This window comes from Campylobacter majalis, from assembly GCF_905120465.1.
GTDB lineage: Bacteria > Campylobacterota > Campylobacteria > Campylobacterales > Campylobacteraceae > Campylobacter_A > Campylobacter_A majalis.
The window spans coordinates 1-57,671 of sequence record NZ_CAJHOF010000003.1; the positions used below are offsets into that span (position 1 = coordinate 1).

Here is a 57,671-nt window from a genome sequence, read left to right on the forward strand (position 1 = left end):
GGTCTATACCGTAACCCCTTTGGGGCTTTATAAGTTTTTAAGTTTTACTAAACGCAAACTAGCTAAATTTATATCGTTAAGGCAAACTTCATTTAAAAGAGTGTGAGTTTATGTGTAGAAAAGATGAAAATTAATGTGTAATATACTTTTAAGATTGTTTAAAAAGGGTTGTTGGGTTAGAGCCTATAGATTTATTCTAGCTAAGTTTTTAAATTTTAACATTTTTAGGTATTGATAGAAATTTGCTATAAAATTTCATTTTTAAAGCATCATCACAACAAAAACACAATTTATCAATAAAACAGCTCTTTTTTAAGTGTAGCAAAGCTATCTCTCATCTGCCTTGCTTCGCTTAAAAGTTTATCATAAAACACGCTTTTAACTATGTCATCATACTCATCTAGCATGATATCACACATCATACGTATTCGTTCTTGTTGTATTTTTGTCACGCTTTGATTTGCCATATCATTTATCTGCTTTAAATACTCTTCACCTTGATTGATGTAGCGTTGCAACTTCAGTGCATCGCCACTTTTTCGAATCATGTTTGCCGCCATTTTATTGTATATATCTAGCTCATAAGCCATTATACTCATCTCATTTGCCTTAGCATAATTACCAAGTTCATAATACACTTTAGCACCAAATGATAATTGATACGATTTATTTATGGCAAAAAATACACCAGCCATCACTATAATAGATATAGCTATGATAACAGGTAGTGTTTTGTTTGCAAACATCTTAATCTCCGTTTAAAATTTCCATCAAATCATCATCGAGTTTATAGTTTTTACGAGAGTTTTTGTCCCACCATTTTTTTAAATTTAGCCTAAAATCACTCTCATGCTCTTTGATACTTTTACCACCATTTTTACTACTCTCTTGCCACATTTGAAGCTGGATTTTTCTCTTTGCTTCAGCTAAGCTTAGATCTTTTACATTAAAAGGTTTAGAGAGTGTAAATTTTATCGTGCTAAAAGGCTTTGGTATAATCATCTTATCCCAGCTTTTTAGCTCCCAAAAATTGTCAATTTCATAATTTAACACATATATATCTGAGTTTGTTTTTTGCGATATCACCACAGCACCATCAGCCACACTATGGCGTGGACCGCGAGGTCCATCTGGCGTGATGACGATATCCGTGCCTTGTTTTATCTGCCTTAATGCATCAATAAGCACTTTCGCACCGCCTTTTGAACTTGAGCCACGAAGTGTGCCTATACCAAATTTATCTATTATCTTTGTGATTATTTCGCCATCTTTATGATCGCTTATGATGACTTTGCCATGTTTTTGCACGTTATCCCAAATGCACTTATAAACAAAGCACATAAAACCAAGCTGACCGTGCCAAAAAAGCACGACCGAGCCTTTGTCTTTTGGAAGTTTTCCTATTAGATATCTCTTCTTACAAGTAAAAAAAATAAGCTTTATAAAAACGTATATAAAATAAACGCTAAAAAAAATATAAAATTTTTGCTTAAATTTTTTCCAGTAACTCACCATATAAAACCATTCTTTTTGGGTTATTTACCCTTACTTTTAACGTTTTTCCAAGCAATTCTTCACTACCTTGAACCTGAACTAAAAAGTTATTAAAACTTCGTCCAGCCACACCACCATTTGCACGTAACTCTTCAAAATATACATCAAAAATTTTACCATTTTGCTTAGCGACAATTTCATCTAAAATTTCGTTATGTCGGCTTTGTAGTCTAGTCAGGCGCTCACTTGCCACTTTTTCATCGACTTGATTTTTAAACTCAGCAGCTGGTGTTAGCGGTCTTGGTGAGTATTTAAAACTAAAAACTTGCTCAAAACGAACCTTTTCAAGCACATCCATCGTATCTTCAAACTCACTATCGCTCTCGCCAGGAAACGCCACAATAATATCTGTTGATATGCTAACATCAGGGCAAAGCTCTCGCAACTTTAACGCTCTATTTAAAAACCACTCTTTTGTATAACCGCGCTTCATCTCACGCAAAACCTTAGTATTTCCGCTTTGAAGTGGCATGTGCATTGATTTGCAAATTTTTGGATTGTTGGCAAAAACTTCTAAAAATTTATCATCCATGTGAAGTGGATGCGGACTGGTAAATCTAATACGCTCAACGCCTTCAATCTCACTAAGCCTATTTAAAAGGTCACTAAAATCAACCTTCTCATGAGAGCTTGAAAATCTTTTTCCGTAGTTATTTACATTCTGCCCTAGCAAAAATAGCTCTTTTGCACCGCGAGAAGTAGCCTTTTTGGCCTCGTTTAATAATAAATTTAGCGGTATTGATATCTCATCGCCTCTTGTATGCGGCACGATACAATAAGTGCATTTTTTATCACAACCAATTGAAATATTTATGTATGATTTAAAAGCAGAACCACGAAACTCACCAAATGCATAATCACTCTCGTCATAGTTAATATCAGTGCTTACAAATTTTGGCGTATTAACAGCAGTTGTGATTTTGCTAACATTTCTTGCACCAAGCACAAAATCAACATAAGGTGCTTTTTTAAAAATTTCATCTCCCAAATGTGAAGCCGTGCATCCACAAACACCTATTTTGGCACCCTTTTTTTTTGCTTTTTCAAATGCACCAACCTCACTAAAAAGCTTATGCACTGGCTTTTCGCGAACAGAGCAGGTATTTATAAGTATTAAATCTGCTTCGCCCATATTTTGGGTTAATTCATAATTTTCTTTATCTTTTAGCTCAGCGATGATATGCTCACTATCGCGCACGTTCATCGCACAGCCAAGAGTTTGAATAAATAATTTTTTACTCATTACAGGATATGTACCTCATACATATAATCCTTCTCATCAAGACCGTATTTTACAACTCTATGATATACGCTAAGTCCTTTTTCTTCAAAAAATTCAACAAGCTCTATTAATTGTTTATGACTGTTTTCTTTGTCGAAATAGAAAATTTTCTGACCCTCTTTTTCAACAGCCGATTCTATCTTATCAAGAGATATTGTTTTTGGTTTTGTGCCTAACTCAGCACGTGCAAGTTTTAGCTCCATTTTGACATCCTTTCGTTATTTTAAACCCATGAGTATATCAAAAATGGCATAAAACATACATTAAAGTTTTTATTAATATCAAAAATTGTATAATATAAAAACTTCACGACTAAATCCCAAGTTTTTATCGCTGTTTAAATTTTGCGGACTAAGTCGCAAGGTTGGTGAAATTTATGATTTTTATGGCACAAAATAGTCTGTTTAAAAGTTATAAAATTTAATCTAGCAAATAAAAAGGAAATATATAATGGAGAGAATTTCAGACATTATTGAATCAATAGCCAACGAAAAAGGTCTTGACATAAACGAGGTAAAAGAGCGTGTTAAAAGAGCACTAATCAATACCGCAAAACGCGTTTATGGTGAAAACTACGAATATGACGTTCAAATAGATAGTTCAAAAAATGTTAAACTATTTCAAAAAATTTCAATCGTTGCAAATGACGATGAGAGATTACAAGAAGATAATGAGCATTTTATAAGCATAAAAGAGGCAAAATCAATAGATAGCGGCGTGGATATTGGAGATGAGCTAACATATGAGTTAAGTCTTGATAATCTTGGTCGCACAGCAGCACAAACACTACACAAAGAGCTTGAGTTTCACATACAACGCTTAGTAGAAGAGCAGATTTTTAATAAATATAGCCAACTAGAAGGACAAATTGTATTTGGTACAGTTGTAAGAGTTGATGAAGCTGAAAACACATTTGTTGAAATAGATGAATTAAGAGCTGTTTTGTCGCGTAAAAATCGAATAAAGGGCGAAATTTTTAAAGTCGGTGATGTTGTAAAAGCTGTGATTAGAAAAGTTTATGCCGATAAAAAACTAGGCATAAAAGTAGAGCTAAGTCGCACATCACCACGCTTTTTAGATGCTTTATTAAAAGCTGAAGTACCTGAGATAAAAGATGGGTATATAATCATTCATGATAGTGCAAGAATACCAGGCGAAAGAGCAAAAGTAGCAATCATCTCAACCACGCCAAATATCGATCCAGTCGGAGCAACGGTTGGCACAAAAGGTGTTAGAATAAATGCGGTAAGCAAAGAATTAAACGGCGAAAACATCGATGTTATAGAGTATTCGGCTGAGCCTATGATATTTATCACTCGTGCGATGAGTCCGGCTATAATAAGCAGTGTTAAAATTGAAGATAAAAAAGCAATAGTAAATTTAATGAGCGAACAAAAGAGCAAAGCAATAGGAAAAAGCGGCATAAACATCCGTCTAGCAAGTATGCTAACTGGCTACGAGATAGAATTAAATGAGATAGATTCTAATAAAAAATCAAACAACAACGACATGGCTAAGGATCTAAAAGCACTATTTGGGGATTTATAAGTCAAAAGGAGTTTATAGTCTAAATTTGCACGACAGCAATGAAGTTGCCGTGCAAATTACAGTAAGCAATAGCCTTTAAACTTTCGTATCTTTTAAATTTACTCTTGCACCTAGATATCAGCGTGATATACTAGCCTTCAAACAGCTTTTCTAACAAGTTTTTCATCAACAAATAATTTATTTCATAATATCCAGTGGTTATTTATACTTGGATGCATGATATCTTTGTCTAACGATTACTTAAACTAGCACAATCCACTCTTATTAGCGTCTTTTATGCTAATTTTAGACATGCGTTTTGGCTTAATTTTATTTGATTTAGAATTTTGCGACTGTATCATTTTATTTACAATAAGCTTATTGTTATACTTGTAGCCACACCAGCTACAAGTATCGTTTTTAAAGCATATTCTTTTTAAGCCATGTTTTTTTATTTGACTTTTGTAAATTTATAATAATCAGCAAGCACTCCTTGCACTTCATTACCTTCGCTATCAAGCATGATTAGTTTATCATTTGCATATTTATATTTTTGTATCTCTTTGTATAAATTTGTAGTGGTTATGATATTGCCATCTATACTATATGTGCCAGTTTGCATATCTTTCTCATCCCTGCCTTGATATGTTGCGTTATATATAAACTCTTTAACTCCGAGTTTAAGCACTACATCGATGCCGCCACAATCAGCACAAGGCAACGTTGCCTTATACTCTCCCATGACACTATTTACATCACATGACACTACATCAACACTACAACTTCCTGCGGCAATTTTAGTGCTGTCATTTGTTGCACAACCTACAAAAAACATACAAGCACAAACGCTTAATGCTAAAAATTTTGCCTTCATTTTTAAATCCTTTCATAAAAAATTTTGCCTAATTTTACTAAAATAGTGTAAAATTTTCGTTTAAAAGGAATCTTAAGATGGAAAATACTGAGTTTTTAATCCCTTTATTGTTTGTAGTAGTCATTGTCACTGTAATTTTTGTAAAAAGTGCCATTAAAATAGTATCGCAAGCTGATATTTTAATAGTTGAAAGGCTTGGCAAATTTCACAAAATTCTCGATGCTGGTTTTCATGTCATTATACCATTTATCGATCAAGTTCGCACAAGTATCACCATAAGAGAGCAGCTTGTAGATATCACAAAACAGCAAGTTATCACAAAAGACAACGTAAATATTTCAGTTGATGGTATCGTATTTTTAAAAGTAACTGACGGGAAAATGGCACTTTATAATGTAGATAATTACAAACGTGCAATAGCAAATTTAGCCATGACGACACTGCGTGGCGAGATAGGTGCTATGCTTCTTGATGACACACTAAGCTCACGCGATCGCCTAAATGCCGCACTTCAAGTTGCACTTGGAGATGCTGCTGATAACTGGGGTGTAAAAATAATGCGTGTTGAGATTAGCGAAATTTCAGTACCAATGGGTATAGAAGAAGCCATGAATATGCAGATGAAAGCTGAGCGTGAAAAACGTGCAATCGAGCTAAAAGCTGAAGCTGATAAGGCCGCTCTTATACGCAATGCTGAAGCATTAAAACAAGAGCAGGTATTACAAGCTGAAGCGATAGAGCGTATGGCTGATGCGAAAAAATATGAGCAAATAGCAATCGCTCAAGGTCAAAAAGACGCCATGGATATGATAAATCAAAGCATGAGCCAAAACGCAAATGCGGCTGAGTTTTTACTAGCAAGGGAGAGAGTGGCGGCATTTAGCGAACTAGCCAAAAATAGCTCAAATGACAAAATTTTAGTGCCATATGAAACAAGCCAATTAATCGGCTCATTAAGTGTTTTAAAAGATTTTATGACCAGCAAAGGAGCTAAGCAATGATACCAGCATATGCACTTTTAGCATTTGGTTTTTTGCTAATTTTGGCTGAACTTATGAGCGCATCGCTTTATTTGCTATTTTGCGGACTTGGATTTTTGGTAGCTGGTGGTGCTAGTTTTTTTGTTGATATGAGCTGGTATATACAGCTTTGTCTTGCTGTTTTTATCACGCTTACACTTACATTTGCACTTAAAAATCCACTTAAAAAGACAATTAATAAAAATGAGATTAAAGATGATTTTTTAAACGAAAGTGGAGTTGGCGAAGTAAAAGAAAATATGGTCTATTACAAAGGCACACTTTGGCATTTTGATAACAGCTTAAATTTAAAAAATGGCGACAAGGTTGAAATTTTAAAAACTCAAGGAAACAAAGTCATTTTAAAGGGGTAAAACCCCTTGTTTTATTTATGTTCGCACGGACATGAAGCATTAGCATCGTGATGGTGGTGCATACCGTGATGATGTCCGTGATGATGCATACTAGCGTTCATATCATGATGCATATAATGGTGTGAGCTATGACTACAGGCTTTTGTGCCATGATGCATACTGCTAGTAGCACAACCAACTACAAACAAAGCCACTGCTAAAACTAAAAATTTTTTCATCCTTGCTCCTTTTAAAAAATTACTAGATTTTATAAATTTTTGGTTGAAATTTTACTAAAAATGGCTAAATTTTTAAAATTTAAAGCTAAATTTTGCTAATATCTTAAAATTTTAAAATAAGGATTAAATTGAGTAGATTAAGCGTAAATGAAGCAATAGATCTCATTGAAAATGCTGATTTAACAGAGCTTGGCAAGATGGCTTATGCCAAAAAACTACAACTACATCCAGAAAAAATCACAACTTTTATAGTCGATAGAAACATAAATTATACAAATGTATGCTGGGTTGATTGTAAATTTTGTGCATTTTATCGCCATGCCAAAGAAGAAGATGCGTATGTTTTAAGCTTTGATGAGATAGGCAAAAAAATAGAAGAACTAATCGAGATAGGTGGCACACAGATACTTTTTCAAGGCGGAGTTCATCCTAAGCTAAAAATTGAGTGGTATGAGGATTTAGTAGAGTTTATATCAAAAAAATATCCAAGCATTACAATTCATGGATTTTCAGCTATTGAGATAGATTATATCGCCAAAATTTCTAAAATTTCAAGCCTAGAGGTGCTAAAAAGATTAAAACAAAAGGGATTATACTCTATACCTGGAGCCGGAGCGGAGGTGTTAAGTGATAGAGTGCGTGATATAGTCGCACCAAAAAAATGCGATACACAAACTTGGCTAAAAATACACGAACAAGCTCACTCTCTTGATATTAAATCAACAGCAACGATGATGTTTGGCACGGTTGAAAGCAACAAAGAGATAGTTAAGCATTGGGAGCATATACGAAACCTTCAGGATAAAACAGGTGGATTTAGAGCGTTTATACTGTGGAGCTTTCAAGGGGCAAACACTAAACTCATGCAAGAGTATCCAAACATACAAAAACAAAGCTCAAATCGCTACCTAAGACTACTTGCTGTATCAAGACTATTTTTAGATAATTTTAAAAATATCCAAAGCTCATGGGTTACACAAGGAAGCTATGTAGGACAACTCGCACTAAAATTTGGAGCAAATGACTTAGGCTCGACAATGATGGAAGAAAACGTTGTAAAAGCGGCTGGAGCGGCATTTAGAATGAATCAAGAGCAGATGATTGAGCTTATACGAGATGTTGGAGAATTTCCAGCCAAACGAAATACAAACTATGATATTTTGGAGAAATTTTAATGAAAATAAAAAAAATAGATGTAAAAAATACAGAAATTCCAGTAGTTTTTGAAAGCTCAAAATCACTAAGTGTAGCTTATTTAAAGCTAGTTTTTAAAAACTCAGGCGTCATACGCGAAAATAAAAAAGGACTAGCAAAACTAAGTGCGATGCTGCTAGATGAAGGAGATATGAGCCTTGGTTCGCATACATTTGCAAAAGAGCTAGAAAAACGAGCAATCAGCCTACACGCCAATGCCGGATTTGAGACGTTTAATTTTGAAATAAACTGCTTAAAAGAGCATTTTGATTTTGGTTTAAGCATGCTTAAAAAACTACTAAAATCACCAAATTTAACAAGCGAAACTCTAGCAAAATGCAAAAGCCTAACTCTTGGCGAGATAGCAAACAACCAAAACGATAATGACTATCTAGCACAAGTTGGATTAAACGAGATATTATACGCTAACACAAACCTAGGATACGCAAGCATCGGTGATAAAAAAAGCATAGATGATATATCGCTTGATGATGTTAGAGATTTTATAAAATTTTTAGATTTAAGTAACCTATTTATCGTATATGGTGGCGATGTCAATGAGAGCGAACTACAAAATATAAAAGATGTATTAAATGAGCTAGAAGTCGGCAAAAAAGCAAAGCAAATAACCCTAAAAACAAGCAATAATTGTGAATTAAAAGAGATAATTAAAAAAAGCGAACAAGCATATGTCTATTTTGGAGCACCATATCATGTAAGCGAAGATGAACGATACATGGCAAGTGTGGCGATGTATATACTTGGCGAAGGTGGCTTTGGTGCTAGACTTATGGAAGAAGTTAGAGTAAAACGTGGCTTGGCATACTCAGCATATGCTAGGGGGCTTTATAACCTAAGTCACTCTCACGTATATGGCTACTTGCAAACCAAAAATGAAAGCAAAGATGAAGCTATATCGGTCGTAAAGGCTGAGTTTGATAAATTTTACAAACATGGCATAAGTAAAAAAGAGCTTGATTTGGCTAAGAAATTTTTACAAGGCTCACTCGCACTCAGACTTGAAACACTTTTTCGCCGCTTAAATATCGCCGAAAGCGAGTTTTACAGAGGCAAAGAGCTTGGTAGCTTTTTACATGAACTTAATAAAATCAAGGCATTAAAACTGGATAAATTAAATGAGTTTATCTATAAGCATAATGAAATTTCACAACTGAGTTTTTGTGTTTTAAGAGATGAGATTTGAAAATCAAGATAGGGCTGAACTCGCAAAAATAGGAGTACATAGCCTACTAGATTTAGCCCTGCTTTTGCCTAAAAGCTTTGAAAACACAACCATCACTAACGATGCACGTCAAGGGCAAGTGTGCTTAAATGTAAAAATCAACACTTGCCGTCGTGCAAATGGAGGACTTTTGATCATAACTGCCCACGCTATACAGTGGGATTGTGAGATAAAAATCGCTATATTTAACGCAAAGCCTTGGCATTACGGAGCTTTTAAACATGATAAAGAGCTGATTATTATAGGAATTTGCTCTTATTCTTACGGTGCTTGGCAGATAACAAATCCAAAAATCATAACAAAAACAGGTCAAATCTCACCACGATACAAAACCGATATCAAAGATGAAAAAGTAATAAGCTTAATCAAAAAATACCTAAGCCTAGAAGCACTTTTAAATGAAGGATTAAGCAAAAGTGAAGCCCTATTTTTGATGAAATTTCACGAAAATAACGAAAATAGCATAATAATGCACGAAAAATTAAAAAGTGAAAACTTAGGCATAGATGTGCTAAAATTTGTTGAAATTTTTAACTACATAAAAAAGCTAAGTGCCAAAAAAACACAATATCCAAATCAAAAAATTACCCCACATAATATATCAGATTGGCTAAAAACTCTACCATTTACACCGACAAACGATCAATTAAACGCGATAAATGATATAAGAGCTGATTTAACAAGTGATTTTGCAAAACGCCGTGTTGTCATGGGTGATGTTGGTAGCGGCAAGACGCTAGTTATCCTAGCAGCAGCACTTAGCGTGTATCCCAAAAAAGCCGTTTTAATGGCACCAACTAGCATTTTAGCAGAGCAAATTTTTAACGAAGCATTAAGGTTGTTGCCACAAAATTTTAATACCATTTTGATTAAAAGCGGAGACAAAGATATCGATTATAAAGACGTAAATTTAATTATCGGAACGCATGTTTTATTGTATCAGGATTTACCTAGTGCAGCTATTGTTATGGTTGATGAACAGCACCGCTTTGGCTCAGCACAACGAGCAAAAATAGATGAGCTAGTAAGGCAGGGGCAAACTCGAGCAACATACGTGCAGTTTTCAGCCACTCCGATACCAAGAACGCTAAGTTTAATCCAATCAAATTTTGTAAATTTTAGCTTTTTAAAGCAAATTCCATTTAAAAAAACAATCCACTCACAAATCATAAAAAACAGCGATTTTGCAATGCTTTTAGCTCATATAAAGCGTGAAATTTCGCAACAAAAACAAATCATCATCGTCTATCCACTCGTGCAAAGTAGCGAGACATCAAACTATCAAAGTTTAAATGATGCACAAAATTTCTGGCTAGAGCGTTTTAACAACGTATATATCACACACGGCAAGGATAAAAACAAGGAGCAAGTACTGCGTGAGTTTAAACAAAATGGCGATATTTTGCTATCAACTACGGTTGTAGAAGTTGGCATATCCCTGCCTAGATTAAGCACGATATTAATAGTGGGTGCTGAGAGGTTGGGACTAGCAACACTTCATCAATTACGCGGACGTGTAGGGCGAAACGGTGGGGTTGGGTATTGTTTTTTATACACAAAATCACAAAATATACCGCCACGACTTAAAGATTTTTGCCAAACACTAGATGGATTTGAGATAGCAGAGCTTGATTTAAAAAATCGCCAAAGTGGCGATATACTAGATGGTAGCATACAGCATGGAGCTACGTTTGATTACTATAATTATGAAGAAAACATCGCAAAAGAAGCTTCATTTAGGCTAAATAAAATTAACTAAAGGAATAAATTTATATAATTTGCACAATTGACTTTTTTAAATTATAACTTTGCCTTGCCAATTATTTTAATTTTAACAAATTCTGCTTAATGTGCTTGTATTTATAGTTTAGGCTAAAATTACACTTTTAACCTAACTTTAAAATTGTAACAAACCTATCTTTTATCCTTTTAAATTTGCCCAATCAATGATTTGCATAAGCTCTTTGTTTGCAAAAATTTTAATTAAAAGACTTATTATTGCTTCATCTGATACAACACAAGGGCTTGGATAAGGGATAAGCTTTATTTTACTAAATCAATAGGCTTTTTATCTTTATCTAATTTATCTAAAAAGGGCAAATTTAAAAGAATGCCAAAGATTAGCAAATAAAATTTGTGTAAAGTTTTACTAAAAATTAGTTACTTAATTCTTTGGATTTGCACTCTTTAGCAACGAGATAAAATTGATTTTGGTTTTCTACTTCGCTTCGCTCGTAGCTTTCCAAGAACTACTTCGCTTCGCTCGTAGCTTTCCAAGAACTACCAAAAAAACAATTATTTATACTTTTAGCACCTATTACAAGTCTTTGTTTAAATTTAAATTAATATTATCTGTAAATTTTACAACTAAGCAACAATATTAAATTAATGGCACTTTGTAACAAACTCAAATCCACGTGCTTTTAACTCGGCTATATCGCGGCTCATGCTCTCGCCCTTTGTAGTTAGATAATCGCCAAGCACTATAGCCGACACACCGTGATTAAATATCTCATATTGACGCTGTTTAAACAAGCTCTCACGCCCAGCAGCTATCATTATGCGAGTATTTGGCAATGCCTTTACGCTATCTTTTATGATGCCAAACGCCTCATCGACACTCAAACTATCAGGCGTTATTTTTAAACCATCGACATTGATGAAAAAATTAATCGGACTTGAAAAAGGATTTAGCTTAGCTAGACTTTTTCTCATACTAATCCTATCTTCTTTACTCTCACCAAGCCCGTATATACCGCCACAACAAAGCTCTAAACCAATCTCTTTTGCATTTAAATTTGTCTGATATCTCTCATCCCAACTATGTGTAGTGCAAATTTTATGATAAAACTCGCGACTTGTTTCAAGATTGTGATTGTAGCTAAACACACCAGCCTTTTTAAGCTCAGCAAGTTGCTCTTTACTAGCAAGTCCGTTACAGGCGATAAGCATCAAATCAGGACACTCAGCACTCACGGCATGTGCGATACGTGCGACATCCTCGGTTTTTTTATCATCTAAACCAACACCACTAGTAACCAAGCAAAATCCAAGTGCATGATTTGCACTAGCCATTTTTGCCTCTGCTACGACCTCATCTGGTGATTTGATTTTATAGCGTTTTATCTTGACATCAGAGTTTTTATTTTGAGTGCAATATGCACAATCTTCATCACATATACCACAACTTAGTGAGCTAATAGCACACAACATTACCTGCTTCATAAACTATCCTCTAAATACTAAATTAATCATTTCATACAAAAGCGTTATTTTATTAAATTTTCATTAATCTAAGCTAACTCAGATAGTAAATTTTGTATGTTTATGTATTGTAGTTCAGCTTTTAAAGCATTTTGTGCGTTTAAAAAATGCGGTCTTAGCAACGCATCAATACGCCCACCAAGCGGACACATATGAGGCGATGAGTGGATTTTAAACAGCTCTTTTTTACTCTCGCTTACCGCCATATATACATCATAAAGGCTTATATTTTCAGGGCTTTTTGCAAGACTCATACCGCCAATCCCTGCCCTTACTTCAACCAGTCCAGCACTCTTTAAACAAGATGTTATTTTTCGAATTATTACAGGATTTGTCCCTACCGTTTCAGCCAAAAACTCACTTGTATTTTTTTCATCTTTAAAATACTCAATACTAAGCAATATATGCACAGCGATTGGAAATTTTACACCTATTTGCATTTTAACTCCATTTTAAAATGCTAAATTTATCTTGTAAAACTTAAAATTTAACTTACTTGCCAACAACGCTAAATCGTTTTTGTATAAAATTTTCATTTTCTATCTCATCAATCATCGCCACCGCATAATCCGCGTATCCTATAACACTCTCGCCTTTATCATTTAGCGTAAATATCTCATTTGCAAGTATATACTCACCCGTTCGTGCTAAATCTGGCTCAAACTCAGCAGCTGGTGATAAAAAAGTCCATCTCACATCATCTCTTTTTCGCAAAGCATCTAGTGCTTGACTCATCGCATTTGCTGTTGGTTTATACTCATTTGGAAAATCAGGCGTATCTAGTAGCTTCACGCTCATACTATCATCTACGTATAAACTTCCAGCACCACCCACTACCATCAATCTTGTTTGTGTGCCACTTAATAAATCGGCTAGATGTATTAGGGCTTTTGTATGTAAATGTCTATCGTCATCTTGCCAAAAACCAAGTGCTGATATAACCACATCAACTCCGCTAAGATCATCTTTAGTAAGCTCAAGCACAGATTTATAAAGCACGTTTTTGCCAATATAATCACGGTTACGAACTATCGCTTTTACACTATATCCGCGTTCTTTTGCCTCACTTAATATTTTTGAACCAGCACATCCATTAGCACCTAAAATAGCTATATTTTTACTCATCTTGTATCCTTGATTAAATTTTAGTTGTAACTAATTTAATTACAATGCGTATCTTATCTAATTTTTTGTTGTAATGTCAATAGTTACAACAAAAAATTTTAAAATTTTACTGCTTAGTTAAATTAAAATTTATTATCATTTATATATAATTGTATTTACATTATTTCTTAAAGGAGAACGTATGAAATTTAACAAAACGTTAGCTGGAGTTTGTGTAGCCAGTATGCTTAGTGGAGCCTTTGCACATGATTTTTGGGTAAATGGTGAAAATGGTGAAAATTTCAAAGCACATATTGGCTATGGACATGATTTTCCAGCACCTGAGATGATACCAGAAAACAGAGTAAAACTATTTAATCCACTTCATATCATCTCAAAAGATGGCAAAAAAACAGAACTTAAACAAAAAGGCGAAAATTACCAATTTGAAACTGCAAAACTAGCAGCAGGAAGCTACGTGCTTGAAGGAACTTATAAGCCGACTTTTTGGTCAAAAGATAGTGATGGCAAATGGCATATGGACGGCACTAGACAAAACACTAAAAATGTAGAATATTGCCAACTAGCTGTAATGAATGCAAAAAGCGTAATTTCAATAGACAATGCAAAGGCTGATGATTTTATCTACGAGCCAATCGGTCACCAAATAGAGCTAGTTCCACTTGATGATCCGTTTGATTTAAAAGTAGATAAGCCATTTAAACTAAAAGCTTATATGAACGGCAAACCTGTAAAAACAGGCAAGGTCACTGGAACATTTGAAGGATTTTTACAAGACAAACATGCGTTTTTAGGAACAACTGACTTAAAAGGTGAGATTGAAGTAATGGCTTTAAGACCTGGAAAATGGATGTTTGAAGTAACAGTTGAAAAGCCACATGATGACAAAAAAGTGTGCGAAGATGCAATTTATTTAGGAACTCTAACATTAGTTGTTAAATAATGCTTTTTTAAGGCGATTAGTGCTAAATTAGAGTTAAAATTTTAAGGATTTGCATGAAATCTGTATTTTTAACTCTATTAGCACTGCTTCTGGCTGGATGTGCAAGCTCTGGTGTGCAAATAAAAACAAGCGTAGCAAACCCAATATTTATACAAACACAACAAGACGCTACGATTTATGTCGATTTTAAAAATACTGCAACAAACGAAAATGTAACAAATGATATATTGTTAGAATTTACAAAGCAAGGTTACAAGATAGCAACTGATGCCAAACATGCCGATTATATCGTGCTTGGAGATATTATTAGTTTTGCTAGAGACGTAAGAAAAAAACGCGATGTAGCTTTTATAAACATGGGCTTTGGAAGAGGATATTATCCAAGGTATTTTTCGCAAATTGGTTTTGGTTATATGCTTGATGCTGATGATTTTTACACAAATAGTTACGCTTACACGCTAACTGCTACATTATCAATATCGCAACGCCAAAAAGACGAACAAAAAACAAGTATTACCATAACACAACAAGGCAACACATACTCTACAAGCACTATATGGCCGCTGTTTAAAGAGCGTCTTGTTAAGCAGATTGTTTCGTTTTTTTATAGGGTTAAATAATGCTTGATAATTGTGTTATTTTAGCTGGTGGCAAAAGCTCACGAATGGGAAAAGACAAAACACTAATGTCATTTCATAATGAGCCAAGCCTAACTCACTACATTCACAAAAAACTAAGCAAAATCTTTCAAAATGTGTATATTAGCTCAAAATTTAATAAATTTAATCCACCACTTAATGTTATAAACGACGAAATTTCAGACATATTTTCGCCAATGATTGCACTTGCTTCGATTTTGCCAAAATTTAACGCCCCTGTATTTATCACAACGGCTGATATGCCATTTATTAAAATTTCTAGCATTTTAGAACTGGCAAAATACAAAGATGAATATGATGTAGTTATTGCTAGTGATGATGAGTTTAGGCATACTCTTTGCGGATTTTACTCGCCAACTCTGGCAAATAAAGCAAAATTTTTAGCACAAAACAATCAGCACAAAATAGGCACACTCATACAAAATGCAAATATAAAAATAGTAAATTTTGACGATAAAAAGCAATTTTTTAATATCAATACCCCACACGAATATGAAAGTGCACTGGATGAAAATTTTTAAGCTCTTAGTTGTTTTAATTGCTATATTAAATGCTAAAACAGCAAACGAGTATTATCAAAAAGCATTAGAATATGAAAAAAATGGTGATTCTATAAATGCTATGAAATTTTACCGCCTAGCCTATGAAAATAAAATAGAAAAAATAGAGCAAAAACCTCAGCAAATCACAGCAAGTAGTGAGCTAAATTTTTATGGCATAAAGCCTTACAAAACAAACTATCTAATGCCTGTATCTTACACTAAAAATGTCGCAAATAACCGTAAAAATTTTGAAACACAATTTCAAATTAGTGCTTTAAAGCCGCTATTTTATAACTATTTTGGTTTTAACGAAAGTCTAAATATCGCATATACTCAAACATCATGGTGGCAAACCTCGGCTAATTCAATGCCATTTAGAGAAAGCAACTACCAACCTGAAATTTTTGCTCAAATTGATATAAAAAATAGTATATTTAACTATGTAAAAGTTGGCTATTTGCATGAATCAAACGGCAAAGATGGCATGGATTCTCGTAGCTGGGATAGAGCATATATACAGACCAAATTAGGCCCAAACTCGCTTAAGATAACACCTCGTTTATGGAAAACCATCGGAAACAAAAACGAAAATAAAGACATCACAAAATACGCAGGACATGGCGATATATCAATAGAATATAAACACAATAATCATATTTTTACAACAATGTTAAAAAGCAATTTTCATCTTAGCAAATCAAACAAAACATCGCTACAATTTACGTGGCATTTTCCACTATTTAACGAAATTTATGGATATTTACACTATTATAATGGTTATGGTGAAAATTTACTAGATTATGATAAACATACAAATAAAATAGGCATAGGATTGTCTATTTTAAAATAATAAAGGCAGAAAATGAAAATTATATCGATTTTATTTTTTATAACAAATTTAATCTTTGCAAAAGCATTAATTGTAGATGAATCGCATTCAAACATAGGCTTTACGGCAAAACATCTAGGCATTACAAATATATTTGGGAATTTTAATAACTACACTACCGAAATAAAAATGAAAAACAAAATCCCAACCGTAATCACGGCCAAAATAGATCCTAATTCTGTTTTTACCAAAAACGAATCACGCGACAGAACGTTAAGAAGCGATGTGTTTTTTGACACTAAAAATTTTAAAAGTATTGATTTTAAAATGACAAAATTTCAAGAAGATACAGTTTATGCAATTCTTACAATAAAAGGAGTTAGTCTGCCAATAAAACTAAGCTATAAATACAATGGTGAAAAAATAGACAAATCAGGCACCAATAAAATTGGTTTTTCTCTTTATGGAACAATTAATAGATTAGATTTTAATATAGGAGAAAAATATCCCACCGAATTAGTAAATGATGAGATAAAAATCACAATTGATTTGCAATTGATTAGTCAAAAATAACCTTTTTTAATCGATTTGAAGAGATGTTTTTACGACCATACTTTGCTTGTGGTTTGCCATTTAATTCAACCAAATCACCAGTAAAACCAACAGTATCATTTCTCGTGATAAAACTACCAACACCATAAACATCAACTGGCACTTTTAAACTTTCAAAAATTTGGATTTTTTCAGGAGTAAATCCAGAGCTTACTACAATTTTAACATGGTTAAAATTCTCTCTATCAAGGGCATCTCTTAATGCAAATATAAGCTCTTTGCAAACCCCATGTGCATCAAATCCACTAATGTCTTTGCCTATGAAATACTTATCTATAAGATTTGCCGACGTATCCACTCTAACGGCACTTAGTTTATCTCCAAACACCCTAGCAACACGCAATGCATCAGTTACAACGTCATTATTATAATCAACCAAAGCCGTCATTGGCTCATCTGGATATGTATCATGATATATCTCACACGCCCTTATCACATCTCCACCACACATCTGTATAAGTGCGTGTGGCATTGTGCCTTGACCTTTAGCTCCCCACCACGCCCCAAGAGCGTCAGTTGCAACTAGCCTAATACCAGCGACATAACACGCATATCCATCGCCCATTTGAGTGACTATATCATCTTGGCGATCTGCCATGCAAAATATAGTTTTGCCCTGACATGCTTTTTTAGCACGAAAAGCATTTGTGGCAACCGAACTACGCCTTGCCAAAACAGCATCGATTACATTTTCTAAATAGCCAAAATTCTCATACTTGCCACTTACTTTTAGCACTGGCTCATACGCACTAATCATATCTCCGTCATCCAAAGCAAAAATTTCAAGCTCATGCGTATCTACGCCATACTCCTTAATCATTGCCAATGCTTCATCTATCCCACACAGCATTATGTTATCTTTACGCTCAAACCACTGCATTGTTACTGTCTGATTTGGTTGATGTTTTGTGATGATATTTCTTACTTTTTTAAAATACTCAGCCGTGTAAAATCCATGCCCTATTCGCTCATCAAATTTAAATGTCTTATTGCTTAAGCGAGAAATTTTACCACACTCTTTTAACTTAACTTCATCTATCATTTTGCTTCCTAAATTTTTGTGTAAATTTATCAAAATTTTATAAATATAAGCTAAGATTTAAGGTAAAATACTAAATTAAAACAAAAGTTGAAATTTTAGACACTATCTTAGTTTTACTAGTTTGTATTGTTGGATTTTGTAATTGTGCTATGCGTATTTTAATAGCCAAAAAATAAAAATTAAAATTAAATTTCAATCAAGGATAAAAAATGAACGAAATCTCAAATAGCGACATTATATCGCAAACTCAAAGCTCGTATGATGAATATGGCTATATCTCAGGTGCATTTAATTTTACGTCACCTTTGAGACTTGAGGCTATTGGTAGATTCTTATCGCTAAGCCCAATACGTGCAAGTGATGCTAAAATTTTAGAAATAGGCTCATCTTATGGTGGAAATATCATACCTTTTGCTTTACACAACCCAAATGCAACTATTGTAGGAATTGATCTAAGTCAAGTCCAAGTCGATGCTGGTAATGAAATAATTAACAAAATTGGACTAAAAAATATCAAACTAATACAAAAAGACATCACTCAATCAGATGAAATTTTATCCAGTTATGGGGGGGGGGTTTGACTATATTATATGTCATGGCGTGTATAGCTGGGTGCCAAAAAATGTGCAAGATGCAATCTTAAACACAATCAAAAATCACATGTCACCAAACGGCATAGCATTTGTTAGCTACAACACATATCCTGGTTGGAAGTATATTGAAGTTATTAAAGACTTCATGTTTTTTGCCTCACGCAAATTTCAAGATCCAGCACAAAAACTAAAAGCATCTTTAGATGCACTACAAACATACAAAGCTACACTACAAAATTTAGACACCCTAGAAGGCAAGATGTGTCTAAAATGGATAGATCACGTATTGTATTACACAAAAACAAAACATGGCAGTAGTTACATCATACATGAATATTTAGAGGCTATCAATGAGCCATTTTATTTTACAAATTTTGCTCAAAATTTACAAAAATATAACCTTGAATACCTAAGCGACAGCGATCTAAATGATATATTACAAGCTCAAACAGGAAATGAACAAGCTGATGAGTATGCTAAGCAAAATAATTTAGATAGGATAGAGCAAGAGCAATTTATAGATTTTTGCACCCAAAGAACTTTTCGCCAAAGCCTAATAGTGCATCAAGATGTATATAATAATGCAAAAAGAGACATTGGCGTCAATGAAGTAAGTAAGCTTTATTTGATTGATTATTTTAAAAAGGACAAAGCAACTTATTTAAATTTAGAAAATCGCCAAATGAGCGATACTTACGCATGGCTATATGAGATGTTTAATGAAAATTTTCCAAAAAGCATGAGTTTGGCTGAGATTTTAAACTCTATACCATCTCAAAACAAACTAGCAGCATATCTTGGCTTTATACATATATTATCAAATCACTCAACATTCATGCCAAAGCCTTATGAGTGCATACGATATGAAGTTGGCAAAACAAGACTAAAACCAGCAGTCAAAGAGTATCTAAAATACTTTTTACATAACGAAAATCCACTTATTATCCCAGCTAATGAGTATAACTATACTTGGCACGCAACTAAGCTAGAATTTTACACAGCATTAAAATTTGATGGCAAAAATAGTATGCTAGATATAAAAAACTCTGTTGAAAAATATATCAAAACAAACAAAATTCAGCCAAAAACACAAGATGACAAAGAGATAAAAGGTGCTAAGGCATTAAATGAGTATTTGATTAATTATGTATTTGACATAGAAAATAAATTGGCACAAATGTATTTTTTTGAAAAAATTTATATCTAATTTAAAATAAACTATTTTTTTGTGCTACAATTACAAAAAATATAATTAATGTAAGGAAAGTAAAATGAGTGATTTAATAATAGTAGAATCACCAGCAAAAGCAAAGACAATCAAAAATTTCTTAGGTAATGACTACAACGTCATAGCTAGTAAAGGGCATATTAGAGATCTTCCAAAAACTAGCTTTGGCATCAAAATAGAAGGCGAGAAATTTACACCAGAATATCGTGTAAGCACAGATCACTCAAAAATAGTAAAAGAGATAAAAGAACTAGCAAAAACAGCAAATAACATCTATCTAGCAACGGACGAGGATAGAGAGGGCGAGGCTATAGCATTTCACATAGCTAGTGCTATAGGAAAAGACGCCACAAAGCTACCACGTATAGTCTTTCACGAAATAACCAAAACCGCTATAAACAATGCACTACAAAATCCACGTATCATAGACATGAATAGCGTAAATGCACAACAAGCAAGACGCCTACTTGATCGTATAGTTGGCTACAAGCTAAGTCCTTTGCTAAATTTAAAAATCCAAAAAGGACTATCAGCTGGGCGTGTGCAAAGTGCGGCATTAAAAATCATAGTAGATCGCGAGCGAGAGATACAAGCATTTGTGCCGATTAAATATTTTAGCATAGATACAGTGTTTAAAAAGGATTTAGAAGCTGAGCTTGTAAAATTTCAAAATCAAAAAATAGAAAAACTAACCATACAAAATCCAGATCGAGCAAAACTAATCGTTGATACACTATCAAATGATAATTACACAGTGCGTGAAATAGAAAGCAAAGAGAGAAAAACATCGCCGCAACCGCCATTTATGACATCAACACTTCAGCAAAGTGCCTCAAATCGCCTTGGATTTAGCCCACGAAAAACAATGATGATAGCACAATCACTATACGAAGGCGTGCAAACTCACGAAGGCTTTATGGGTGCGATCACATACATGAGAACGGATAGTTTAAATTTAGCCAAAGAAGCAGTTGAAGATGCTAGAAATCTTATAAAATCAGAATATGGCGAAAAATACCTACCAAACAAAGCAGTCTCATATGTGACAAAATCAAAAGGAGCACAAGAAGCTCACGAAGCAATACGACCTACAAATTTAGCCTTTACTCCGATAATTGCTGCTAAATTTTTAGAAAAAGATGCTTTAAAGCTCTACACATTAATATATAATCGATTCATAGCCTGTCAAATGAGTCCTAGTATTAGTCAAACACAAAATGTATTTGTATGTGGTGAAAATGGTGAATTTAAAATAAGTGGGAAAAAGGTGCTTTTTGATGGGTTTTACAAGGTCTATGGAGACCTGGATAAGGATTTAATTTTACCTGATTTAAAAATTGGCGATAAAATGCAACTGCAAAACATAAAACAAACAGAGCATTTTACAGAACCTCCATCAAGATACTCAGAAGCAGGATTAGTAAAAAAATTAGAAAGTTTAGGCATAGGCAGACCATCCACTTACGCACCAACTATCTCGCTACTAACATCACGTGAATATGTCAAAACTGAAAAAAAACAGCTTATTCCAAATGAAATAGCATTTAAAATGATAAGTGTTTTAGAAGAGCATTTTAATGATATTGTTGATAGTGAATTTACTTCAAACATGGAGGCAAAATTAGATTTAATAGCTGATAATAAAGCCGATTGGCAACATGTTTTGTATGAGTTTTACTATCCATTTATGGATAAAATTTCAAGTGGCAAAACTGGAATAAAAAGCCTAAAAGTTGCAACTCCAATAGGTGAAAAATGTCCAGAATGTGGGGGCGATTTACTAGAAAGAAGTGGTAAATTTGGCAAATTTATAGCATGTGGTAATTTTCCAAAATGCAAATATTCACGCAATATTAAAGACGAGCAGACACAAGCAGACACAAACAAACCAACAAGCACAAAGCGTGAATTAAAAAAACTAGAAGTTCCTTGTCCTAAATGTGGAGGCGAGATAGTTGAGCGATTTTCAAGACGTGGTAAATTTTATGGTTGTGCAAACTATCCAAAGTGCGATTATATATCAAATTATGAACCAGTGCTTGAAAAGTGCAGTGAGTGCGGAGGCGACATGATACGAAAAGAGCTAAAAAAAGGCAATTTTCACGAATGCGTTAAGTGCAAAACAAAAGTAAGCGTAGAATAAAACAACTCATTTTATGGCAATTATGTCACATAGGCACAAATAAGATGTGTTAGTTTTGGCAATAACAAGCAAAACACAAAACCAAAAACAACAGCGATTACAAGGAAGGATATGGGCTTACTTAACTAGCCTATGTTCGCACAAACGAGCAAATTGGTGCCAAATAAAGATTTGCCAAAACTTTTAGTTTTATTTACCACTGCTTACAAAACAGTATATACTAAAAATTTATAAAGGTAGCATCAAATTAGCCTAAATCAAGCAAAACAAGCTTTCTTACAGAGTGCTAAAGCACAAGAATCTGTGGAATTATTAATGCTATTTTAAGCAACAAACAAAGCGAAGTTAAAAAAGTATTTATACTATTTAAAATTTAAAAGCTAATAAAATCAGTGAAATTTTAGAATTTAGTTTATGCAAAATTTTAAAGTAAATCTGTGTATATACTACAGCTAGATAAAAGCCTATTGACAAAGTTCATTAAAAGATAGTTTATAAGGGTATGTTTTGCTTACAGCTACAAATGAAGTAAAGTAGAGTTTGGATTAAAAACTTAGAATTTTTATAAATTTTATTAAAATTAATAAGAGAAAATCTGATTAAGTTAAATTTACACTAAGTTTTATCCAAAGCTTTTAAGAAATATTTAAATTTAGCCTATCACGTTTTGCGTTTAAAATTTATTTTATCTTAAAACTAAAGATAGGCAAATTTTAAGTTACTTATTGTGTAAAATCATTCTGTCTTGCTAAAATTTGTGCTTTTATCATAACTTTTGCCTTACAATCACTGCAACAATAAAGCGTTTTAATTTTTTCTGGATAATCAGCAAATTTCGGTGCCATTAATGTTGCAATTTTCTCAACTGCCTTTTTAGTGGCAAATTCCTTACCACACTCTACGCATTTAAATAGTTCATCACGAGCAAGTTCTGTATAAGTAAAGCTTTGTGGCTTTAGCTCTATCACTCCACGATGTAAAAACAACGTATCTTTTTCGGCACAACTTAGCTCACAATACCCACACGCAGTACAGATACTAGGATTAAATTTAATGCTATTACTCGCCTTATCAGCAATTAAAGCATTTACATTACAAGCACCTACACAACTTAAGCACAAGGTGCAAGTATCACGGTTTATCTCAATTTTGCCATATCTAATCAACTCATCTGTATAAACTTCACCCAAATCACCATCGCCAACTATATAGGACAATCGTTTTGAGAAAATCTCTCGCTTAGGCAATGCATACTCACTTGTGCTATACTCGCTACCACTTATGATTTTTGCCATGTCTAAAGCAGCCCTTAGCGTATCTTCATCTCTCGCTACATAAATAGCCTTGGTTTTAAACTTTAACTCATAAATTTGATTTATTATCAAAACCGCTTCATTTAAAACACGAGATGGACTTGGCGAATAAATAACCACACTACTACCACTTTCTTGAAGCAAAGTAAGCAAATGTGCCTCGCTTAAAAATTTCTCACTCCATGCACCAAATGGCAAAACACCACTAGGCAAACTCACACTCACATCATCAAAACAGGCATTAGGCACGACAAGCGGTATCTTGCCCTTATACATACGTGCTATTTGGGCAAAGCTCTGACGAGTAATGCGAGAGTAATCAATCGCACCACTTGGACAAACCCCAACACACTCTCCACAATCCACGCAGTCAATATGAGAAAACACAAGATGCTTTGTTTCATCATCTTTTAATATCGCGACACTAGGGCATACATCGGCACATTTTGCACATATTTCGTGGCGTCTTTCATGATATTGGCATATACTTTGGTCATAATGAATATAGCTCTTATAAGAATAAATAGGGTGATGTGTGTCAAGATAGGCTAAAATTTCATCATCGCTAAGAGTTGAGATCTCAATACATCCACTTTGTTTTAACATATAATTTTGTGCATTATTTACCAGCATAAAGTCAAACTCTATCTCATACTCTTCATTATCTTTTAAAACTATCGCACCAAGCTCACCAGCGCTACCATAGACAAATTTTATCTCAAAATGATTTAGCCAAATGCTCTTATACCCGCCCTGACTTAATCTCTCATCTAAGCTTTTTCGTTCGCTATTGCTTACAACTAAGATATTTTTTCCAGTCTTTTTCTTATAATCTACATCTTTTGCTAAATCAAAAGCACTAGCACGTGCCTCATATAAAAGCAGTGTATTTTTTGCCTTGGTAAGCGTATCATCAAGTGTATTTTTAAGATAAAAATCAATCTCGTGTGCCACTATATCAGCTTTTAGCTTATCTGAGTTAGATATAAGAAATTTTGCGTTTAAATCGTTTGAAATCTCAATTTGTTCGTTTAAAACTATAGGTTCATCTAGTGTATTATAAAAACCAAATTCTTTCATTTAGTACCTCAAAATTTTTGTTAATTGATAATACAACTATTTATTTTAAAACATAGTTAAAATTTAGATTTAACATAACTATGTCAAAAATCTAAGCCACTAAATTTAAAAGTAAAACAACGTGGGGTAAAAAATAAATTATAATTAAGCAAGAATTGAAGATGGCAATAAACCATCTCCAAAAATAAAACATTATCTTTTTGAGAATTGTGGGCTACGTCTAGCTTTTCTCTTACCAAATTTCTTACGTTCAACAACACGTGAATCACGAGTTAATAAGCCTTTTGGTTTTAAAGCTGCTCTAAAATCAGCATCCATAGCAGCCAAAGCACGTGAAATGCCGTGCCTTAATGCTTCAGCTTGAGCTGAATATCCGCCACCTAAAGTTGTAGCTTTAACATCTATCAAGCTCTCTTGTTTGGTTGCAAGTAATGGTTGAACCACTTTTAATTTAATAGCTTCATGTCCACCTAGCCATGTATTTAAATCCATACCATTTACTAAAATTTTTCCGCTACCAGATTTTATCCAAACCTTAGCAACTGCTGTTTTTCTTTTACCTGTTGCATAAACTGTTGCCATTATTATTTTCCTTCTTTAGCGATTTGAGCAGTATGTGGGTGTTCGCTACCTTCATACACTTTTAGTTTTTTAATCATCTCTTTACCAAGTTTTGTCTTAGGAAGCATTCCGCGAACAGCTAATTTGTATAGTTTAACTGGATTATTTGCTAATAAATCTCCAAATTTTTCACTTTTTACGCTACCAAAATAGCCTGAATGTCTATGGTACAGCTTTTGCTCTGCCTTATTTGCACCTGTAAATTCAGCCTTAGATGCGTTTATAATGATGACATAATCGCCACAATCAACGTTTGGTGTATAAGATGGTTTGTGTTTGCCACGAAGTAGTGTTGCTACCTCTGTAAGAAGCCTACCAAAACGCTTACCAGTCGCATCAAGAACGATCCAGTCACGTTTTACTTCGTTTGGCTTTGTTACTTTTGTCATATTTTTGCCTTTGCCAAATAAATTTTAAAATGGGATTGTATATAAATACAGCTTACAATTAACTTAATTTCAGCATAATTTAAACTAATTAAATGCGTTTGACTAAAATTTCATCTTTTAAAGCATAAAAAATAGCACCGCTTATCTTATAATCTGGATATATGTTTTGTAAAATTCTAACATATACGCTAACTTGTTTGACGTATTTATCGCTATCGCCGAGTGCACTCTTGTAATCAATAACAACCATTTCATTTTGCCTGATGCACAATAAATCAAATTGCTTTATCTCGTCATTATAACAAACCGTCTGCTCTTTTTTAACAATGCAGTCTTTTATGATATCATTAAATTGCTTATTTTCACATAAACTAATAGCCCTGCTAACCACATCGTCTAGTTCATCTTTGGTTAGAAATTTCGCAAACTTATTTTTCATGGCATGGGTTTGAGCTAAAATTTCATCCTTGCTAAATTTAGCACACATCTCTAGCAAAAAGTGCAATGCTAAACCAAAATAAACAGCATTTAAATCGCCTATATCATCATTATTTGCACTCTTTTGATCGTCTTTTTGTATTAGGGCTAATTGGATTTTTTTACTTGGCTTTGGCTGTGGGATTTGATCATTATTAGGCGTAACTTTGCCTACTTCACACTCTTGCAAACACACATATTTAATCTCATCATTTTCTTTGCCATACTCAGTAAAATAGCTTGGACTATTGCCATTTGGGTTTTGCTTTTTTACAATAATTAGGCTCATTTTTGCTCTTGTCATGGCGACATAAATTTTATTTATATCCTCTTCATAAATTTTTTGTTCATAAGCTAACATAAATTTCGCATACTCATCATCATAACAAGCTCTATTTGCAACCTTTAGCTTAACCATCATGCCTTCATTGATGTCATAATCAACTATAAATTTATCCTTGTCCGTGCTACCCCTGCCGACCAGATCACAAAGCACAACATGCTTAAACTCAAGCCCTTTTGATTTAAACACAGTCATGACTTGTACGCCACCATTTTTGCTCTTTGTAGCTTTAACTTGTGAGTGTTCTAATTCAAAAATAAATCCTATCAAATCACCGTTTGCTATCTCAAGTAAGCGTAAAATATCACTATCTTGCAGTGAAATTTCAGCCCTTTTAGCAAGATATATTAAATTTTCTTTAGCTGTTTTATCTAAATCTAGTTCGATTTTTACAGGCATTTTACCCATGAAAGCACTAAAATTTCTAGCATATATCTCAGTGTCAAACAAACAAAACTTAGCATAATTTATTAGTGCAAAAACAAGCGGTGAGTTTTTTAAAAGCACGTTACTCTCGCTTGTATAAGCAATATTTTTTAAACGCAACCTTTCACACACCATATCAGAATCATCGTTTTGCCAACAAAGCACTGCTATATCGCTAACCCTTACGCCACTATTTAATAAATTTTCAACCTCTATCACAGCCTGATCTATAATCTCATCGCTACTTACTACCTTTATGTAGCCCTCATCTTTTTTATCTGGAATTTGTGGCTTATAGTTTTTTATCACAGGATGAGCAAAAACACTATTTACGTAATTAACTAAGGTTTTTGACGAGCGATAATTTGTATCAAGAGTATCAAGACTTATGTGTGAAAAATCATTTATTACTTTATCAAAAAGCTCCTTTTTGCCTCCGCGAAATCTATAAATACTTTGCTTAGTATCTCCAACGTAAAAAAAACTACCCACATCAGTTTGCCCTTTTCCAGCAACTATCTCAGATATAAGTGGGCTAATAATGCCGTATTGGATCACATTTGTATCTTGAAATTCATCAATTAATAGATGCTTGATCTTGCTATCAAGTCTAAAGTAAAGCACATGTTTAAAATTATCATCAGCAAGTAGTTTGCTAACAAAATTTGTAACATCACAAAAAGTTAGAGTATCGTTTTGTTGCAAAAGGCGAGTTTTTACATTTTTATAAATTTCAAATATGCTTGAGAGCCTACCTAACTGATACGCTTCTAGCTCATCTGTATATTTTTTACACTCTTTCTTAATATCACAAAACATATCTTCTAACTCGTTTGAATATATTTTACTATACGTTTTTTCACCATTAAGCGTAGTTTTTGAAGCAACAGTTGATTTTAAATATTCATTCACGCTATTAGCACCAAAGGCTTTTTTGGCATGAGTGCTTGCATTATCTAGCGAGTTTATATACTCATGCATATTTTTTACTTTAGCCATTAAAGTATCTGAGCTTGGCTTAGTTGTTTGCTTATACGAAAGCTCTGCAATACTCTCATCAAAACTAGATAGCGTCTTAAAAAAATTGCCTTTTGAGCTGTCATATTCATTGATATACAAAGCAAAATCATGCAATATATTATTTTTTTTTGAAATTTCATCTATCATTTTTGATTGTAAGTCTTTAGCCTCATTTTGGCTTGTTTCATACTCAGGACTAACACCAGCGTGAAGTGCAAAAAGCCTAAGTATCATACCAAAAAACGAATCAAACGTCATGATTTTTAACTCATTTGTTAAAAAATCTTTTAGGTATTTATCTCTACGTTTTATAGCATCTTTAGCCGAAATTTCCAACAAAGCACATATAGTATCTAGTTCGCCTTTCCTACTTGGTTTATCAAGATCTAAAAAGGTATTAATAATGCGCTCACTCATCTCATTTGCGGCTTTTTTGGTAAATGTTAAAGCCGTTATGCTCTTAATGCTCTCACCTTTTAGTATTAATGCAATATATCGCACACTAAGAGCAAAAGTCTTGCCGCTTCCAGCACTTGCCTTAAGCGCTAAATAATCTACAAACTGCCTCATACCTCACCTCTACACAACGCTTTGTATTGGCAATAGTTGCAATTTTTACTCGTCACATTTGGCTTATAATCAAGTGGTGTATTTTTTAATTCATGCAGTTTTTCATAAATATCTGGCATATTTTTGCTCTTGCTTGGACTAATTAAGCTCATTTTTCCTTTTAAATCATAAAAATAACTACTGGCTTGATCGTTTTGTATTAAAATTTTATAAAACTCAAGTTGCAATGCATCAGCAGAGCTACCAGTTTTATAATCAATCACACTCACATTTTCACCATTTATGTCGATTCTATCTATTACTCCATATAGCCTTATACCATTTAAAACAACCTCTTTTTCGCACTCCATCTCCTTAATACTCCAGCCTTCATTAAACCTCATATTTTCATTTTCTTGAAATTTTTTAAATTTTATTCTAGCTATTTCATAATCAAGTGGATTTAATTTTGGTTTTAAAATTTCACAAAATTTCTCACTATCAAATTTATCATTACTACTATAATAATCACGCAAAGCCTGATGAATAATTACTCCATATTCGCTTACAGGAACATCATCTAAACACTTTTGCTCTGGTATTTTTAAGACATATTTGTAGTAGTATTTTCTCTGACAAGCCAAAATTGTGCTAAGCCTTGAAAATGAAAACCTCTCACTAAAAATATCATGATTAACACTCTCATAAATTTCATGAAATTTAGCAACTTTGCCACTTTTAAATATCTTTATATACTCATCATCGCTATAACTATCATCATTAAAACATTTAAATTCTTTTAAAAACCTAGAGCCAATTTGCTCATCATTTTTAACATAACTTATAGCGACTTTTTTGGCATTATTTATCAATCTCTCATAATAGCTTCTCTGTAAATTTTCACGCTCAGTATAGCTTATAAGTCCAGCTTTTTTGCGAACAACCGAGCTTAAAAATAGCTCATTTGTGCTTCTTTTTGGAACTAAATCATCATTAAAATCAACAATTATAACGCCCTTATACTCTAGTCCCCTACTCTCCAATAACCCCATAACACGCACCGCTCCACCACCAACATCATCTAATGTTTTTGTTTTTAATTCAAGTAGCAAAAGTCTTAAAATTTCATGGAATTTTAACCTATTCATAAGTGGTTTTAGGGCAAAAATTTCTGTGCTTAATATATTTAAAAGCTGTTTTGAAGCATTCATACAAATTGCAAATTGAGTTAAAATTTCAATCGTTTCTTCATAACTTAATACTTTACTAAAATTTGCACTTAAAAGTTCATAATCTTGTTTTGAAATTTTATTTAAAATAAAATATGTATCGTGTTGATTTAGTTTTGTCTGTGATTTTATATCAATATCAAAATTTACATCTGTGCTGCTATCAAAAAGCTCGATCACACGTGTTAGTGCGATAAAAAGCTTTGTGTTTGACACGCTTCGCCCCATTGCATAGCTTAAAAAATTATGAGTATCATGCAAACGCAAAATCTCACTAAAACTCTCATCAGGAAGTATTACAGCAATCTCACTTGGATCAATTCCTTCTAAAACAAAGGTTGAGATTTTTTCAAACACATATGCTGCTTGAAGGCTTCGTATACTAAACTCACGCGTTAAAATGTTTTTATTTCTAGGTAAAGCTTCGTTTTTAGTAAGCTCATTTGTGCTTAAGTTTAGTTCGTATTTATAGTAGTTTTCTATTTTGGCGTTTGAAATTTTTACTATCTTATCTGTTAATTTCTTATTTAAAACAGATGTGATAAAGGATATTTTTAAAGTGGTTAATTTTGAAATTTCAAGCAAAATACCCCACTCAAACTCGCTTAACACGCCATCTATTTGTATAAGTATCTCATCAAAAGCCTTGATAAAACCGTGATTTAAATAGTAATTTTTTGGCAAAGTTATATCATCATAATAGCCTTTTAATGATAAAATTTCTTGATAGTTTTTAAATAAATTTGATAAAATTTCAATATGCTCTTCATAGCTATCATAAATGTCGGCAAATTTTAAATCATCTACATTTTTTAGCTGATGAGATATCTCTTTAAAAAATGAAAAAATATACTCTTTGTTCTTTAAAAACGAAAAAAAATCAGTTGGGATTTTTAATTCACTGCTTAATTTTTGAGTTTTTAAACAAGCCTCTTGCATACAAAGCATAAGCTCAGCCTGACTTGGTTTTATATAGTCTTTTACATAAATACACTTATCAAAAAAATCACCTATACTAATTAATTTTGGCAAAAGCGAGTTTTGATGTGATTTTGCAAACTCTCGTATAGCCCTAGTGCTTGAAAATACGTATAATCTATTCGTTTGCGAATAGTTCAAACCTATAATATCCTGTTGCGTTTTCATCTTGCAATTGTAGCATAAATTGCCACCTTCCAATCAAAGACGGATTAAATTTAGTTGTCAAAAACCCATCTGTTAAGGTTGCATTCAATTCGACATTAAACGCATTTGTTTCAGGGCGTGTCATCATGGCTTTGTATGATGTTATTTTGGAATTTTGAGTTTTGTTTTTTATGCTAATTTTTATCTCATTTAAAGCGTTAATCTTAATCTCATCATTTAGTAATTTTATGCCAAATTTATCATCAAATTCTTTTTGGGATGCCAAAATTTCATTTATATTTTGATCAACTTTTTGTTTGTTTTGAAAATAGATATTATCCATCTCAACTGGATAATCAAGCGATATAATGATAGTTGCCACACAAGCGATAACACAGGCGATTATGCTTAAAACTATGCCATAAGGCCAAAATGTTTTTTTGCTATTTTTACTCATCTTTTTACTCTTTTTTTATATATCATAAGTGCAAAAACTAAAACAATAGAGCTATATACAAAAAATCTAAATATATTTAGAGTGTTTTTGTTTGCATTGCCAATAGCAGATATTAATTCTATGTTTTTTGACTTTGCTATTTGTTCGCTCAAATCAGCATATCCATTCATAATAGCCGCATTAAATATATCTTTGCCATTTTTTGAAGCCAAAATCGGCAAAATCGTTCCACTTTCTGGAAATGGGCTTAAAATAGCATCTTTATCAAATAATTTAGATGTATTTTTATCTGCAAAAATTTCTACTTTTTTCTCATTTTTTACTATCATTATGAATGCATATGGAGATTTTATATGAAGCAAATCAAACTTCGCTTGCAAGTTGCTTTGATAATCAAGCGAGTTAAAAACACCAGCACCAACATAAATGCCTGTTTTGTCGTGTAATTCAGTGGCAATTTCATTAAGTCTTAAAATAACTTTATCGCTTAAAATTTTATCATCATTATAAAAAAATACATTGGCATTTAAGGCACCACAAAAAACAAAAAGGGCGATTAAAACGCCCCTTATATCAAATACTCTCATCCTACAAAAAGGTGGTTTGGAGTAAGAACCGACCAAGCACATATTATGCCAGCTGCGATAATTAACAACACTATGACTTTTTCTAAAATTGCGGACATAATCACTCCTTTACCTTCACATGACTTGCATTATCTGTGCTTATCATTTTTACTTGATTTATGTTTTCGATAGTGTATGGCTTATTTGCCACATCTTGTTGTATCACTATAGCAAAATACGTAAGCACACCAAGTATGCTTAAAAGCAAAACAACAGCTACAAGCATACCGCTAACGCCATTAAATGCAAATACGCTTCTATTTTCCATTACTTACCCCTTGAAAGTGAAAGTATATATTCGCCTACAGCTTTTTGCTGTATAGGATTTAGCATTGTATCAAATTTTGGCATCACGCCTATCTCGCCACTCTTGCCACGCATCAAAACATCAACCACGAATGCACTTGAGCCATAAGCAGTAAGATCAGGGAAGGTTCCATCCATTCCTTTACTATCTTCACCATGACACATCGTGCAGCTTGCGGCATATAGCTCTTTGCCTTGCTCAACTAAAGCTTCATTTTTAGTTGTTTTTATAGCTGAAATTTCCTTAGCCATATACGCAGCTATCGCTTTAGCACCATCTTCATCAACTAAGCCACCAGGCATCTCGCCACCCGGATAGTTTAAGCCACGTGAGCCTTTTAGTATCACATCAACTATTGCACTCTCGCTTCCCCATACGCTCAGGTCAGCCGATTTACCATTCATGCCATTTGCTGTAACGCCGTGACATGCTGAGCATTGAGTTAAAAAAATCCCACTACCCATATCTACTAAATTCGCATCTGCATGAATTTTTTGAAATTTCTCATTGTATGCTTTTACTTCTTCATTATACTCGCCAATTTGAGAGTACGAATTTAAAGGATATCCAACCAAATAATACCATATAGCCCACACTAAAACAAGCACAAAGCTCACAGCCCAGCCAAGTGGCAATCCATTTTTTTGCTCTCTTATGCCGTCCCAGCTATCTTCGCTAAGAGGAGCATGAACATCCTTTGCATCTTTCATCTGATTTACGTATTTACCAACTATACCTATTGTGAGTATAACAATTGCTAACGCACCGATTAGGGACAGTAGGTTTATGTTATCTTCTAAATTAAACCATTGCATGTTAAAGCCCTTTTTTATTTTCTTCTATGACAACACTATCCAAGTCATCATCTAAAGCTAAATTTGAATATTTTTCGTAGTTTCTCTTTCCAGCTCGTTCTGTCTTGTATAGATGATAGCAATATCCATAAAGCACACACACTAGCACTACAACAAATATAAAAAAGCCGTATGCTTGTAGCTCTCTTATAGTTTGCATATCCATCTATAACTCCTTATTTTAAGCTGTTAAGATAAGCTATCAAAGCCACTATCTCTTTTATCTCGCCACGCTCAAAAGCTGTCTTTATACTCTCATCTTTCATTTGAGCAATAATCTCTGCAGCCTCTGCTCTTGCTTGTTTGCTTGCATCTTCAAAAGATCCAAGTTTTGGCATGCCTTCAGTATCATAAGGAACATTAAATACTTTTTTAATAGTATAAGCCTCAGCATATGCCGTTTCAATATCGGCATTTTTATCAAATATATGCTTGTATGCTGGCATTATAGAACCAGGAACTACCGAAGTAGGATCTTTCATGTGATTTTCATGCCAATCACTTGTGCGGTAATTGCCGACACGCCATAAATCAGGTCCAGTTCTTTTTGAACCCCACAAATGCGGTCTATCATACGCATACTCACCACTTAAAGAATACATACCATACCTATCAGTCTCACTCTTAAAAGGTCTTATCATTTGCGAATGACATGCATTACAACTCTCTTTGATATACACATGTTTGCCAGCCAGTTGTAAAACAGTATATGGCTTTGTGCCTTCAACTGGTCTTGCACGATTTGCAAAATCTGGTAAAATTTCAACCACACCAGCGTATGCTATTAGTATAAATACAGCAACTGCAAAGAAAAATGGATTTTTTTCTAACCAACTAAACATAGCTCACCTCCGAATTTGCACGACCACCCATAGGAGTAGCATTTTTTGGCTCACTACTAAGTGCTGGTGCACCAAGTGATTTTAATATATTATAAACAAAGATGAAAAATCCTATTAGATATAACAATCCACCAATAGCCCTAATCCAATAATACGGCACAAGCACTACGACGGTATCTATAAAGCTATAAAGCAAACTACCATATTGGTCTGTTGCTCTCCACATCATGCCCTGAGTAATACCAGCTATCCACATTGACGAGAAATAAAGCACAATGCCTGTTGTTTGCATCCAAAACTGCACTTCCATTAGTGATTTTGAATATAGCTCACGCTTAAACATACGTGGTGTCATATGATAAAGTGCTGCCATAATCATAAATCCGATCCATCCTAAAGCTCCATCATGGACGTGTCCAGGTATCCAATCTGTGTAGTGAGCTAACGCATTTACTGACTTAATCGATAAAATTGGACCTTCAAGTGTTGAAAACATATAAAATGTAGAAGCTAGGATCATAAATTTAATCAAAGGATTTTCACGCAACTGAACCCACTCACCCTTCATGGTAAGTAAGATATTTATTGCCGAACCCCAAGATGGAAGAATAAGCACAACCGAAAATATCGAACCCATAGTTTGCATCCAATCAGGTGCTGTAGTATAAATCAGGTGATGCCCACCAGCCCAAAGATAGATAAACATTAATCCCCAAAATGAGAACAAAGAGAGTTTGTATGAATAAACTGGCTGTCCGCTCTCTTTTGGCAAGAAATAATAAATCATCGCAATAATTGCAACAGTAAAGATAAACGCAACAGCATTGTGTCCAAACCACCACTGAACTAAAGCGTCATTTGTGCCAGCATACATAGAAACTGAGTGTATCCATGAGCCATGTCCTGAAATTAAGCGTGTAGGAACCTCCATATTATTAAACAAATAAAGCATAGCCACACCAAGGAAAGTAGCTATAAAATACCATATAGAAATATATAGTGTCTTTTCACGACGTATGCCAATAAGCCCAAATATAGACACACCCCAAAGCACCCACACAATAACAACTAAAATATCAAGTGGCCACTCTAGCTCTGAATACTCCTTAGATGTAGAAATTCCCATAAAAAGAGTAACAACAGCACAGGCTATAAGTATGATATAAAGCCAAAAATGAAGTTTGCCAATAAACATCAAAAATGGCGATTCGCTCATTGATACCTTAAGCACTCTTTGTCCGATATAATACCACGTAGAAAATATACCAGAAAGCATGAAGCCAAAGATTATGCCATTTGTGTGAAGCGGTCTAAGCCTACCAAACGTCGAGTATTCTCCAGCTATGTAGTTTAAATCTGGATATGCCATCTGAAAAGCGATAACAACGCCAAGAAGCATGCCGACGATACCAAAAATAAGCGTAGAAAACATGAATAATTTTGCCACGCTATAGTCATAACTAAGCATTTGACCAGGTCGCATCAAATCCCTCCTTTATTAATTGAAAATTAATTTAAAAAATAAGTTATGTTATTTTATGATAAAAAAAATATAAATAAACTTAAAAAATTTATTTTTTGTAACATTTTTGTTAAATATACTTAAGTAGAAATTTAAAGTTTTATTATTTAGTAAAATATTTTAATTACTCTATCAAGAACCCCTTGGCAAAATGATATTGCAATGCCGTAGTTTGTGATACTTATGCCACTTTTTTTAGCTTCATTTATACGGTTAATGATAAAGTTTTTATGTATCATACAACCACCACAATGAATAATCAAAGCGTATTTGTTTAGATCATCTGGAAAGTCCTTGCCATTTGTATGGACAAATTTTAGTTCTTTTTGTGTTACTTTTTTAAGCAAATTTGGTATCTTTACTCTTGCTATATCACCATCTTTTGCATTGTGAGTGCAGCCCTCTGCTATTAAAATAGTATCTTCATTTTTCAAATTTCTTATAGCATTAGCTCCTTTTACAAACTCGTTTAAATCGCCCTTTAATCTTGAAAAAAGTATAGAAAATGTGGTTATACTAATATTGCTTGGAGCCGATTTTACCACTTCTAAAACACACTGAGAATCACACACGATTAAATCAGGATTAAATTTGCGACATATTTGACTTACATCGCTACTTTTTGTAACAACTACACTACAATCCTTGTCTAAAATTTGCCTTATTGCTTGTACCTGTGGCAATATAAGTCTATCTTTTGGTGCTTCATCGTCGATTGGTGTTACCAAAATAACTACTTTATCTTGGTCTAAAATTTCAAAAAATAAATCATTTGAATTTAAATTAAGTTTAGACGAAATTTCAATCATTTTTTTATAAATTTCATCTAAATTTAAAGCTGTTTTTGTCGATGTAAGTATGAAATTTTCACCACTTATTGTATCTAAAAACTCATCTTTTATTTGGCTTAAATCGCATTTATTTATTAACAAAAAATAGGGTTTTTTATTAAATTTTAACTCAGCAATTAAATCTTTCTCCTCTTTGTCAAACACTCCATTTTCACATACTATGATTGCTATATCTACGCTTTTTAAAGTATCTTTTGTGCGTTTTATACGCTCTTGCCCTAGCAAACTTTTATCATCAATTCCGGCTGTGTCAATAAGCAAAACAGCACCAAGTCCATGTATCTCAATCGGCTTTTCAACAATATCAGTCGTTGTGCCTGATACATCTGAAACAATCGACACATCTTGATTTGCTAGCATATTCATAATGCTTGATTTTCCGACATTTGTGCGACCAAACAGTCCAATTCGTGTCCTTAAAAATTTTGCACTCATAAACCCATTCTCTCATTGTATCTTAAGCTATTTCCATTTGACAAAGAGACTTTTTCGCCGATATCAAAAAGCATATCGTTAAAATTTTTATATGTATTTTCAACACTCATATCAAGGCGAAATTTACCAGGATATAGACTGTAAAGCTCGTGATACTTTCCGCTCGTAATTGACGGCATTATAACATTAGCTCCGCTTAAAAGTGCCATTTTCCTGCCATTTTGCCTATCTATACTCTCTAGTGCCGTTGTGGCTGGTATATTTATATCTACAAGCATTAGGCGAGTTATTGCATTTGCCTTTAAAACAAGCTTAATGTTTGCGACTTTTTCGTTACTTAGTGGTGTATTTTTAGATGGTATAAAAGGACCTATTCCAACCATGTCAAAATCGTATTTCTTTAAAAAAAGCAAATCTTTTGCCATAATTTTATAAGTATATCCAGGAAGCCCTATAAGTAGCCCACTACCAGTTTCATAGCCTAAATTTTTTAAATTTACTAAGCACTTTATGCGATTTTTTAAACTCATATTTGGATGAAATTTTTTATACAATGCTTTGTTTGTTGTTTCAATTCGTAACAAATACCGATCTGCTCCAGCATCTTTATACATCAGATACTGCTTATAACTTTTTTCGCCTAAGCTAAGCGTGATTTGCATACCAGTATTTTTAATTTCCCTTAAAATTTCACACATCAACTCATCGCTAAAAGCCTGACTTTCACCAGATTGAAGCACTATGGTTTTATATCCGCTACTAGCTGCTTGTTTGGCATAGCCAATTATCTCGTAAGCACTCATTTTGTAGCGTTTTAACTCTTTGTTTGGTTTTCTTAAACCACAATAAAAACACTCTTTTTGACAAATATTTGAAATTTCAATCAAAGCCTTTAAATGAACTTCGCTTTTTGCATATTGCTTTCTAGTCGCATTTGCAAGCGCAAATAAATACTCATTACACTCATCATCAGCTAAAATTTTCTCAAGCTTATAGGCTGAAATTTCACGATTTTTTGCTAGTTCATCTATGTATTTTAAAGATGACAATCCCTTGCTCCATTTTCCATATCTACTATAAGACCTCTTACTTTTTTAGCAACGTGCGGTAAGTTTTCATCAAGCTCACTTAGGTATTTTGGGATTATCTTATCGCCAAGCTCTTTTGCTTCATCAGAACCGTAATCTAACAAATACTCTTTTAATGTCAAAATAGCATTTGGCAAACAAAGATATTTAATTTTGGCATTTTTTGCAAACGGCATAAAGTGTTCTCCAGTCCTCCCCTCTCTGTAGCAAGATGTACAAAAGCTTGGAATTTTATCCTTTTTCATCACATTTAGCACAAACTCATCAATACATCTATTATCGCCAATTTTAAACTGGACTTTATTTAGCTCATCTTTTTTTGATTTATCATGATATCCGCCTATACCGATGTTTGTGCCTGCATCCATCTGGGAAATGCCGCATTTTTTTATAGCTTCATCGCGGATCTCTGGCTCTTCTCTAGCAGTTAAAATAAGTCCAGTAAAAGGACACATCAAGCGAATTATAGCTATCACACGTAAAAACTCATCGTCGCTTAATGCATATGGCATATTGTCATTTTGTGTGCCTGATGCTTTTTTGATACGTGGAAACGAGATAGTGTGGGGTCCTATGCCAAAAGTTGCTTCCAAACTCATCGCATGATAAAGTAGTCCCAACACTTCAAATTTATAATCATACAGTCCAAAAAGCACACCAATCGCAACATCGTCTAGCCCTGCCTTTAAAGCTCTATGTAGCCCAAAAACACGCCAATCATATATGCCTTTTAGGGTATTTTTTGGATGATATTTTGCATAAGTTTGCCTATGATATGTCTCTTGAAATATCTGAAACGTCCCAATTCCTTGCTTATGCACGTGTTGATACTCATCTTCAAACATTGGAGCCGCATTTATATTTACACGCCTTATGCTTAAATTATTTTTCTTGACACTATAAATTTTACGCACACTATCGGCGATAAATTTATAATCACTCTTAGGATGCTCTCCAAATACAGCAATGATACGCTTTTGCCCCATATCAAGCACTGCATTTATTTCATCGACTAATTCATTGTCTGATAAAATTTTTTGCTCATGAGCCGTATTTGAAGTGGCAAATCCGCAATATTTGCAGTTATTTACACACGGACTAGCTACGTATAAAGGCGAAAAAAGCACCATTCTGTTGCCATAAACTTCCTCTTTTACGTAACTTGCCGCTTTAAAAATTTCATCCCATAATTCGTCGTGGGTGTTGTTTAAAAGCACCGCTACATCGATTGGACTAAGCATCGTGCCACTTAGTGCGTTTTGCTTTGCCCTAGCTATCACATCTAGTACATCTTGTTTGCTTGGGTTTTTTGTTTTTGTTAAAATTTCATCTATCTTATCATCATCGATGAAATTTTCATACTCATTTTTGCTAACCCAGTCTAAAATTCTCTCATATCTCTCACTCGCCCACGACATAACAATCTCCTAATGATGGGAGGTAAGTCTAATGTCAGTATCAACAGCCATTAGATCTTGCTCTACCCATTTTGGTGCATGATGATGAGCATCTTCTAACGGCACATCACCATCACCAAACCTAAACATAGCTTTTAAATCTTCTGTATTTATTATAGCCAGTGGCATATGCACACAAAATGCTAAAACACTGGTTAAAATCGATCCCCAAACATGAAAATAAAACATCCATTTTGTGTAAATTTTGCCCATTGCTGCAGGGTATGCATAAAGTAGCCAACCAGATACTATAAGCCCAAAAATCATAAACATAAATATCAAATAAGCTGCCTTTTGCCCAGCATTAAACCTACCTTGTGGAGCAACCTCTTCTGGTCCAAAATTTATCTTAAATAGCCTTCTTGGGTAGTTACCAAAATTTTTAAACCATCTAAAAGTATCCAAATCCCAAATGAGCAAATTTCTCATCATAAGCATAAATCTATCAAAATTTAGCACTACAAATCCGAAAAAATTCACCGTAAATGCCACGCCAATACCGATATGCCAATCCATCATCAACTCAGCATTTTCTGCACTTAGCAAATCAAAATATATAAGCACACCAGTGATGGTAAGCCCAATCCATGTGATTAAATTTACATTATGAAATACTTTTTCTGATAGTGGGAATTTAAGCACCCTTCTTTCATTATGCATGACTTGCTCCTTGCAAAATTAAGTTTTTACGATCAAAATATGCATGAGTATGAAGCAGCTCTTCGGCTATCTCGCCCATTGGTTCGGTTTTTAAATCTGCATAAACCTGCATACAGCTTGGATTTTCATGTGAGCTTGTAAGATTTATACTTTGACAACGCTTATCATCTTTATATAGCCCTTCTTGACGCTTAGCAATGTAGCTTTTGCGTTTTTTAATGATATCGGTTATGGCATATCCACTAATTGCAATAGCTGCAGTTACTACTCCGCCTACTTTTAAAAAGTCACGTCTTGAGAAAATTTTACCGACTGGTTTTTCTACATATTGATATCTCATAGTCTCTCCTTTTACGCTCTAAGTGGAAGTGGAAGAAGTGGGTGTAGCCATGATGTCCCCATGGCATGAACCGGCTGTCCGCCACCATTTACGCAACCACCAGGACAGTTCATCACCTCGATAAAATGATACTTATTAACATCTTTTGTGATATGTTTAATAATAGTATTTAAGTTTTTAGAAGCTCCATTTACAACGGCTACTTTTAACCTTAAAACTTTACCTTCGTAGTCTTTTAAAGGTATTGGTATCTCAGCCTCTGTTAAATCATTATCATAACCTCTAACAGGCGTTAAATCAGGATCTTTTAACTCAACTCCAGATAGTAAAAAATATGCCGTCCTAAGAGCTGCTTCCATAACGCCACCACTGTTGCCAAATATCGTTCCAGCACCAGTATATACATTCATTAAATTATCTGGATAATCATCTGAACTATTTAGTGGATTTATACCCTTGCGTCTAAATATCTCAGCCAAGTCCCTTGCCGTTAGCACTGCGTCAATGTCAGCAAAATTTTTAGTATCGCTTGGAATTTCTTTAGTTTTTTTAAGGTATTTATAGGCTGAGTTAAACTCCGGTCTGCTAGCTTCATAAATTTTAGCAGTGCATGGTGTGATTGAAACCATATAAATATCGCGCGGATCTTGCTTCCAAACATATTTTGCCGCCCAAGTTTTAGCTAATGCACCACCCATTTGGATAGGTGATTTTGCACCTGAGATATGCGGAATTAATTCAGGGTGAAAAATCTCAGCATTTCTTATCCATGCTGGACAACAGCTAGTAAAATGTGGGAATGGATGATGTGCCATATGCTCTAAATCATGCCCTTTTTCGCCCAAAATCCAGTATTTTATCTTTTTAACTAGCTCAGTGCCTTCTTCTAATATAGTCTGATCTGCACTGAAATTTACATCATACATGTTAAACCCAGCCTCTTCAAGAGCATTATACATCTTATTTATAGTAAGCTCTCCTGGCTTAGCACCAAATTCTTCAGCAATGGCAACACGTATAGCTGGAGCTGGATGTGCAACAACAAATGAACGCTTGTCATCTAGTTTTTGCATAACTTCATCCACAAAACTCATCTGCTCAATCACGCCAAACGGACAATTTATCAAACACTGCCCACATGCAACACAGGCATTTTGGTCGATTTTGTGAGATACGCCAAGTGTTCCTTCAATCGCATCAGTTGGACAAAACGAGCTACACGTATCGCACCCAACACACTCATCTTGATTTATTCTAATTATGCCTCTTAACTCACCCTTTCGGTAAGTTCCCTCAAACTCAGCCTCTCCACCTCTGCTATCCGAAGTCGGCGAAAAGGTTTTTATGGTATAAACATCCAAAATAAACCTCCTAAGTAAAATAGTTACATTTGTATTTTATTTAATGAACCATTGTTATTATTAACGCAAAAATAACATTGTTGAATTATCTAGTAAATAATCTTAATTTTTAATTAAATCTGAAATTTTAAATCTACTTTGAAATCTTTAATTAATAATTATTTTCATATTATGTATTTTAAGAATAATAAATAAAATATATCCAAATAACGCAATAAACATAAATTTTATGTAAATTGTATATAAATTTTTGTTTTTTAAAAACTACAAAATATAATAAAATTTAAATTTTGTATTACACTTATGATTTTTTTTAAAACAACAAGAATTATCATTAAAGCCACATCTTAATTTTTATACTAAAAACATAACAGTTGCATATTTTAAAAGATTATTTATAAGCAATTTGCGGCTATTAATACTCTTGTAAATTTCACAAATAACACCAAATTGCTACCTTGCAACAAGTAAAATTAAAAACAAATATATTTGTGATCTTAAAATTTAAAAACCAAACTTAGATAAATTTATTTTTTATAATTATTTTTACTTCACAAAAGCACTTTGCTTGACTTTGATCACCACCATCGCCATTGAGTGGTCTTAGAAGTTTTGCAAAAACATCGCAAAGATTTTAAAAATTAAAATATATAAAAGTTGTTTTTTGTTTTGTAAACGATGACTTCATAAAAGCAAAACATACAAGACGCTAAAATTTTGAGTGCTTTACAAACACAAATTAAAGAAATTTGTAAAAACCTTTATTAAAAATAGTTCTTACAAAGCAAATACGCAGTAAGGTAAAAAATCAAGCATTTTTATTGACTTAAAAGAGTGCAAGAAAATATCTATTTTTTGCTTACAACTACGAGCAAAGCAAGGTAAAATTTGATTAAATTTTGATAGAAAGTATTGCAAATAACAATACAAAATTCTATTAAATTATTTGTTAATTTAAAAATTGTAACAAAATCATTAAATCTAGTATAGTTTTATTCTAAGACCTTATTTATGTAGCTTTTGCTTGTTATTAGGAATTTTAATAAAGTAATCAACCAAAAAGAAACTCTCTTTTTGGTTAAAATTTAAAATATTTTGACAACAAATAAATCAAAATACAAAAGATGTAGTTTTATAAATCTACATCAATTTTATAGCCAAGTCCTGGAGCATTTTTGATAAAATCAGGACCGACTTTATCTCTTATACGTTTTACAAAAGTGCGTATAGCAGCCTCGCTAACACTTTCACCTATCCAAACAACATTTTTTATATCATCATGTAAAACAACCGTGCCTAAACGCTTAATTAGCAACGTAATAAAGGCTAACTCTTTTTTTGTTAATGCTATTTCTTTACCATCTTTAATTAATACTCTTTTGGTTTTATTAAAGCTATATCCTTTGGCAAGCTCCGTTATATTTGTTGCTTCAATTTTTGTTTTTGCAATTATTTCAAGCACACCTAAAAGTTCATCCATATCAACTGGTTTAAGTATGTATTTATCCACGCTTACATCTATAGCACGTAGCAGTTTTTCTTTTTCGCTATGAGCAGAAATCGCTACAACTGGAGTATTTGGAGATATCTGTTTAATCTGTGCGGTCATATCAAGTCCATCTACTATCGGCATGGCTATATCGCTTATTACTATATCAGGATTGTATTTTTTGAATTTTTTAAGTCCCTCATCTCCATTTTGAGCCGTAATAACTGCATGAAATTCATCTTTTAATATTTCATGCATAAGTTTTCTTGTGTCATTTTCATCTTCAACAATTAAAATGGTTAATTTATTTAACGCATCACTCACCAATTTCTCCTTTTATCGGTATTTTAATTTTAAAACAAGCTCCATTATTCTCATTTTTAACATCTATATTGCCATCAAGTCTATCAATAATAAGCTTAGACATATAAAGACCTATTCCAGTGCCTTGTGATGAATGCTTAGTAGTAAAATAAGGTTCAAAAATTTTATCTTTTATACTATCATCTATCCCGCCAGCAGCATCACACACCATCACAACAGCACAATCATCTTGCTTGAAAATTTTAACCAAAATATGCTTTTGCTCTATTTCACGCTCCAAATATGCATCTTTTGCGTTATTTAATAAATTTATAATAACCTGCGTGAGTTGAGATTTATAGCCATAAATTTCGCTATCATCTTCAAGTTTTATAAAAATTTTAACACCATGCCTTTCAAATGTGCCTTGAAGCATATGGACTGAATTTTTAACAGCATTTAAGATAGAAAAATGCTCTGGCATATTATTTGAAGAGAAAAAATTTCTAAAATCCTCAATTGTGTTTGACATATTTTTAATCAAGCTTTTACAATGCTGGTATGACTCTTCAAGACTGCTTTTGTCTTTTTTCATTTTATATAAACTTATGCTAAGCTCATTTAGCGGCTGTCTCCATTGATGTGCGATATTAGCTATCATCTCACCCATGCTAGCCAAACGAGATTGAACTAGTAGCATTTTTGTTTTTTCTTCATTCTTTTCTATCTCAATTTTAACAATATCCTTAAGATTTTCATTTAATTTTTTAAGCTCAGCAGTTTTTTCATGCACTAAAGCCTCTAAATTTTCATTTAATTTTTTAAGCTCACTTTCTTGTTTTATTAGGCGTTCATTTGCCTCTATAAGCATTGTGGTATCGTATCTAAGAGCAATAAATTCTTCAATCTCTCCATTTGGTTTAAGTATTGGAAAAATTGTTGTATTTAAATATACTGTTTTGCCATCTTTTGTAATATTTTTCGCAACCGCTTTATAAACCTTTTTTGACAATATCGTGTCCCATAAAATTTTAAAGCTCTCTTTTTTAACATCGGGATGACGCACAATATTATGATTTTTGCCTATTAATTCATCCTTGCTATATCCACTAATTTTGCAAAATTCATCATTTACAAATGTGATAATGCCATTTATATCGGTCTTGGATACAATATTGCTTTGTTCTATAGCATGCTGATATTGATTAAATCTTGCTTGTATATTATGCATTTGCCATAAACCCTAAATACGTAAGATAAATTCCATTTAAGGCTATTATAGCAATTGAAATTTTAAATATTACTAATTTATTACTATCTGATATAAAATTTATTAAATGTCTAAATAAAAAAAATGCAGGTGTTGTAAAAATACCAAATACAATCATCACACAAGCCCCCATAAACGCACTCTGTGTCGCTATCGAATAGGCTAAAAAATAATAAACCAAACCGCACGGAAGCAAGCCGTTTAAAAATCCAAAAATAGCAAAATTTAGCCACCAAGACTTTGGCTTTAGCTTTAACATAAGTTTAGTAATAAATTTTGAAAATCTATCGTTTTCTATAAATTTTAAAATCTCACCCCTTTGCCACAAAGCAAAAGCAACAAATATCATAAAAAGCCCAACAACAAAAAAAAGAATAGATTTTTGCTTTAAACTAAAATTAAAAAATGCACCAAATGCACCAAAACAAGCACCAAGCAGTGAGTATGCAAGTATGCGCGATAGATGATAAACCAACGATAAAAACATAGATTTCACAGATGTTGTATCACGCAGATAAATCTGTCTTATTGAAGCAAATCCACCACACATACCAATGCAATGAGTAAAACTAGAAAGAAATGCAACACTAATAATAGTGGCAAAACCAATCTCGTTCATTATAAAATTTCAACAAATTGTTTAAATATATATTTACTCTCGTTTGGTCCAGCACTAGCTTCTGGATGATGCTGCACAGAAAAAACTGGATAGTTATTATATCTTACGCCCTCAATCGTATTATCAAATAGATTTCTATGCGTAATAGTTGCAACTTCACATATGCTCTCAGGGACGTTGTAATTGTGATTTTGTGTAGTTATTTCAACAGTTTTTGTATGCATATTTAGCACTGGATGATTTGCACCATGTTGTCCAAATTTTAATTTATATGTTTCATAGCCAAATGCATTTGATAACAACTGATGACCTAAGCATATCCCAAATATTGGAATATTTGCCAAAATTAGCTTTTTAATTTCAGAAATTTCATTGCCTAAAGATTTTGGATCGCCAGGCCCATTTGATAAAAATACTCCATTTATCTCGCCATTTTTAAATTTTACTATTAGTTCATCTGCCTTTACACTGTGTGGATATACATCAACATCTAATCCAACTTCACATAGCTCATTTAAGATATTTCTCTTAACTCCATAATCTATAACAGCAACTTTTTTTCCGATTTTTTTAAGCGGTTTGTATGATTTTTCGTTCACGCTCCATGAAGCCGTTTGATGAGAGTAGCAAGTATCTGAGCTAACAATATCAACATAGTTTATCTCTTCTATGCGTCCAGCGTTTTGAAGTCTTTTTTTAAGCTCTTCCTTATCACTACACTCAGTTGATATGATTGCCATCAAAGCACCCTCATCACGCAACATCTTTGTTAAATATCTGGTATCGACATCATATACACCAAATTTACCGTGCGATACAAAAAGCTCACTAAGAGATGTTTTTGCACGGTAGTTTGAATAATCATCATTATAATTTCTAACTATAATGCTACTAGCATGTATTTTTGCACTTTCCATATCATCATCATTGCAACCAACTATACCTATCTCTGGCATAGTAAATACAACAAATTGCCCAGCATAGCTAGGATCGCTTACTATCTCCTGATATCCAGTCATGGACGTATTAAACACCATCTCGCCAACGCATTCGCCACCACAACCAAACGCCTTTGCTTCTAAGAAAACTCCATTTTCTATATAAATATATGCTTTCATTAAAGCATTCCTCTTTTTCTTAATTCATCTTGATACATCTTTTCATAAACTAAGTCATATTCGTCAGTGCCGGGGATTAATTTTCGTTTATAATTTTCTATTTTTTCTAAAACTTCATCTTCTATTTGTTCATAGATTTTTAAATAATTATTAATTGAATTATATATTATATTTTTTACCCTGTTTTCAGAAACACTAAAATTTACCAAACTATCATTAAGTAACCTATCTAATACAACATGTGCAACATTACTAAATCTATCCTCATATGACAACATCACGCCAAATTCAGGAGCCAACTTTTTCTTGATGAGCCAAAACATGCTTTTTCTATCAATTTGCATCTGCTCCATTTCATCTTCTTTGCTCTCTAAAAGCTCATTTACTCTTTCTTCTAAAGCTCTTTCTCTTTGGACATCTTTAGCTAAAATTTCGTCTGTCACTTTTGCGACCGCCTCAATGCCAGATATTAATGTAACAAAACCAGAATTAAACAAATCTATTGCAATTTTATGTGCTATGTATGGAGTGTGTGGAAGTTTTATACGCATTTTTCACCTTTGAAATTTTTACATATTCTAGCCAAAATAAGGTAAAAAATGCGTTAAAAATCAATTTAAACACAATACTTGTATTAAATTTGCAAAATTTTCTTTAGATAAATTAAATCATCAAACTAAAATCAGTCATCGCCTAGTAAATTTCCAGCTGGAGCATCGATTTTTGTATCTTTTGTGCTATCAACAAAAGGTGGTCCCTTGGTAAGCATTATGGTTATTTCAGATGCCACATTTGGTTGCATTTTTGCCATTATTGATGATATTTTTTTAGGCTCAAGTGCATACATTATACTCGCAGCTTGTGTTCTAGTCATATCAGATAGTATGTCCGCTGCTGCTTTGTCTTTCATTTTGGCATAACTTTCACCAACTTTATCCGAAGTCATGGCTTTTAGCTCTTCTAAAATTTTTTTGTTTTTGGCTATCTCTTCATCAATTTGTTTGCGTTTTATCTCCACGCTTTTTAATGTCGCATTTATATCAGCTTCTTTTTTGTTTAACTTAGCCATATTTTCATCATATAAGCTTCGCATACTAGCCCTAAAAGCCTCTAACGCTTGACGTTCTTCATCTATTTTGTCTATCTCTTTTGCTATTTCTGTTTTTCTAGCTTCAAATATAGCAGTGCAATCAACCGGTATATCATACGCACTACAAACCATCACGCCAAAAAACAAAAAACAAACCAAAAATCTCATACCAAATCCCTATTTTGACTAAATTTAATCACAGCAAATTCATCTAGTTCAATAGACTCTTTGTGCTTAATTTGTTTTAATATTTTTTTTATATCTTCTTGCTCTAGATATTTCATCTTTTCATACTCTAGATTTGCATTTTTGTATTGATGAGAAAAGTGCATTAACTCACGTTTGCTAATCTTAAGTTTTTCATTGAGTGCCTTTATCTCGTTTCTCATTAAACTTACAAGTTTTAAACTCTCATTTAGTTCGCTTGTTGTGCCACTTTGTGGTAAGATAAATTTTGCCAAAACCGCTTTTGCTTTTTCGTGATTTTGCTCACAAATAACAACATTATTTCTAGCCTTAGCAACTCTAGCTTCGGCTAAATCTAATGCTTGTTTTTTTACTTTTACAACTTGGCTAAATTTACTTTTCATAACTTTATCTTATGATTGTGTCGCTTCTTTCTGGGCTTGTTGAAATTAGTGCAACCTTAATACCAGTTAGCTCTTCTATGCGCTCAATATATTTTTTGGCATTTTGTGGAAGATCATCATATCTTGATATACCAGCAACTTTATCCCAACCACTTAGCTCTTCATATATTGGAGTGACATTTTCTAAATCCGTAGGCACATAATCTATTGTTTCGCCCTTATACTGATACGCCTTACATATCTTAACACTCTCAAATCCATCAAGCACGTCAAGCTTCATTAGTGCAAATCTATCAACACCATCAAGTCTTGAAGCGTATTTTACACTCACAGCATCAAACCATCCACATCTTCGGCGTCTCCCAGTTGTTGTGCCAAATTCTTTGCCAACATCGCACAATCTATCGCCATCGCTGCTCATATCTTCAGTTGGAAACGGCCCATATCCAACACGTGTGCTATATGCTTTGATGATGCCAATGACATCGCCTATCTCTTTTTGATTTACCCCAAGTCCAGTACAAGCACCAGCTGTTATAGTGTTTGAGCTAGTTACATATGGGTATGTGCCATGATCAATATCTAAAAGTGTGCCCTGAGCTCCTTCTAAAAGGACTTTTTTGCCTTCATCAAGTGCCTTCCAAACTAAATTTGTAGTATTTGTTATAAATGGCGCAAGAACCTCTTTGTATCGTTTTAAATCAGCCAAAAGTTGCTTTTCATTAGGGGTTGCAATCCCAAGTGCCTCATAAACGGCTTTGTTATTTTCAAAATCAATCATTATTGCTTCACAAAGTCTCTCTGGCTCCGCTAGTTCTGATATCCTATGCCCTGTTCTACTAACTTTATCTGAATAAGTTGGTCCTATACCTTTGCCTGTTGTGCCTATGGCTTTTTCACCTTTTAGTCTCTCTTTGGCTTTGTCTATCTCGCTATGATGTGGCAAATTTAAGTGTGCCTTATCACTTATAAATAATCTACCCTTAACATCGTCAAATTGTGCCATTTCAGCTATTAAAACTTCTGGATTTACAACTACACCGTTTCCAATAACATTGATAGTGCCACTATGTAAAATACCACTTGGCATAAGATGAAGTGCGTATCTAATGCCATCAACCCATATCGTATGCCCTGCATTGTGTCCGCCTTGACTTCTGCAAACCATATCATAATTTGCAGCCAACATATCAACTATCTTGCCTTTACCTTCATCTCCCCATTGAACACCAACAACTACATCTGCTTTTCTCATTTTTATCCTTCTTGTTTTATTTTGTCTATTAATGCGTCAGTATAGATCGCAAATCCACTGCTAATTTCACCGTCTATCTCGTAGCTACCGCCACCAGATAAGATGGAATTTTGATCTATAAACCTAAAAAACAACTTATCATAATATCTCATTTTTGAATAATACAACGCAACTATGCTTACATTTGCATACTCTACTCCCTGTGCAAGTTCTAAAAGTCTATTTAATGGCTTTTGTAGCTCTTTTGGCGAAATTTCAATAGCCTCCTTTAGCTCATCAACGCTACTTAATAGTGCCAATTTATTTAGCCATTCAATATTTAAGCTTAAAATTTGTTCTATTTGTATTCTTTCAAACAAACCTATATCTATATTTAAAATTTTAGCAATCGTTATTGGAATTTCTATATTGCTTATTTGCAAAGTCGGTGAAATTTCAAAATTTTTAAAGATGTTTTTTACTATATTTATACTTTGCCTTAGCTTACTCTCCCCTATAATCTCGGCACCTATTTGATAAATTTCAGTGCTTGGATAACGAAAAACTGGCTGTATATAAAACCATCTATTTGAGGCTGTATTTTTTAGTCTAGCTTTTACTATCCTTACAACATCAACCGTGCTATCAGCCCTTAAGCTTACTTCATGGTTTAAGCTATCACTAAATCTTAGAAGCTGTGTAGGCGATACACTTAAATGCTGATGATATGAAAAGTATGGACTAACTATCTCGCTAAAGCCATTTTCAACTAAAATTTCACTGGCTAGTCTTTCTATTTTACGCTTTAACTCTGCACTCTTGCCAACATACAAACGACTTCCAACCGGAATCTCATGCTCATATACTTTTAAATTTTCACTACTTCTCAATTTATATCCTGACTTATATCCAAGGCTTTTATACACATGATATTTGCCAAACGTGCTAAATGCAAAGCTTGCTCTTTATTATGTGTATTTAAACTCTGTATAATATTTGTTCCTATTTCTTTATAAAATTTATTACCATTTTTTATCTTTGTAAGCATTTCACCCTTAAAAGCATCAATGCTTCTGTCGATATTATCGTGTTCTTTGTTTAAAATATGAGTGATTATTGTTTGAGCAAATTCTTTTAGCATTATACACTCTCTTAGCTTATCAAATCTCATACTGTCTATCTTAAGATCCAAATTTAAGCCCTTAACATCTTTAAATTTATATGTCATGACCTTACTTAAAGGCATCGGTTTTTCAAAGAAATTTCCTTGGAATTTTCTAAATCCTAAAGCAACCAATACATTTAAAGTATTAATATCTTTTAAATTCTTAATAGTAGTACTTTTTTCAAAAATATCCGATAAATCCTTCAGTATTCTAATTGCAACAAATGCTTTTTCATTAAAAAACATATAAGAACAAAGATGCTTATCGATCTTAATCTTGTCAATTGGCAACAATTCTAAAGCCTCAAAAGAACTGGTTCTAGATGCAAAATCATCAAGCGTAAAACGAACTCCAAACGATTTAAAGCGATTTAAAAATTTACTTGCGTGTTCTAAATTACTCGCTCTATTTGCATCGATTATTTCTAATTGAAGTCTTTTTGGATTTAGCGTATTATCATCATTAAGTATTGACTTAAATTTATTTAAAAATTCCTCTTTACATAGTTGTTCCATGCTGATATTTACGCAAACTCCAGCATCTACACCATTATTACTCCAGTCTCTTTGTGCTTGCAATGCTGTTTTTATCGCAAATATTGCCAAATCATCAGCTATATTTTGTCGTCTTGTAAGTGGTAAAAATTCGCTAGGATATACTACATTGTCACCATTTTGCCATCTTATTAAGGCCTCGTAATTTAAAATTTTACCATTTTTAACATCAATTTCAGGCTGATACTCCATAAAAAATTCACCATTTTCTAATGCTGTTAAAATTTTGTTATTATCTTCATATTGTGTCTTAAAATGCCTGTCTTTAGTAGGGTCAAATACATGATAGTTGTTCTTGCCTGCTATCTTTGCCTGATACATAGCCCAATCTGCTTGTTCTAATAAATTTTCAGGAGTTGTGTTGTTTTTAGCATCCATTATGCTAACACCAATACTTGCACTTATTTTTAACTGCACATACTCATATGTTATCTCTTCGGTGGCTATTCTTAGCATATTTTCTACAATTTCATAAACTTCACCAATTTTTTCATGCAACACAATAGCAACAAACTCATCTCCGCCTATTCTAGCAAACATATCTTTTTCGTCAAATAACGCATCAATACGAGATGAAAACTCGATTAAGAATTTATCTCCAGCTTTATGCCCATAAGTATCATTAATATCTTTAAAGCCATCTAAATCAACATAAGCTATCGCTATATTTTTACCATTTTTTTGTGAGTAAATTAAGTCTTGAAGCTTTTGATTAAATAAAAATCTATTTGGCAATCTAGTAAGTGGATCGTGATATGCAACATGCTCTAAATAATCATCAGCTACAATTTGACTATTTGTACTTGATGCAATTATCGTGTGACAAATCTCCCTGCCTTCGCTATCACTGATACAAGTTACAACTATTTGAACCAAAGCACTCTCGCCACTTTTATCCTTAAACCATACTTTTCCGTGCCATTGACCAGTTTTTTCAACCTCTTTTGTTATCTTTTCGTATAAATTTTCATCATTATATTTTGAATTAAGCACTTGTATATTTGAGCCAATGACTTCATCTCTTGCAAATCCAGTATTTTTCATAAACTCATCATTTACATCTATGATACTCCATGTCAAATCAAGTATCAACACATCATCATGCGAATACGAAAATAATTTTGCTGCTAATTCTTGGTATATTAAAGCAATCTTTGTTTGCGTTACATTTCTAACGATACCACTTATTACATTATCATTGCTGTTAGTAGCACTTAGGTGTAGCCAAACTACATTTTTATCTATATCATATAACCTTATATCGCCTTCATAATAACCCTGTGATGTCTTAATGCTATCAAAGAAACTAGCAAATCCTCCAAATTCATCAACCATCATAGAGCTCATCATGTTGTCATCTATAAGTAGCTCTGTCATATTATCATATCCAAGCATCTTGGCAAAAATAGCATCTATTTTTATCTTATTGTCTTGGAAATTATACTCCCACATCCCTACATCTAAAACACGAATTAAATTCTTGTGTGTTTTTGTTTGAGCTTCATACTTTTGTAGCAGCTCTTCATGCTCTTGATAGTCACTTACACAATATACAACGTTATCTAGCTCATGCAATTCATTTTTAATAAACTTAACACTTACTTTAAATTTTGCAATCTCTTTGTTTGCCTTTATCATACAAACAACATATTCTAAAATTTTATCATCAAACTCTAATTTAGAAATTAGCTTTTTACGAAGAACTATCTCTTGTGTCAAAAATGCCCTATCTTTTGTGCTTATTATATTTGAGACATCAAATCCATCTTTGGCTATCTCATCATAATCAATGCCAAAAATTTTAGTTATATTTTTAGTAGCATATTTTATGTGAAGTGGATCTGCAGCGTCAGCTATCATGATTACATTTGAAAACTCAGATATATATCCAAAAACCATACTATTTGTATTTTGTATTGCTTTTTGCATAGTTATATCTTGCACTATTAAAAATATAATCTTTTTATCATCAAGATCTATCATGCTTGCACGAGAAACCACATCTTTTTTCTCGCCACTTTTAGTAACATGTGTCGTATAAAGTAGCTCTTTACTACCTTCAATAACATCTCTTAATTCAAAACCATTATCTTGAAAATCAAAATCAGATATATTATCCATATATAGTGTTTTAATCTCATTTAGACTATATCCATAAAATTGCAATGCCTTGGAACTAGCGTCTATTATTTTACCAGTATATGCATCATATACAAGTATAATTAGAGGGCTTTTTTCAAATATATAGCCAAATCTAGCCTGATAATTTTGAAACTGCTTTGTTAAAATTTCTGTATTATTGTATAGTTCAGAGACAGCATCTACTATAACAAGATGATCTTTAAATATATCTTTTTTATTTGGTACATATTTTTTATCTTTGATATATCTTAATATATCTTCGACAGGTTCTATTATTTTGCGTTTTGTAAATCTAATATTAAAAAATCCAGAAAGTGCATACAAAAGCAAAAATATCATTGCAAACACCATAAGCGAGGCTTGAAATAGGATACTATTAGTATTTATTCTGTGTGTGATTACAAAAATATTATAATTTTGCATATGTGTGCTTAGACTAATTTTTCTTTTTAGGGACTCTTGTTTTATCTTATTGCTGATTACAAAAAGCTCATCGACATTTGAAGAATCAGAATAAAACTCAGCGTCATACCCATTTGCACCATACTCGCCAATTATAAAATTTCCATTAAAATCAACAACATAGACTACATTATCAGCATTTCTTAAAAAGCCTTTTAAATTCGAATTAAAATACTCAACATCAACTTCAGCTACTATATCATACTCATCAGAAACTTCATAGGCGACAAAAAAAGTTTTTAATTTTTTATTTTCAAATAGATAATCAGAAATAATATAACGTTTTTGACTAAGTCTATTTAGCCATGGTGTGTCAAAATTTATATCATAAGCCTTACTTTTAAAAATTTTTCTAACTAATACATTTCTTTCTTTGTCAATTACATAAAAAGCATTAAAAAACATACTTAAAGTATCTTCTTCAATGCTAGAGTTTAAAATTTCTAGCGAATTAGTTAAGTTTATGATTTTTGCATATGACTGCACTTGATGTTCAATGTTACTAAAGCTTTTTAATATAGCATTTTGAGCATCAAGGTTAAACGAACGAAGGTCATATTTAACCTCATCTACCCTTGAGCTGCCAATATAAAGCATGAGTGAAACTATAGTAAGAAACACCGTGGCATAGGTTACGATAAACCTAAAAACAATAGTTTGATACAAGTTGTTTAGGTTACTTAATTTAAACATCTTTGCTTATAATCCCATTAATTTATGTTTTGACGATTGTAGCTAAATTTTACTTGTTTAAACATTATTTCAATTTAGCTCACATGTCCGATTTTGTCTGTTGGCATACCCAAATAAAACCCCTGAAATTCATCTATGCCAAGCTCAATACATATGTCAAAAATTTCGCGAGAGTGTATGTATTCGGCTATGATTTTTATACCCAAATCTTTTGCAAACGACACTATCGCACTTGTTATCTTATACGAATCTTTATTAGAATCCATATTTTTAATAAGTGTTCCATCTATTTTGATATAGTCTGGACGAAGCTTTAGAATATATGAAAAGTTTGAATAACCAGAACCAAAATCATCAATAGCTATCTTTACTCCAATATTTTTTACCTTATCTATGAAATTTTCGATTCGCTCAACATTTTCTAAATTTTCATCTTCAACTAATTCTAGTATCAATCTATCGGCAACATTGTATTGATTTAATAACCTTATAATAAACACACTAACATCGCCATCTAGCATATCTCTGCCACTTAAATTCAACGATAAAACCAAATTTGGATCATTATTTAGCTTGTCAATTGCACTTTGAATTATCATTTTTTGTAGTTCAGCATAGCGCTTTATGCGTTTTGACACATCCAAAAATACATATGGTGAGACTATCTCGCCATTGTCTGAAATTCTAATTAAGCACTCGTATTTTACTATATTTAGACTTGAATCAAATATTGGCTGATAATACGGCAATATTGTATTGTTTATAATTGCTTGTCTAATCAGGATTGAGCGTTGGATTTGTGCTGTGTATTCATCTTTTTTATTTAATCCTTTAAAATAACAAACAAAATCTTTCTTTGCAGTTTTGGCTACTTTAAGTGCTGTAGTCGCCTTCATTAAAGTATCTTTTTCATCTAATGCAAAACCTATTGTAGTATGAACTTCTATCTCTAAATTTTCTCCAGTTTTTTCATCTTTTATAGTTATTAGTCTGCCCTTAAACTTACTTGTTAAATCAGTAGCCAATGCCTCATATCTATCAATAAAAAATTCTCCATTTTCAACAAGTGCAAACTGATCCGCCCCTATGCAATAAGGTCGCATATTTTCATTTTTTGCAAATTCTTTAATTAAATTTGCTATATACATTAAAATTTCATCACATATTTCTTTGCCATAATAATCATTCATCATACCAAAATCATCAATATCTATGACAACGATCTTAGGCTTGTCAAGCTCTTTTAATGAGCTCATAAGAGCTATTTTGTTTGATAATTTTGTTACAGGGTCAATATAAAGCAAATCTTTCATCTGTTTTATATTTTTTTTAAATTTTATCCTGCCATTTATCATTTCAATTTTATTATCAAAGTATTTATTAATACCCCACAATGCAATCAAGCCACTTAAGAGTGCGAGAATAAAACTTATCATAAACGATGGAGTTAAATTTTTAACCAGCCACTCTTTAAAATAGACATCATCTATGCCATTTATAGAATGCGACATCATATGCCTATATCCGATAATGTATTTGCCAGTATTTACAAAATAGCAAACCTTGATCCTATTTTCGCCAAGTATTGTGTGTTTATAATAATCGGTTTTAAAATCGTGATTATATATTAAGCCACACTCATTTTGTAAAAAGCTCTCTGCAATATCGGAAGATACGCTAGATGCTACTATTTTTAATTTTGCTTGTTTGTCAAATCTTAGTAAATATGTCTCACCCATTGTGTTATTTGATAAAAATTCAGCATATTTTTGTTCATCTTCACCCATTTGCTTAAACATATATAGGTATTTATCCATCAAAAAAAATGCACGTTTTTCATGATCTGATTGTAAATTTAGGTTCGCATTTATGTATTTATAGTAAAAAATTGTAGCATTCGTAGCTAAAAACGCACAAACCACTATGACTGTCGCAGTAATCATAGTTGCAATTCGTCTTTTTTCTATTTTTTTATTTAACATTTTTTACCTTTGTATTTGCGATTATACCACATTTTTCAAAATCTAACTATTTTTGCACCAAATCCACCCTGATTTGGCGGTGCATCGCAAAAATCCTTAACACTTGGATGCGTTTTTAAGAAATTTTTAACAGCCCACGCAAGACGTCCAGTGCCTATACCGTGATATACTATCACCTCTTCAAAACCCGTAACCAAACTATCACTAATAAATTTATCAAGCCTGTCTATAGCCTCATCAGATCTAAGTCCGTGCAAATCAAGCGTTACACTTGCATTTTGTGGTCGTTGGACTTTTAGGCTAACTTGTGCTTTTTGTATTTGGACTGGGTTGCCATTTTTACTTAGAGAATTTAAAGGCACACGCATCTTTATGCCTTCGCTTTCTATCATGGCTTCAGTTTTATTTAAACTAAGCACGATACCTTTGACATTGCCGTATTTTACCCTATCGCCGACATTTAAAATCTCGGTTTTTGAAATTTCAGGTTTTTTTATCTCTTTTTTTGCTTGATTTGCAGCGTTTATGGCTCGTTGTTTATCTTTTGTATCTTTTAAATTTACTGCCGCTTTTGCCTTGTTTATTGCGTCTAAATACTCTCTTTCTAAAGCCGAAATTGTCTCATTTATCTTTTTCTCTGCGACTTGTTTTTGATCTTTTAAGCTCTGTATTAAATCATCAAGCTTCATCTCTTTTTTACTAGTTTGTTCTAGTTTTTGTTTTAACTCACTCTCCAAATTTAATGTTTTAGTTATCATTTCGTTTAAATTTTGCTTATCAAGTCCGTATGCAACCTTTGCTTCATTTACAATATTTGAATGTATGCCATATCTTTGTGCCGTCTCAAATGCATATGATTTTCCAATCGTTCCTTTTAAAAACTCATATTTTGGACGCTGCGTAATCTCATCATATAAAGCCGCAACCAACTCAACATCTTCATTTTTACTAAGTAGCATAGCTAGGCGTTTATGATGCGTTGTGATTATCATCTTTATATCGTTTTGACTTAATCTATTTATAAGCACAGAATAAAGCGAAGCCGCCTCTTCAAAATCCGTTCCAAGCTCTATCTCATCAACGCCTATGACAAGTGAGCGTTTGCTAAATAGTTTTGAAAAGCTTAGCATTCTACCAGCAAATGTTGATATATCGTTTTTGACATTTTGTGGATCTTCTATAATCGCATCAAATTCCTTAAACGAACCGATTTTTGATTTATTTGCGTTTATTTGCATAGGAAGCATATATTTTGATAGCATCGCCGCTGTAATGATTGATTTTAGTAGCATAGATTTACCACCAGCATTTACACCAGTGAT

Annotated in this window: 54 protein-coding genes (1 of these 54 running past the window's edge); 14 read left to right on the forward strand and 40 right to left on the reverse strand. The window is 33.1% G+C overall.

Features of this window, described 5'->3' with window-relative positions; all coding sequences use genetic code 11:
- Positions 1–293: 293 nt before the first annotated feature.
- From LQU93_RS01845 to LQU93_RS01860, 4 genes are all read right to left on the reverse strand, one after another.
- Entirely contained in the window at positions 294–746 is a 453-nt protein-coding gene (locus LQU93_RS01845; protein WP_229932189.1) for a hypothetical protein, read from the reverse strand.
- Position 747: 1 nt separating this feature from the next.
- Positions 748–1,371, reverse strand: coding sequence for a lysophospholipid acyltransferase family protein (locus LQU93_RS01850; protein ID WP_229932190.1), 624 nt, complete (start codon positions 1,369–1,371; stop codon positions 748–750).
- Between the two features lie 118 nt (positions 1,372–1,489).
- Entirely contained in the window at positions 1,490–2,797 is a 1,308-nt protein-coding gene (gene miaB / locus LQU93_RS01855; RefSeq protein ID WP_229932191.1) for a tRNA (N6-isopentenyl adenosine(37)-C2)-methylthiotransferase MiaB, read from the reverse strand.
- Positions 2,797–3,039 (reverse strand): HP0268 family nuclease, encoded by a 243-nt coding sequence (locus LQU93_RS01860; RefSeq protein ID WP_229932192.1) that lies wholly within the window; start codon positions 3,037–3,039, stop codon positions 2,797–2,799. Before LQU93_RS01860 ends, miaB begins: the two co-directional genes overlap by 1 nt.
- A gap of 247 nt (positions 3,040–3,286) precedes the next feature.
- Here LQU93_RS01860 and nusA point away from each other — a divergent pair, with 247 nt between their 5' ends.
- The gene (gene nusA, locus LQU93_RS01865) at positions 3,287–4,384 is read left to right on the forward strand and encodes a transcription termination factor NusA (RefSeq protein WP_229932193.1); all 1,098 of its coding nucleotides are present in this window, start codon (positions 3,287–3,289) and stop codon (positions 4,382–4,384) included.
- A gap of 430 nt (positions 4,385–4,814) precedes the next feature.
- Here the strand turns inward: nusA and LQU93_RS01870 are convergent, their stop codons facing one another.
- The gene (locus LQU93_RS01870; RefSeq protein ID WP_229932194.1) at positions 4,815–5,237 is read right to left on the reverse strand and encodes a copper resistance protein NlpE; all 423 of its coding nucleotides are present in this window, start codon (positions 5,235–5,237) and stop codon (positions 4,815–4,817) included.
- A 77-nt stretch (positions 5,238–5,314) separates the two neighbouring features.
- On the opposite strand from LQU93_RS01870, the gene LQU93_RS01875 reads away from it, so the two are divergent.
- Positions 5,315–6,238: an SPFH domain-containing protein gene (locus LQU93_RS01875; RefSeq protein ID WP_229932195.1), complete on the forward strand. Its 924-nt coding sequence runs from the start codon at positions 5,315–5,317 to the stop codon at positions 6,236–6,238.
- The gene (locus LQU93_RS01880; protein ID WP_229932196.1) at positions 6,235–6,630 is read left to right on the forward strand and encodes an NfeD family protein; all 396 of its coding nucleotides are present in this window, start codon (positions 6,235–6,237) and stop codon (positions 6,628–6,630) included. Before LQU93_RS01875 ends, LQU93_RS01880 begins: the two co-directional genes overlap by 4 nt.
- 11 nt (positions 6,631–6,641) lie before the next feature.
- Here LQU93_RS01880 and LQU93_RS01885 read toward each other — a convergent pair whose 3' ends face one another.
- Complete coding sequence (locus tag LQU93_RS01885; RefSeq protein WP_229932197.1) at positions 6,642–6,848, reverse strand: hypothetical protein; 207 nt, start codon at positions 6,846–6,848, stop codon at positions 6,642–6,644.
- Between the two features lie 128 nt (positions 6,849–6,976).
- Here LQU93_RS01885 and LQU93_RS01890 point away from each other — a divergent pair, with 128 nt between their 5' ends.
- From LQU93_RS01890 to recG, 3 genes are read left to right on the forward strand one after another with little or no spacing between them, the layout of a single operon-like run.
- On the forward strand, positions 6,977–8,023 hold the full coding sequence (locus tag LQU93_RS01890) for a dehypoxanthine futalosine cyclase (RefSeq protein ID WP_229932198.1): 1,047 nt from the start codon (positions 6,977–6,979) through the stop codon (positions 8,021–8,023).
- On the forward strand, positions 8,023–9,246 hold the full coding sequence (locus LQU93_RS01895) for a M16 family metallopeptidase (RefSeq protein ID WP_229932199.1): 1,224 nt from the start codon (positions 8,023–8,025) through the stop codon (positions 9,244–9,246). Before LQU93_RS01890 ends, LQU93_RS01895 begins: the two co-directional genes overlap by 1 nt.
- Positions 9,236–11,044, forward strand: coding sequence for an ATP-dependent DNA helicase RecG (gene recG, locus LQU93_RS01900; RefSeq protein WP_229932200.1), 1,809 nt, complete (start codon positions 9,236–9,238; stop codon positions 11,042–11,044). The genes LQU93_RS01895 and recG overlap by 11 nt, the downstream gene beginning before the upstream one ends.
- 626 nt (positions 11,045–11,670) lie before the next feature.
- Here recG and LQU93_RS01905 read toward each other — a convergent pair.
- The 3 genes from LQU93_RS01905 to LQU93_RS01915 all read right to left on the reverse strand — a co-directional run bounded on the left by LQU93_RS01905 (position 11,671) and on the right by LQU93_RS01915 (position 13,674).
- The gene (locus LQU93_RS01905; RefSeq protein ID WP_229932201.1) at positions 11,671–12,510 is read right to left on the reverse strand and encodes a biotin synthase; all 840 of its coding nucleotides are present in this window, start codon (positions 12,508–12,510) and stop codon (positions 11,671–11,673) included.
- A gap of 68 nt (positions 12,511–12,578) precedes the next feature.
- Positions 12,579–12,989, reverse strand: coding sequence for an Rrf2 family transcriptional regulator (locus LQU93_RS01910; RefSeq protein ID WP_229932202.1), 411 nt, complete (start codon positions 12,987–12,989; stop codon positions 12,579–12,581).
- A gap of 52 nt (positions 12,990–13,041) precedes the next feature.
- Entirely contained in the window at positions 13,042–13,674 is a 633-nt protein-coding gene (locus LQU93_RS01915; RefSeq protein ID WP_229932203.1) for an NAD(P)-dependent oxidoreductase, read from the reverse strand.
- 181 nt (positions 13,675–13,855) lie between these two features.
- On the opposite strand from LQU93_RS01915, the gene LQU93_RS01920 reads away from it, so the two are divergent.
- Genes LQU93_RS01920 through LQU93_RS01940 form a run of 5 tightly spaced genes read left to right on the forward strand, consistent with a single transcriptional unit; the run spans position 13,856 to position 17,220 of the window.
- Positions 13,856–14,617, forward strand: a complete 762-nt coding sequence (locus tag LQU93_RS01920; protein ID WP_229932204.1) for a DUF4198 domain-containing protein — start codon at positions 13,856–13,858, stop codon at positions 14,615–14,617.
- Between the two features lie 53 nt (positions 14,618–14,670).
- Positions 14,671–15,237, forward strand: coding sequence for a complement resistance protein TraT (gene traT / locus LQU93_RS01925; protein ID WP_229932205.1), 567 nt, complete (start codon positions 14,671–14,673; stop codon positions 15,235–15,237).
- Positions 15,237–15,797, forward strand: a complete 561-nt coding sequence (locus LQU93_RS01930; RefSeq protein ID WP_229932206.1) for an NTP transferase domain-containing protein — start codon at positions 15,237–15,239, stop codon at positions 15,795–15,797. The genes traT and LQU93_RS01930 overlap by 1 nt, the downstream gene beginning before the upstream one ends.
- The gene (locus LQU93_RS01935; protein WP_229932207.1) at positions 15,784–16,668 is read left to right on the forward strand and encodes a phospholipase A; all 885 of its coding nucleotides are present in this window, start codon (positions 15,784–15,786) and stop codon (positions 16,666–16,668) included. Before LQU93_RS01930 ends, LQU93_RS01935 begins: the two co-directional genes overlap by 14 nt.
- Positions 16,669–16,680: 12 nt before the next feature.
- The gene (locus LQU93_RS01940) at positions 16,681–17,220 is read left to right on the forward strand and encodes a YceI family protein (RefSeq protein ID WP_229932208.1); all 540 of its coding nucleotides are present in this window, start codon (positions 16,681–16,683) and stop codon (positions 17,218–17,220) included.
- On the opposite strand, the gene LQU93_RS01945 is transcribed toward LQU93_RS01940, so the two are convergent.
- Positions 17,207–18,301 carry a nicotinate phosphoribosyltransferase gene (locus LQU93_RS01945; protein WP_229932209.1) on the reverse strand — a complete coding sequence of 365 codons (1,095 nt, stop codon included), beginning with the start codon at positions 18,299–18,301 and terminating at the stop codon, positions 17,207–17,209. The two genes, LQU93_RS01940 and LQU93_RS01945, sit on opposite strands and share 14 nt — an antisense overlap.
- A 209-nt stretch (positions 18,302–18,510) precedes the next feature.
- On the opposite strand from LQU93_RS01945, the gene LQU93_RS01950 reads away from it, so the two are divergent.
- From LQU93_RS01950 to topA, 3 genes are all read left to right on the forward strand, one after another.
- The gene (locus LQU93_RS01950) at positions 18,511–18,882 is read left to right on the forward strand and encodes a class I SAM-dependent methyltransferase (RefSeq protein WP_229932210.1); all 372 of its coding nucleotides are present in this window, start codon (positions 18,511–18,513) and stop codon (positions 18,880–18,882) included.
- Positions 18,848–20,101, forward strand: a complete 1,254-nt coding sequence (locus tag LQU93_RS01955; RefSeq protein WP_229932211.1) for a methyltransferase regulatory domain-containing protein — start codon at positions 18,848–18,850, stop codon at positions 20,099–20,101. The genes LQU93_RS01950 and LQU93_RS01955 overlap by 35 nt, the downstream gene beginning before the upstream one ends.
- Before the next feature lie 64 nt (positions 20,102–20,165).
- Positions 20,166–22,265 carry a type I DNA topoisomerase gene (topA, locus tag LQU93_RS01960; RefSeq protein WP_229932212.1) on the forward strand — a complete coding sequence of 700 codons (2,100 nt, stop codon included), beginning with the start codon at positions 20,166–20,168 and terminating at the stop codon, positions 22,263–22,265.
- Between the two features lie 722 nt (positions 22,266–22,987).
- On the opposite strand, the gene LQU93_RS01965 is transcribed toward topA, so the two are convergent.
- From LQU93_RS01965 to LQU93_RS02115, 30 genes are all read right to left on the reverse strand, one after another.
- Entirely contained in the window at positions 22,988–24,658 is a 1,671-nt protein-coding gene (locus tag LQU93_RS01965) for a 4Fe-4S binding protein (protein ID WP_229932213.1), read from the reverse strand.
- A gap of 192 nt (positions 24,659–24,850) precedes the next feature.
- Positions 24,851–25,240 (reverse strand): 30S ribosomal protein S9, encoded by a 390-nt coding sequence (gene rpsI / locus LQU93_RS01970; protein ID WP_229932214.1) that lies wholly within the window; start codon positions 25,238–25,240, stop codon positions 24,851–24,853.
- A gap of 2 nt (positions 25,241–25,242) precedes the next feature.
- Entirely contained in the window at positions 25,243–25,668 is a 426-nt protein-coding gene (rplM, locus tag LQU93_RS01975) for a 50S ribosomal protein L13 (RefSeq protein WP_229932215.1), read from the reverse strand.
- A gap of 88 nt (positions 25,669–25,756) precedes the next feature.
- Complete coding sequence (locus tag LQU93_RS01980) at positions 25,757–28,504, reverse strand: RecB-like helicase (protein WP_229932216.1); 2,748 nt, start codon at positions 28,502–28,504, stop codon at positions 25,757–25,759.
- Positions 28,501–30,831, reverse strand: a complete 2,331-nt coding sequence (locus LQU93_RS01985) for a RecB family exonuclease (protein WP_229932217.1) — start codon at positions 30,829–30,831, stop codon at positions 28,501–28,503. The genes LQU93_RS01980 and LQU93_RS01985 overlap by 4 nt, the downstream gene beginning before the upstream one ends.
- Positions 30,809–31,294 (reverse strand): FixH family protein, encoded by a 486-nt coding sequence (locus tag LQU93_RS01990; RefSeq protein ID WP_229932218.1) that lies wholly within the window; start codon positions 31,292–31,294, stop codon positions 30,809–30,811. The genes LQU93_RS01985 and LQU93_RS01990 overlap by 23 nt, the downstream gene beginning before the upstream one ends.
- Complete coding sequence (locus tag LQU93_RS01995) at positions 31,291–31,881, reverse strand: hypothetical protein (RefSeq protein WP_229932219.1); 591 nt, start codon at positions 31,879–31,881, stop codon at positions 31,291–31,293. The genes LQU93_RS01990 and LQU93_RS01995 overlap by 4 nt, the downstream gene beginning before the upstream one ends.
- Positions 31,882–31,981: 100 nt before the next feature.
- Positions 31,982–32,188 (reverse strand): DUF4006 family protein, encoded by a 207-nt coding sequence (locus LQU93_RS02005; protein WP_229932221.1) that lies wholly within the window; start codon positions 32,186–32,188, stop codon positions 31,982–31,984.
- Entirely contained in the window at positions 32,188–33,042 is an 855-nt protein-coding gene (locus tag LQU93_RS02010) for a c-type cytochrome (protein ID WP_229932222.1), read from the reverse strand. Before LQU93_RS02010 ends, LQU93_RS02005 begins: the two co-directional genes overlap by 1 nt.
- 1 nt (position 33,043) lies before the next feature.
- Positions 33,044–33,247 (reverse strand): cytochrome c oxidase, cbb3-type, CcoQ subunit, encoded by a 204-nt coding sequence (locus LQU93_RS02015; RefSeq protein ID WP_229932223.1) that lies wholly within the window; start codon positions 33,245–33,247, stop codon positions 33,044–33,046.
- 10 nt (positions 33,248–33,257) lie between these two features.
- Complete coding sequence (gene ccoO / locus LQU93_RS02020) at positions 33,258–33,923, reverse strand: cytochrome-c oxidase, cbb3-type subunit II (RefSeq protein WP_229932224.1); 666 nt, start codon at positions 33,921–33,923, stop codon at positions 33,258–33,260.
- The gene (gene ccoN / locus LQU93_RS02025) at positions 33,916–35,406 is read right to left on the reverse strand and encodes a cytochrome-c oxidase, cbb3-type subunit I (protein ID WP_229932225.1); all 1,491 of its coding nucleotides are present in this window, start codon (positions 35,404–35,406) and stop codon (positions 33,916–33,918) included. Before ccoN ends, ccoO begins: the two co-directional genes overlap by 8 nt.
- Before the next feature lie 146 nt (positions 35,407–35,552).
- Positions 35,553–36,731 carry a [FeFe] hydrogenase H-cluster maturation GTPase HydF gene (gene hydF / locus LQU93_RS02030; RefSeq protein WP_229932226.1) on the reverse strand — a complete coding sequence of 393 codons (1,179 nt, stop codon included), beginning with the start codon at positions 36,729–36,731 and terminating at the stop codon, positions 35,553–35,555.
- Positions 36,728–37,780: a [FeFe] hydrogenase H-cluster radical SAM maturase HydE gene (gene hydE / locus LQU93_RS02035; RefSeq protein ID WP_229932227.1), complete on the reverse strand. Its 1,053-nt coding sequence runs from the start codon at positions 37,778–37,780 to the stop codon at positions 36,728–36,730. The genes hydF and hydE overlap by 4 nt, the downstream gene beginning before the upstream one ends.
- Positions 37,768–39,237, reverse strand: a complete 1,470-nt coding sequence (gene hydG / locus LQU93_RS02040; RefSeq protein WP_229932228.1) for a [FeFe] hydrogenase H-cluster radical SAM maturase HydG — start codon at positions 39,235–39,237, stop codon at positions 37,768–37,770. Before hydG ends, hydE begins: the two co-directional genes overlap by 13 nt.
- Before the next feature lie 9 nt (positions 39,238–39,246).
- Positions 39,247–39,936 (reverse strand): cytochrome b/b6 domain-containing protein, encoded by a 690-nt coding sequence (locus LQU93_RS02045; protein WP_229932229.1) that lies wholly within the window; start codon positions 39,934–39,936, stop codon positions 39,247–39,249.
- Complete coding sequence (locus tag LQU93_RS02050; protein WP_229932230.1) at positions 39,929–40,276, reverse strand: twin-arginine translocation signal domain-containing protein; 348 nt, start codon at positions 40,274–40,276, stop codon at positions 39,929–39,931. Before LQU93_RS02050 ends, LQU93_RS02045 begins: the two co-directional genes overlap by 8 nt.
- Positions 40,277–40,287: 11 nt before the next feature.
- Positions 40,288–41,637, reverse strand: a complete 1,350-nt coding sequence (locus tag LQU93_RS02055; protein ID WP_229932231.1) for a [Fe-Fe] hydrogenase large subunit C-terminal domain-containing protein — start codon at positions 41,635–41,637, stop codon at positions 40,288–40,290.
- A gap of 1,132 nt (positions 41,638–42,769) precedes the next feature.
- Positions 42,770–43,450: a response regulator transcription factor gene (locus LQU93_RS02060; RefSeq protein WP_268250039.1), complete on the reverse strand. Its 681-nt coding sequence runs from the start codon at positions 43,448–43,450 to the stop codon at positions 42,770–42,772.
- On the reverse strand, positions 43,443–44,660 hold the full coding sequence (locus LQU93_RS02065; protein WP_229932232.1) for a PAS domain-containing sensor histidine kinase: 1,218 nt from the start codon (positions 44,658–44,660) through the stop codon (positions 43,443–43,445). Before LQU93_RS02065 ends, LQU93_RS02060 begins: the two co-directional genes overlap by 8 nt.
- Complete coding sequence (locus LQU93_RS02070) at positions 44,653–45,318, reverse strand: sulfite exporter TauE/SafE family protein (RefSeq protein WP_229932233.1); 666 nt, start codon at positions 45,316–45,318, stop codon at positions 44,653–44,655. The genes LQU93_RS02065 and LQU93_RS02070 overlap by 8 nt, the downstream gene beginning before the upstream one ends.
- Entirely contained in the window at positions 45,318–46,436 is a 1,119-nt protein-coding gene (gene carA, locus LQU93_RS02075) for a glutamine-hydrolyzing carbamoyl-phosphate synthase small subunit (RefSeq protein ID WP_229932234.1), read from the reverse strand. The genes LQU93_RS02070 and carA overlap by 1 nt, the downstream gene beginning before the upstream one ends.
- Positions 46,436–46,987 (reverse strand): DUF507 family protein, encoded by a 552-nt coding sequence (locus LQU93_RS02080; RefSeq protein ID WP_229932235.1) that lies wholly within the window; start codon positions 46,985–46,987, stop codon positions 46,436–46,438. Before LQU93_RS02080 ends, carA begins: the two co-directional genes overlap by 1 nt.
- A gap of 131 nt (positions 46,988–47,118) precedes the next feature.
- The gene (locus LQU93_RS02085; RefSeq protein ID WP_229932236.1) at positions 47,119–47,694 is read right to left on the reverse strand and encodes a MotE family protein; all 576 of its coding nucleotides are present in this window, start codon (positions 47,692–47,694) and stop codon (positions 47,119–47,121) included.
- The gene (locus LQU93_RS02090) at positions 47,691–48,116 is read right to left on the reverse strand and encodes a flagellar FliJ family protein (RefSeq protein WP_229932237.1); all 426 of its coding nucleotides are present in this window, start codon (positions 48,114–48,116) and stop codon (positions 47,691–47,693) included. Before LQU93_RS02090 ends, LQU93_RS02085 begins: the two co-directional genes overlap by 4 nt.
- 4 nt (positions 48,117–48,120) lie before the next feature.
- Complete coding sequence (locus tag LQU93_RS02095; protein ID WP_229932238.1) at positions 48,121–49,371, reverse strand: adenylosuccinate synthase; 1,251 nt, start codon at positions 49,369–49,371, stop codon at positions 48,121–48,123.
- A 2-nt stretch (positions 49,372–49,373) separates the two neighbouring features.
- Entirely contained in the window at positions 49,374–50,240 is an 867-nt protein-coding gene (locus LQU93_RS02100; RefSeq protein WP_229932239.1) for an ATP phosphoribosyltransferase regulatory subunit, read from the reverse strand.
- A complete protein-coding gene (locus LQU93_RS02105; RefSeq protein WP_229932240.1) occupies positions 50,237–54,367 on the reverse strand; it encodes an EAL domain-containing protein in 4,131 nt (1,376 codons plus the stop codon). Before LQU93_RS02105 ends, LQU93_RS02100 begins: the two co-directional genes overlap by 4 nt.
- A 74-nt stretch (positions 54,368–54,441) precedes the next feature.
- On the reverse strand, positions 54,442–56,349 hold the full coding sequence (locus LQU93_RS02110) for an EAL domain-containing protein (protein WP_229932241.1): 1,908 nt from the start codon (positions 56,347–56,349) through the stop codon (positions 54,442–54,444).
- A 35-nt stretch (positions 56,350–56,384) separates the two neighbouring features.
- A protein-coding gene (locus LQU93_RS02115; RefSeq protein ID WP_229932242.1) for an endonuclease MutS2 crosses the window boundary here: on the reverse strand, positions 56,385–57,671 show its 3' portion. Its footprint extends 912 nt past the window's final position; 1,287 of the gene's 2,199 nt are visible here — the last part of the coding sequence; its start codon lies off the right edge, out of view; the stop codon is at positions 56,385–56,387.

What these genes read in the sequence shown, in the direction of transcription:
- rplM (WP_229932215.1), bottom strand. Translation starts at nt 25,668, where the DNA reads ATGACAAAAGTAACAAAGCCAAACGAAGTAAAACGTGACTGGATCGTT.
- LQU93_RS01905 (WP_229932201.1), bottom strand. Translation starts at nt 12,510, where the DNA reads ATGAAGCAGGTAATGTTGTGTGCTATTAGCTCACTAAGTTGTGGTATA.
- traT (WP_229932205.1), top strand. Translation starts at nt 14,671, where the DNA reads ATGAAATCTGTATTTTTAACTCTATTAGCACTGCTTCTGGCTGGATGT.
- LQU93_RS01875 (WP_229932195.1), top strand. Translation starts at nt 5,315, where the DNA reads ATGGAAAATACTGAGTTTTTAATCCCTTTATTGTTTGTAGTAGTCATT.
- LQU93_RS01965 (WP_229932213.1), bottom strand. Translation starts at nt 24,658, where the DNA reads ATGAAAGAATTTGGTTTTTATAATACACTAGATGAACCTATAGTTTTA.
- LQU93_RS02105 (WP_229932240.1), bottom strand. Translation starts at nt 54,367, where the DNA reads ATGTTTAAATTAAGTAACCTAAACAACTTGTATCAAACTATTGTTTTT.
- LQU93_RS01945 (WP_229932209.1), bottom strand. Translation starts at nt 18,301, where the DNA reads ATGATAGATGAAGTTAAGTTAAAAGAGTGTGGTAAAATTTCTCGCTTA.
- miaB (WP_229932191.1), bottom strand. Translation starts at nt 2,797, where the DNA reads ATGAGTAAAAAATTATTTATTCAAACTCTTGGCTGTGCGATGAACGTG.
- recG (WP_229932200.1), top strand. Translation starts at nt 9,236, where the DNA reads ATGAGATTTGAAAATCAAGATAGGGCTGAACTCGCAAAAATAGGAGTA.
- hydF (WP_229932226.1), bottom strand. Translation starts at nt 36,731, where the DNA reads ATGAGTGCAAAATTTTTAAGGACACGAATTGGACTGTTTGGTCGCACA.
- LQU93_RS01915 (WP_229932203.1), bottom strand. Translation starts at nt 13,674, where the DNA reads ATGAGTAAAAATATAGCTATTTTAGGTGCTAATGGATGTGCTGGTTCA.
- LQU93_RS01995 (WP_229932219.1), bottom strand. Translation starts at nt 31,881, where the DNA reads ATGAGAGTATTTGATATAAGGGGCGTTTTAATCGCCCTTTTTGTTTTT.
- topA (WP_229932212.1), top strand. Translation starts at nt 20,166, where the DNA reads ATGAGTGATTTAATAATAGTAGAATCACCAGCAAAAGCAAAGACAATC.
- LQU93_RS01895 (WP_229932199.1), top strand. Translation starts at nt 8,023, where the DNA reads ATGAAAATAAAAAAAATAGATGTAAAAAATACAGAAATTCCAGTAGTT.
- LQU93_RS01990 (WP_229932218.1), bottom strand. Translation starts at nt 31,294, where the DNA reads ATGAGTAAAAATAGCAAAAAAACATTTTGGCCTTATGGCATAGTTTTA.
- LQU93_RS01920 (WP_229932204.1), top strand. Translation starts at nt 13,856, where the DNA reads ATGAAATTTAACAAAACGTTAGCTGGAGTTTGTGTAGCCAGTATGCTT.
- nusA (WP_229932193.1), top strand. Translation starts at nt 3,287, where the DNA reads ATGGAGAGAATTTCAGACATTATTGAATCAATAGCCAACGAAAAAGGT.
- LQU93_RS01955 (WP_229932211.1), top strand. Translation starts at nt 18,848, where the DNA reads ATGAAATTTTATCCAGTTATGGGGGGGGGGTTTGACTATATTATATGT.
- LQU93_RS01910 (WP_229932202.1), bottom strand. Translation starts at nt 12,989, where the DNA reads ATGCAAATAGGTGTAAAATTTCCAATCGCTGTGCATATATTGCTTAGT.
- ccoO (WP_229932224.1), bottom strand. Translation starts at nt 33,923, where the DNA reads ATGTTTAGTTGGTTAGAAAAAAATCCATTTTTCTTTGCAGTTGCTGTA.
- LQU93_RS01980 (WP_229932216.1), bottom strand. Translation starts at nt 28,504, where the DNA reads ATGAGGCAGTTTGTAGATTATTTAGCGCTTAAGGCAAGTGCTGGAAGC.
- hydG (WP_229932228.1), bottom strand. Translation starts at nt 39,237, where the DNA reads ATGTCGTGGGCGAGTGAGAGATATGAGAGAATTTTAGACTGGGTTAGC.
- LQU93_RS02050 (WP_229932230.1), bottom strand. Translation starts at nt 40,276, where the DNA reads ATGAGATATCAATATGTAGAAAAACCAGTCGGTAAAATTTTCTCAAGA.
- LQU93_RS01950 (WP_229932210.1), top strand. Translation starts at nt 18,511, where the DNA reads ATGAACGAAATCTCAAATAGCGACATTATATCGCAAACTCAAAGCTCG.
- LQU93_RS01935 (WP_229932207.1), top strand. Translation starts at nt 15,784, where the DNA reads ATGAAAATTTTTAAGCTCTTAGTTGTTTTAATTGCTATATTAAATGCT.
- carA (WP_229932234.1), bottom strand. Translation starts at nt 46,436, where the DNA reads ATGAAAGCATATATTTATATAGAAAATGGAGTTTTCTTAGAAGCAAAG.
- LQU93_RS01845 (WP_229932189.1), bottom strand. Translation starts at nt 746, where the DNA reads ATGTTTGCAAACAAAACACTACCTGTTATCATAGCTATATCTATTATA.
- ccoN (WP_229932225.1), bottom strand. Translation starts at nt 35,406, where the DNA reads ATGCGACCTGGTCAAATGCTTAGTTATGACTATAGCGTGGCAAAATTA.
- LQU93_RS02085 (WP_229932236.1), bottom strand. Translation starts at nt 47,694, where the DNA reads ATGAGATTTTTGGTTTGTTTTTTGTTTTTTGGCGTGATGGTTTGTAGT.
- LQU93_RS02110 (WP_229932241.1), bottom strand. Translation starts at nt 56,349, where the DNA reads ATGTTAAATAAAAAAATAGAAAAAAGACGAATTGCAACTATGATTACT.
- LQU93_RS02095 (WP_229932238.1), bottom strand. Translation starts at nt 49,371, where the DNA reads ATGAGAAAAGCAGATGTAGTTGTTGGTGTTCAATGGGGAGATGAAGGT.
- LQU93_RS02015 (WP_229932223.1), bottom strand. Translation starts at nt 33,247, where the DNA reads ATGGATATGCAAACTATAAGAGAGCTACAAGCATACGGCTTTTTTATA.
- LQU93_RS02065 (WP_229932232.1), bottom strand. Translation starts at nt 44,660, where the DNA reads ATGCATAATATACAAGCAAGATTTAATCAATATCAGCATGCTATAGAA.
- LQU93_RS02070 (WP_229932233.1), bottom strand. Translation starts at nt 45,318, where the DNA reads ATGAACGAGATTGGTTTTGCCACTATTATTAGTGTTGCATTTCTTTCT.
- LQU93_RS02010 (WP_229932222.1), bottom strand. Translation starts at nt 33,042, where the DNA reads ATGCAATGGTTTAATTTAGAAGATAACATAAACCTACTGTCCCTAATC.
- rpsI (WP_229932214.1), bottom strand. Translation starts at nt 25,240, where the DNA reads ATGGCAACAGTTTATGCAACAGGTAAAAGAAAAACAGCAGTTGCTAAG.
- LQU93_RS01885 (WP_229932197.1), bottom strand. Translation starts at nt 6,848, where the DNA reads ATGAAAAAATTTTTAGTTTTAGCAGTGGCTTTGTTTGTAGTTGGTTGT.
- LQU93_RS02090 (WP_229932237.1), bottom strand. Translation starts at nt 48,116, where the DNA reads ATGAAAAGTAAATTTAGCCAAGTTGTAAAAGTAAAAAAACAAGCATTA.
- LQU93_RS02045 (WP_229932229.1), bottom strand. Translation starts at nt 39,936, where the DNA reads ATGCATAATGAAAGAAGGGTGCTTAAATTCCCACTATCAGAAAAAGTA.
- LQU93_RS01860 (WP_229932192.1), bottom strand. Translation starts at nt 3,039, where the DNA reads ATGGAGCTAAAACTTGCACGTGCTGAGTTAGGCACAAAACCAAAAACA.
- LQU93_RS01930 (WP_229932206.1), top strand. Translation starts at nt 15,237, where the DNA reads ATGCTTGATAATTGTGTTATTTTAGCTGGTGGCAAAAGCTCACGAATG.
- LQU93_RS02005 (WP_229932221.1), bottom strand. Translation starts at nt 32,188, where the DNA reads ATGGAAAATAGAAGCGTATTTGCATTTAATGGCGTTAGCGGTATGCTT.
- LQU93_RS01940 (WP_229932208.1), top strand. Translation starts at nt 16,681, where the DNA reads ATGAAAATTATATCGATTTTATTTTTTATAACAAATTTAATCTTTGCA.
- LQU93_RS01880 (WP_229932196.1), top strand. Translation starts at nt 6,235, where the DNA reads ATGATACCAGCATATGCACTTTTAGCATTTGGTTTTTTGCTAATTTTG.
- LQU93_RS02080 (WP_229932235.1), bottom strand. Translation starts at nt 46,987, where the DNA reads ATGCGTATAAAACTTCCACACACTCCATACATAGCACATAAAATTGCA.
- LQU93_RS01870 (WP_229932194.1), bottom strand. Translation starts at nt 5,237, where the DNA reads ATGAAGGCAAAATTTTTAGCATTAAGCGTTTGTGCTTGTATGTTTTTT.